General features: G+C 52.9%; 50 protein-coding genes and 2 tRNA genes (2 of these 52 cut by a window edge). 15 read left to right on the top strand and 37 right to left on the bottom strand.

Annotation, left to right across the window (positions count from 1 at the left end; all coding sequences use genetic code 11):
• Nucleotides 1-513, bottom strand: the 5' portion of a protein-coding gene (locus tag QE396_RS08815; RefSeq protein WP_020884746.1) for a GntR family transcriptional regulator. Its footprint begins 204 nt before the window's first position; the window shows 513 of its 717 coding nt (coding positions 1-513); the start codon lies at nt 511-513; its stop codon lies off the left edge, out of view.
• 144 nt (nt 514-657) lie between these two features.
• Here QE396_RS08815 and QE396_RS08820 point away from each other — a divergent pair, with 144 nt between their 5' ends.
• Nucleotides 658-2,154, top strand: coding sequence for an NCS1 family nucleobase:cation symporter-1 (locus QE396_RS08820; RefSeq protein ID WP_309950749.1), 1,497 nt, complete (start codon nt 658-660; stop codon nt 2,152-2,154).
• A gap of 99 nt (nt 2,155-2,253) precedes the next feature.
• Entirely contained in the window at nt 2,254-3,573 is a 1,320-nt protein-coding gene (gene guaD, locus QE396_RS08825) for a guanine deaminase (RefSeq protein ID WP_032670561.1), read from the top strand.
• On the opposite strand, the gene QE396_RS08830 is transcribed toward guaD, so the two are convergent.
• Together QE396_RS08830 and uraD are read right to left on the bottom strand one after the other, a co-directional pair.
• Nucleotides 3,553-3,876: a hydroxyisourate hydrolase gene (locus QE396_RS08830; RefSeq protein WP_020884749.1), complete on the bottom strand. Its 324-nt coding sequence runs from the start codon at nt 3,874-3,876 to the stop codon at nt 3,553-3,555. The two genes, guaD and QE396_RS08830, sit on opposite strands and share 21 nt — an antisense overlap.
• Complete coding sequence (gene uraD / locus QE396_RS08835; RefSeq protein ID WP_020884750.1) at nt 3,873-4,373, bottom strand: 2-oxo-4-hydroxy-4-carboxy-5-ureidoimidazoline decarboxylase; 501 nt, start codon at nt 4,371-4,373, stop codon at nt 3,873-3,875. The genes QE396_RS08830 and uraD overlap by 4 nt, the downstream gene beginning before the upstream one ends.
• Before the next feature lie 242 nt (nt 4,374-4,615).
• On the opposite strand from uraD, the gene hpxO reads away from it, so the two are divergent.
• The 3 genes from hpxO to QE396_RS08850 are packed head-to-tail and all read left to right on the top strand — an operon-like array spanning nt 4,616 to nt 7,785.
• Complete coding sequence (gene hpxO, locus QE396_RS08840) at nt 4,616-5,770, top strand: FAD-dependent urate hydroxylase HpxO (protein ID WP_020884751.1); 1,155 nt, start codon at nt 4,616-4,618, stop codon at nt 5,768-5,770.
• Nucleotides 5,771-5,787: 17 nt separating this feature from the next.
• Nucleotides 5,788-6,822 carry a molybdenum cofactor-independent xanthine hydroxylase subunit HpxD gene (hpxD, locus tag QE396_RS08845; RefSeq protein ID WP_020884752.1) on the top strand — a complete coding sequence of 345 codons (1,035 nt, stop codon included), beginning with the start codon at nt 5,788-5,790 and terminating at the stop codon, nt 6,820-6,822.
• Nucleotides 6,823-6,834: 12 nt separating this feature from the next.
• Nucleotides 6,835-7,785 (top strand): PDR/VanB family oxidoreductase, encoded by a 951-nt coding sequence (locus QE396_RS08850; protein ID WP_020884753.1) that lies wholly within the window; start codon nt 6,835-6,837, stop codon nt 7,783-7,785.
• Between the two features lie 262 nt (nt 7,786-8,047).
• Here the strand turns inward: QE396_RS08850 and QE396_RS08855 are convergent, their stop codons facing one another.
• From QE396_RS08855 to tssB, 25 genes are all read right to left on the bottom strand, one after another.
• A complete protein-coding gene (locus QE396_RS08855) occupies nt 8,048-9,439 on the bottom strand; it encodes a VasL domain-containing protein (RefSeq protein ID WP_020884754.1) in 1,392 nt (463 codons plus the stop codon).
• Nucleotides 9,440-9,526: 87 nt separating this feature from the next.
• Complete coding sequence (locus tag QE396_RS08860; protein WP_020884755.1) at nt 9,527-9,871, bottom strand: hypothetical protein; 345 nt, start codon at nt 9,869-9,871, stop codon at nt 9,527-9,529.
• Nucleotides 9,872-9,960: 89 nt separating this feature from the next.
• The gene (gene tssE / locus QE396_RS08865; RefSeq protein WP_020884756.1) at nt 9,961-10,410 is read right to left on the bottom strand and encodes a type VI secretion system baseplate subunit TssE; all 450 of its coding nucleotides are present in this window, start codon (nt 10,408-10,410) and stop codon (nt 9,961-9,963) included.
• 1,246 nt (nt 10,411-11,656) lie between these two features.
• Nucleotides 11,657-12,640 carry a DUF6402 family protein gene (locus tag QE396_RS08870; protein WP_020884757.1) on the bottom strand — a complete coding sequence of 328 codons (984 nt, stop codon included), beginning with the start codon at nt 12,638-12,640 and terminating at the stop codon, nt 11,657-11,659.
• Nucleotides 12,641-12,644: 4 nt separating this feature from the next.
• Nucleotides 12,645-15,107 (bottom strand): type VI secretion system Vgr family protein, encoded by a 2,463-nt coding sequence (locus QE396_RS08875; protein WP_020884758.1) that lies wholly within the window; start codon nt 15,105-15,107, stop codon nt 12,645-12,647.
• A 4-nt stretch (nt 15,108-15,111) separates the two neighbouring features.
• Entirely contained in the window at nt 15,112-15,636 is a 525-nt protein-coding gene (gene tssJ, locus QE396_RS08880; protein WP_020884759.1) for a type VI secretion system lipoprotein TssJ, read from the bottom strand.
• Nucleotides 15,637-15,671: 35 nt separating this feature from the next.
• Nucleotides 15,672-16,754 (bottom strand): type VI secretion system baseplate subunit TssG, encoded by a 1,083-nt coding sequence (gene tssG / locus QE396_RS08885; RefSeq protein ID WP_020884760.1) that lies wholly within the window; start codon nt 16,752-16,754, stop codon nt 15,672-15,674.
• Nucleotides 16,718-18,487 carry a type VI secretion system baseplate subunit TssF gene (tssF, locus tag QE396_RS08890; protein WP_020884761.1) on the bottom strand — a complete coding sequence of 590 codons (1,770 nt, stop codon included), beginning with the start codon at nt 18,485-18,487 and terminating at the stop codon, nt 16,718-16,720. Before tssF ends, tssG begins: the two co-directional genes overlap by 37 nt.
• A gap of 33 nt (nt 18,488-18,520) precedes the next feature.
• On the bottom strand, nt 18,521-20,128 hold the full coding sequence (gene tssA / locus QE396_RS08895) for a type VI secretion system protein TssA (RefSeq protein ID WP_020884762.1): 1,608 nt from the start codon (nt 20,126-20,128) through the stop codon (nt 18,521-18,523).
• A gap of 401 nt (nt 20,129-20,529) precedes the next feature.
• Complete coding sequence (locus QE396_RS08900) at nt 20,530-23,901, bottom strand: ImcF-related family protein (RefSeq protein ID WP_047366242.1); 3,372 nt, start codon at nt 23,899-23,901, stop codon at nt 20,530-20,532.
• Nucleotides 23,894-25,102: a membrane protein gene (locus tag QE396_RS08905; protein ID WP_020884765.1), complete on the bottom strand. Its 1,209-nt coding sequence runs from the start codon at nt 25,100-25,102 to the stop codon at nt 23,894-23,896. Before QE396_RS08905 ends, QE396_RS08900 begins: the two co-directional genes overlap by 8 nt.
• Before the next feature lie 2 nt (nt 25,103-25,104).
• Nucleotides 25,105-25,368, bottom strand: a complete 264-nt coding sequence (locus QE396_RS08910; RefSeq protein WP_020884766.1) for a PAAR domain-containing protein — start codon at nt 25,366-25,368, stop codon at nt 25,105-25,107.
• A 2-nt stretch (nt 25,369-25,370) separates the two neighbouring features.
• On the bottom strand, nt 25,371-25,859 hold the full coding sequence (locus tag QE396_RS08915) for a hypothetical protein (RefSeq protein ID WP_020884767.1): 489 nt from the start codon (nt 25,857-25,859) through the stop codon (nt 25,371-25,373).
• Between the two features lie 136 nt (nt 25,860-25,995).
• Nucleotides 25,996-26,574 carry a hypothetical protein gene (locus tag QE396_RS08920; protein WP_020884768.1) on the bottom strand — a complete coding sequence of 193 codons (579 nt, stop codon included), beginning with the start codon at nt 26,572-26,574 and terminating at the stop codon, nt 25,996-25,998.
• Entirely contained in the window at nt 26,561-29,374 is a 2,814-nt protein-coding gene (locus tag QE396_RS08925; protein WP_020884769.1) for a hypothetical protein, read from the bottom strand. The genes QE396_RS08920 and QE396_RS08925 overlap by 14 nt, the downstream gene beginning before the upstream one ends.
• Nucleotides 29,375-29,845: a DUF3828 domain-containing protein gene (locus QE396_RS08930; protein ID WP_020884770.1), complete on the bottom strand. Its 471-nt coding sequence runs from the start codon at nt 29,843-29,845 to the stop codon at nt 29,375-29,377. It abuts the gene before it with no gap.
• Nucleotides 29,846-29,927: 82 nt separating this feature from the next.
• A complete protein-coding gene (locus QE396_RS08935) occupies nt 29,928-30,467 on the bottom strand; it encodes a DUF3828 domain-containing protein (protein ID WP_020884771.1) in 540 nt (179 codons plus the stop codon).
• A gap of 9 nt (nt 30,468-30,476) precedes the next feature.
• The gene (locus QE396_RS08940; protein ID WP_309950774.1) at nt 30,477-32,834 is read right to left on the bottom strand and encodes a type VI secretion system tip protein VgrG; all 2,358 of its coding nucleotides are present in this window, start codon (nt 32,832-32,834) and stop codon (nt 30,477-30,479) included.
• Entirely contained in the window at nt 32,831-35,503 is a 2,673-nt protein-coding gene (tssH, locus tag QE396_RS08945) for a type VI secretion system ATPase TssH (RefSeq protein WP_309950777.1), read from the bottom strand. Before tssH ends, QE396_RS08940 begins: the two co-directional genes overlap by 4 nt.
• A gap of 162 nt (nt 35,504-35,665) precedes the next feature.
• Nucleotides 35,666-36,157: an Hcp family type VI secretion system effector gene (locus QE396_RS08950; protein ID WP_001007312.1), complete on the bottom strand. Its 492-nt coding sequence runs from the start codon at nt 36,155-36,157 to the stop codon at nt 35,666-35,668.
• Between the two features lie 2 nt (nt 36,158-36,159).
• Nucleotides 36,160-37,839 carry an OmpA family protein gene (locus QE396_RS08955; RefSeq protein WP_309950782.1) on the bottom strand — a complete coding sequence of 560 codons (1,680 nt, stop codon included), beginning with the start codon at nt 37,837-37,839 and terminating at the stop codon, nt 36,160-36,162.
• A complete protein-coding gene (gene tssL, locus QE396_RS08960; protein ID WP_047366244.1) occupies nt 37,839-38,528 on the bottom strand; it encodes a type VI secretion system protein TssL, short form in 690 nt (229 codons plus the stop codon). The genes QE396_RS08955 and tssL overlap by 1 nt, the downstream gene beginning before the upstream one ends.
• Entirely contained in the window at nt 38,525-39,874 is a 1,350-nt protein-coding gene (gene tssK, locus QE396_RS08965; protein WP_020884777.1) for a type VI secretion system baseplate subunit TssK, read from the bottom strand. Before tssK ends, tssL begins: the two co-directional genes overlap by 4 nt.
• 13 nt (nt 39,875-39,887) lie before the next feature.
• Nucleotides 39,888-41,435: a type VI secretion system contractile sheath large subunit gene (gene tssC, locus QE396_RS08970; protein WP_032670568.1), complete on the bottom strand. Its 1,548-nt coding sequence runs from the start codon at nt 41,433-41,435 to the stop codon at nt 39,888-39,890.
• Nucleotides 41,436-41,468: 33 nt separating this feature from the next.
• Nucleotides 41,469-41,969, bottom strand: a complete 501-nt coding sequence (tssB, locus tag QE396_RS08975) for a type VI secretion system contractile sheath small subunit (RefSeq protein WP_020884779.1) — start codon at nt 41,967-41,969, stop codon at nt 41,469-41,471.
• A 728-nt stretch (nt 41,970-42,697) separates the two neighbouring features.
• Here tssB and QE396_RS08980 point away from each other — a divergent pair.
• A complete protein-coding gene (locus tag QE396_RS08980) occupies nt 42,698-42,949 on the top strand; it encodes a DUF4942 domain-containing protein (protein ID WP_305963117.1) in 252 nt (83 codons plus the stop codon).
• A gap of 109 nt (nt 42,950-43,058) precedes the next feature.
• Here the strand turns inward: QE396_RS08980 and QE396_RS08985 are convergent.
• The 3 genes from QE396_RS08985 to QE396_RS08995 form a co-directional block, all read right to left on the bottom strand.
• Nucleotides 43,059-43,146, bottom strand: a tRNA-Ser gene (locus QE396_RS08985).
• Between the two features lie 133 nt (nt 43,147-43,279).
• Nucleotides 43,280-43,367 (bottom strand) — tRNA-Ser (locus tag QE396_RS08990).
• 144 nt (nt 43,368-43,511) lie between these two features.
• A complete protein-coding gene (locus QE396_RS08995) occupies nt 43,512-45,140 on the bottom strand; it encodes an ABC transporter substrate-binding protein (protein WP_020884781.1) in 1,629 nt (542 codons plus the stop codon).
• 269 nt (nt 45,141-45,409) lie between these two features.
• On the opposite strand from QE396_RS08995, the gene yccA reads away from it, so the two are divergent.
• Together yccA and tusE are read left to right on the top strand one after the other, a co-directional pair.
• Nucleotides 45,410-46,069 (top strand): FtsH protease modulator YccA, encoded by a 660-nt coding sequence (yccA, locus tag QE396_RS09000; protein ID WP_014169445.1) that lies wholly within the window; start codon nt 45,410-45,412, stop codon nt 46,067-46,069.
• An 88-nt stretch (nt 46,070-46,157) separates the two neighbouring features.
• A complete protein-coding gene (tusE, locus tag QE396_RS09005; protein WP_020884782.1) occupies nt 46,158-46,487 on the top strand; it encodes a sulfurtransferase TusE in 330 nt (109 codons plus the stop codon).
• On the opposite strand, the gene yccX is transcribed toward tusE, so the two are convergent.
• From yccX to QE396_RS09020, 3 genes are all read right to left on the bottom strand, one after another.
• Nucleotides 46,484-46,765: an acylphosphatase gene (gene yccX / locus QE396_RS09010; RefSeq protein WP_020884783.1), complete on the bottom strand. Its 282-nt coding sequence runs from the start codon at nt 46,763-46,765 to the stop codon at nt 46,484-46,486. The genes tusE and yccX overlap by 4 nt on opposite strands.
• Nucleotides 46,766-46,776: 11 nt before the next feature.
• The gene (locus tag QE396_RS09015; protein ID WP_198922322.1) at nt 46,777-47,505 is read right to left on the bottom strand and encodes an AraC family transcriptional regulator; all 729 of its coding nucleotides are present in this window, start codon (nt 47,503-47,505) and stop codon (nt 46,777-46,779) included.
• Nucleotides 47,506-47,575: 70 nt separating this feature from the next.
• Nucleotides 47,576-48,133: a kinase inhibitor gene (locus QE396_RS09020; protein ID WP_014169441.1), complete on the bottom strand. Its 558-nt coding sequence runs from the start codon at nt 48,131-48,133 to the stop codon at nt 47,576-47,578.
• 175 nt (nt 48,134-48,308) lie between these two features.
• Here QE396_RS09020 and rlmI point away from each other — a divergent pair, with 175 nt between their 5' ends.
• On the top strand, nt 48,309-49,499 hold the full coding sequence (gene rlmI, locus QE396_RS09025; RefSeq protein ID WP_020884785.1) for a 23S rRNA (cytosine(1962)-C(5))-methyltransferase RlmI: 1,191 nt from the start codon (nt 48,309-48,311) through the stop codon (nt 49,497-49,499).
• 60 nt (nt 49,500-49,559) lie between these two features.
• Entirely contained in the window at nt 49,560-49,877 is a 318-nt protein-coding gene (gene hspQ, locus QE396_RS09030) for a heat shock protein HspQ (protein ID WP_013097248.1), read from the top strand.
• A gap of 35 nt (nt 49,878-49,912) precedes the next feature.
• Here the strand turns inward: hspQ and QE396_RS09035 are convergent, their stop codons facing one another.
• Nucleotides 49,913-50,329 (bottom strand): CoA-binding protein, encoded by a 417-nt coding sequence (locus QE396_RS09035; RefSeq protein ID WP_020884786.1) that lies wholly within the window; start codon nt 50,327-50,329, stop codon nt 49,913-49,915.
• Nucleotides 50,330-50,501: 172 nt separating this feature from the next.
• On the opposite strand from QE396_RS09035, the gene QE396_RS09040 reads away from it, so the two are divergent.
• The gene (locus QE396_RS09040; RefSeq protein WP_032670572.1) at nt 50,502-51,164 is read left to right on the top strand and encodes a curli synthesis inhibitor; all 663 of its coding nucleotides are present in this window, start codon (nt 50,502-50,504) and stop codon (nt 51,162-51,164) included.
• A gap of 80 nt (nt 51,165-51,244) precedes the next feature.
• Nucleotides 51,245-51,703 carry a methylglyoxal synthase gene (gene mgsA, locus QE396_RS09045; protein WP_020884788.1) on the top strand — a complete coding sequence of 153 codons (459 nt, stop codon included), beginning with the start codon at nt 51,245-51,247 and terminating at the stop codon, nt 51,701-51,703.
• Nucleotides 51,704-51,762: 59 nt separating this feature from the next.
• Here the strand turns inward: mgsA and helD are convergent, their stop codons facing one another.
• Nucleotides 51,763-53,862: a DNA helicase IV gene (helD, locus tag QE396_RS09050; protein WP_309950795.1), complete on the bottom strand. Its 2,100-nt coding sequence runs from the start codon at nt 53,860-53,862 to the stop codon at nt 51,763-51,765.
• Between the two features lie 123 nt (nt 53,863-53,985).
• Between helD and QE396_RS09055 the strand changes: the two genes are divergently transcribed.
• Together QE396_RS09055 and yccS are read left to right on the top strand one after the other, a co-directional pair.
• Entirely contained in the window at nt 53,986-54,432 is a 447-nt protein-coding gene (locus QE396_RS09055) for a YccF domain-containing protein (RefSeq protein ID WP_020884790.1), read from the top strand.
• A gap of 19 nt (nt 54,433-54,451) precedes the next feature.
• Nucleotides 54,452-56,614 (top strand): YccS family putative transporter, encoded by a 2,163-nt coding sequence (gene yccS, locus QE396_RS09060; protein ID WP_020884791.1) that lies wholly within the window; start codon nt 54,452-54,454, stop codon nt 56,612-56,614.
• On the opposite strand, the gene QE396_RS09065 is transcribed toward yccS, so the two are convergent.
• The gene (locus tag QE396_RS09065) at nt 56,571-57,197 is read right to left on the bottom strand and encodes a TfoX/Sxy family DNA transformation protein (RefSeq protein WP_020884792.1); all 627 of its coding nucleotides are present in this window, start codon (nt 57,195-57,197) and stop codon (nt 56,571-56,573) included. The genes yccS and QE396_RS09065 overlap by 44 nt on opposite strands.
• Nucleotides 57,198-57,414: 217 nt before the next feature.
• Between QE396_RS09065 and sulA the strand changes: the two genes are divergently transcribed.
• On the top strand, nt 57,415-57,671 hold the 5' portion of the coding sequence (gene sulA, locus QE396_RS09070) for an SOS-induced cell division inhibitor SulA (protein ID WP_025204536.1). Its footprint extends 253 nt past the window's final position; the window shows 257 of its 510 coding nt (coding positions 1-257); it begins with the start codon at nt 57,415-57,417; its stop codon lies off the right edge, out of view.

Here is a 57,671-nt window from a genome sequence, read left to right on the forward strand (position 1 = left end):
TGCGATCACCAGCGACGACCGCTGGCTCAGTCCGGTCACCATCTCTGTCAGCACCTGATTGCCTGAAATGGCCTGAAGCTGAATATGGAAATTGGCGGAGTGGCGGATTGCGGCGGGACCGTCATACGCCTCATGCGCCTGCTGCTCCTGGCGAATAATCCCTTCCAGTGCAGCCAGATGCGGCGGCTGACAGTGGGCCAGCACGTCCGGCAGGTTAGCCACCTCAAGCAGCGCGCGCGTGCGGAAGATCTGCTGCGCTTCTTCTACCGTCGGGCTGGCCACGTGTGCACCACGTTTGGGCGTTAAGGTGACCATTTGCACAGCGGCGAGTCGTTGCAGCACCTTGCGAATACCGGTGCGGCTCACGCCGAAGACCTCAGCCAGCGCCTCTTCAGGCAATTTACTTCCCGGGAGCAACTGATGTTCGACTATCGCGGTCATCAGCGCCTGAAAGATGGATTCATCTTTGTCATGCAGGTCTGGCGCGGTCTGCAGGCTGTTTATGTTGTTCATTCACCACTCCGATTTTTACTTTTCGCTATCGAATCGTATACATAAAAATAAAATATTGCATACAAGATTTATTATTTTGGCCTGGATCCTGCAACACCGTCTGCACTCCCACTTAACGGGTTTTCATTCACAGGAGCAGGTTTCATGCCAAACAGACAAAACGCGCAGCACGGTACGGCCGCTGATTCCGGTGCGGTTTACAGCCCACGGCTTTGCAATGAGGATCTGGCACCGACGCGTGATCAGAACTGGAGCTGGTACAACATCTTTTCTTTCTGGATGTCGGACGTCCACAGCATGGGGGGTTATGTTGTTGCCGCGAGCTTCTTTACGCTCGGGCTGGCAAGCTGGCAGGTTTTGCTCTGCCTGCTGATAGGGATTTGCATTGTGCAGTTGTGCGCCAACCTGGTGGCGAAACCGAGTCAGATGGCAGGCGTACCCTACGCGGTGATTTGCCGTCAGGCATTTGGCGTTTTCGGGGCCAATATTCCGGCGGTGATCCGCGGGCTGATTGCTTTCGCATGGTACGGCATTCAGACCTACCTGGCCGCCAACGCGCTGATGCTGGTGGCGCTTAAGTTCTGGCCTTCACTCGCGACGCTCACCACCGGTTCGTTCCTGGGCCTGTCGCATCTTGGCTGGATCTGTTTCGCTATCATGTGGGTGCTGCAGGCGATGGTCTTCTGGCACGGCATGAGCGCCATTAAGCGCTTTATTGATATCGCCGGTCCGGCGGTCTACGTGGTGATGCTGGCGCTGGCGGGATGGATTGTATACAAGACCGGTTTTGACGGCATCTCCTTTACCCTCGCCAGTAAATCCCTGAGCGCCGGTGAGCAGACCTGGCAGATGATCACCGCCACGGCGCTGGTGGTCTCTTACTTCTCCGGCCCGCTGCTCAATTTTGGTGACTTCTCCCGCTACGGTAAAAGCATGGGGGAGATCCGCCGCGGTAACCGCTGGGGCCTGCCGTTTAACTTCCTGCTGTTCTCCATCGTTACCGTGGTGATTGTGTCGGGTACGCAATCGCTGTTTGGCCGCATGATCACTGACCCGATTGAAACCGTCAGCCGTGTGGGCAACGATCTGGCCGTGGCCATTGGCTTGCTGACCATGATCACCGCCACTATCGGGATCAACATCGTGGCGAACTTCGTCTCCCCGGCGTTTGATTTCTCTAACTGTTCACCGCAAAAAATCAGCTTCCGCACCGGGGGGATGATCGCCGCCGTCGGCTCTATCCTGTTAACCCCGTGGAACCTGTTTAACTCGCCGGAGCTTATCCACTACACTCTTGACGTGCTCGGGGCATTTATTGGCCCGCTGTTCGGGATTCTGATTGCCGATTTTTACCTGATTAAGCGCGGCAAGGTCTCCGTAGACGATCTGTTTGATGACACGCCAAAAGGCAAATACTGGTATCGCAACGGTTTCAACCCGAAAGCCATCGGCGCGCTGGTACCATCCGTTGCCGTTGGACTGGTGATAAGCTTTATTCCCTCCCTGCATGAAGTGGCAAACTTTAGCTGGTTTATCGGCGTCTTCCTGGGCGAGGTCACCTACCGCTGGCTGGCGCGGGAAGAGCGTGAAGCGGCAGGCGCCTCGTCGTTCAGCCCCCACGTGGCAACGCAAAAAGAGTAACCCTTCCTCCGGGCCGCAGTTCCTCTGCGGCCTTTTTCATTCTGGCACCGTTTTTGCTCAGTCTCATCACCCCGCTACGCAAACACTAAGGCAGGAAACATGATGGACTACCAGACTGCGATCCGCGGTGCATTTTTTGATATTGCCCAGGTCTGCGACAGTGCAGACGTTATCGCCCAACAGGCGCGCTACCTTGAAGACGGGCTGCTGTTCATCCATAACGGCAAAATTCTGGCCCAGATGGCCTGGCAGGAGGGCGAGCAGTATCTTGATCCCTATAAAGGGTACACCGACCTGCGCGGCAAACTGCTGCTCCCGGGTTTTGTCGATACCCACGTCCATTACCCGCAGACGGAGATGATTGGCGCTTTTGGTGAGCAACTGCTGGAGTGGCTGACCACCTACACGTTCCCGGTAGAAAGCCAGTTTGCCGATGAGGCCTATGCGAAAGAGATTGCGGCGTTTTTCATCAACCAACTGGTCAGCCACGGCACCACCACCGCGCTGGTGTTTTGTACGCTGCATCCTGAATCGGTCGAGGCGCTGTTCACCGAGGCCCTGCGCCTTAACATGCGCCTTATCGCCGGGAAGGTGATGATGGACCGCCACACGCCTGACTACCTGAGTGAAACCGCGAAAGAGAGCTACCGGCAGACGCGCGAGTTGATCCAGCGCTGGCACCACCGTGGACGGTTGGGCTACGCCATTACGCCACGCTTTGCCCCGACCTCCTCACCGGAACTGCTGGCCGCGGTCAGCCTGCTCAGAGAGGAGTTTCCCGACACCTGGATGCAGACCCATCTGAGCGAAAACCCAAATGAAGTGGCCTGGGTAAGCGATCTGTGGCCGGAACATGAACGTTATCTGGATGTGTATCATCATTACGGGCTGACCGGCGAACGCAGCGTGTTTGCCCATGGGATCCACCTCCATGAGAGTGAATGGCGCTGTCTGCACGATACCGGCTCGGCGGTGGCGTTTTGCCCCACCTCGAACCTGTTTCTCGGCAGCGGACTGTTCCGCTTACCCGCCTGCTGGCAACACCAGGTGCGTATGGGCATTGGCACCGATGTGGGTGCCGGAACCACCTTCAGCATGCTGCGCACCCTCGGGGAGGCGTACAAGGTGGGTCAGCTGCAGAGCTACCGCCTGCGCGCCAGCGAAGCGTTTTATCACGCCACGCTGGGCGGCGCTCACGCCCTGAGGCTGGACGATAAGATTGGCAATTTCGCCCCCGGCAAAGAGGCCGATTTTATCGTCATCGACCCGGCCGTTACGCCGCTACAGCGCCTGCGTAACCGGCGCTGTCAGGACATTTATGAGCAGCTGTTTGTGCTGATGACCCTGGGCGACGAGCGCAATATTAGCGAGACCTGGGTCAACGGTGTGCAGGTGTGGTCAACTGCCGCGGTAGGTTGACCACCCGCCCGGCGCAATCACAAACGGCAGGTGGAAGTGCTCGTCTACCGTTTCTCCCGTCACAAAATCGATCTGTGCGCAGGGGTAAAGCGTGTCGCGGCCGGTTTCGGTGAACCAAGCCCCAATCTCAGCCACCAGCCGGTAACGTCCTGCAGGCAGGAAAGGGATAAACGCGGTGATGCGCCCCTGGGCGTTAGTGAAAGCAGTGGCCAATACGACGCCGTCCTGCTCAAGATAAACCCTTACGCCCTGCGCCGGTTTTCCCGTTGAAATATCAAGAATATGCGTGCTTAACGTACTCATTCGTCAATGACTCCTTCCAGCCGAAGCAGCGTAATTTCCCGCAGCTGTTCCAGTGCGGCCTGTACCTCCTGCGCATCGCTGTTTTCCAGCCGGGCGTTGAGGGCGCGTAAAATCTCCTCACCGCTACGGCCTTTCGCGCGGATCAAAAACACGCGTCCAAAACGGGCCTCGTAGCGAGCGTTCCCTTCCTGCAGTGCCTGTGTCAGCTGCCTGTCGCGGTTGTCGACGGCGCCCTGCTCCTGGCGCGAAAGCACCGCCTCCGCCCGGGCGCCCGTCGGTTTCTCACCAATTCGCGGGTGCGCATTCAGGGCCTGCGTAAGCGCCGTTTCATCCCAGGTTTGTGCCAGCGCCCGGGCGGCGTCGAACAGTGCTTTGCGGTGTAAATAGGGCCGCCCCTGCACCAGCGCATCGGCCCAGTCGGGCAACGCCACGCAGGGCTGCAACCGCGCGAGCGCCTCTTCGTGGCTCAGTTGATTAAAAGTTTGCAATGCAATCATACTCGCTCCCGTCATATCGTCGTTTTCTCGCTTTGCACAAACTACGCCACTCTTGCCATCCCCTATGAAACAGTCGATTCCGGATCGTACTGCAGGAAATTATTGATTCATAAAAAGGCATTCTCACCGCGTTTGCGCACCTTAGCAGTGCAAAACCACCCCATACAACGCGCTTTTCGCCACTCTGCAGCCTGGTACGCAAATTGCTCTTCCCTTTTTACACCCTGCAAAAGGAGAGAAGCATGAGAGCAATCGTTATTGGCGCGGGCATTGGCGGCCTGAGCGCCGCTGTAGCGCTGAAGAAGGCGGGAATCGACTGTACCGTGTTTGAGGCCGTGAAAGAGATGAAGCCCGTCGGTGCGGCAATCTCCATCTGGCCCAATGGGGTGAAATGCATGCAGCACCTCGGGATGGGCGACATCATCGAGACCTACGGCGGCCCCATGCGCTTTATGGCCTATAAGGATCACCGGCGCGGCGATACCCTCACCCGCTTTAGCCTTGCCCCGCTGGTCGAGCGCACGGGCGGTCGCCCCTGCCCCGTGTCGCGTACGGAACTGCAGCGCGAAATGCTGAACTTCTGGGGGCACGAGAACGTTCAGTTCGGCAAACGCGTTGAAAGCGTCCGTGAGGACGCGGCTGGCGTCACCGTCACCTTCACCGACGGTACTACCGCGACGGGGGATTTCCTGATTGCCGCCGATGGCAGTCACTCCGCTGTTCGCCCGTACGTGCTGGGCTATACGCCCGAGCGCCGCTACGCCGGTTACGTCAACTGGAACGGGCTGGTGAAGATTGATGAAGAGATTGCCCCTGCACACCAGTGGACCACCTTCGTCGGCGAGGGCAAGCGCGTTTCGCTGATGCCCGTCGCCGGCGGACGTTTCTATTTCTTTTTTGATGTTCCGCTCCCCCTCGGGCTGGCGGAAGATCGCACTACCCTTCGCGCCGATCTCACGGGCTATTTCCGCGGCTGGGCGCCACCGGTACAGAAGCTCATCGCCGCGCTGGATCCCGGGACCACCAACCGTATCGAAATCCACGACATTGAACCGTTCGACACCCTGGTGCGCAGCAACGTGGCGCTTCTTGGCGATGCCGCGCACAGCACCACGCCGGATATCGGCCAGGGCGGATGCGCGGCGATGGAGGACGCCGTGGTGCTGGGTGACTGCCTGCGCGAGAACCACAACATCGCACTGGCGTTGCGGCAGTACGAAGCGCTGCGCTGTGACCGGGTCCGCGACCTGGTGCTTAAGGCCCGTAAACGCTGTGATATCACGCATGGCAAAGACATGGCATTGACCCGGGCCTGGTACCAGGAGCTCAAAGAAGAGACCGGAGAGCGCATCATTAACGGTCTGTGCGACACCATTCAGGCCGGGCCTTTAGGCTGAACGCGAGAGGGACAACCATGAAAATACAACCGACTCCACCCGCCCATTGTACGTTTGAGCCAGAGGACTGGCTGCGTCTGGCAAAATGCTGGCATCCGGTTGCTCGCGCCTGCGACATCGGCGCGGCACCGGTCAAAGCCACCCTGCTCGACGAACAACTGGTTATCTACCGCGTCAAAGACCAGGTTGTGGTCGCCCGGGACGTTTGCCCGCACCGCGGCGTACCGCTGACGCTGGGCTTTCACGATGAACACGGGATAATCTGCCCTTATCATGGCTTACGCTTTGGTGAAGATGGACGCTGCAACCGCATTCCGTCCAGCCCTGACCAGCCGGTTCCCGCGAAGCTTAACCTGATCAACTATGCCGTGGAGGAGCGCTTTGGGTTGATCTGGACCTGCCTGGCGTTTGATCCCGATAACCCAATGCCGCTGCCCACCATGCCGCACTGGGATAACGACGGATTTCAGCAGATCAACTGCCCGGCGTTTGAAGTGAATGGCTTCGCCGGCCGTCAGGTGGAAGGGTTTCTGGACGTGGCGCATTTTGCCTGGATCCACACTGACACCTTTGCTGACCCCAATAATCCGCTGGTACCCCATTATCAGCCCCTGGAGACGCCGTTTGGCTTTGTTGCCGATTACTGGAGCTCGGTGAGCAACTACCCCGCCAGCTCCGATGTCCAGGCCCCGGAAGGCTTCCAGTGGCTGCGTCATTTTGAAATGCATTTACCGTTTACCGCCACGCTGACGATCCATTTCCCGGGGGAAGCCAGGCTGGTGATCATGAACGCCGCCTCACCCGTCTCTTCACGGGTAACCCGCATGTTCGCCCCTATCGCGCGCAACTTTGACCTGCATATTCCGGTAGAGGAAGTGCACGCCTTCAATTTGCGTATTTTTGAAGAAGACCGCCTGATGGTTGAGACGCAGCGCCCGGAAAGCCTGCCGCTGGATCTGACTCTGGAAGCCCATATCCCTGCGGATAAAAGCTCGATTGCCTACCGCCGGGGGCTGAAAAAGATGGGCTTCGGCGAGTTTTTCCTGGTGTGACGGAGGAACGTGATGAGCGAAATGTTAAGCGTTATTGTCGACGGTCTCTGGCGTGAGGGGGATAAGAGTCTCGCCATCAGGCTGGTGTCAGGATGCGGTGAAGCCCTGCCTGGCTGGCAGCCCGGGGCGCACATTGACGTGCATCTGCCCTGCGGGCTGGTTCGCCAGTATTCGCTGACCGGAGCAAGCGACAGCGAGAGCTATCTTATTTGCGTAGGACGTGAAACCGCCTCGCGCGGCGGGTCACGCTATGTTCACGAGACGCTACGTCCGGGGCAGAAACTGCTTATCTCCTCACCGCGCAATCTGTTTGCTCTGCACGAGGCTGAACGCTTCTTGCTGCTGGCGGCAGGGATAGGCATAACGCCCTTGTATGCGATGGCCCGGCAGCTGGAGGCTTCCGGCACCCCGTTTACGCTGCACTATTACGTTAAAGAGCATGGCAACGCGGCGTTTGCACGTGAACTCATGCAATTTAAACACGGCGAGTGTGTCATCCATACCATCAGCCCGCGCACTGCGCTGGCAGAGCACATGCCCACGCCAGCGCCCGGTTTCCACGCCTGGGTCTGCGGGCCGGCAGGTTTTATGGAGAAGGTGTATCAGGTCGCCCTCACGAGAGGCTGGGCTGAGAGCAATCTTCACAGCGAAGCATTCCAGCCCGTTATGCCCGCCGACTGTAATGAAACGGGCGAGATTTTTACAGTCAAGCTGGCATCAACCGGCGAGCGCTGGCCAGTGCCGGCGGACAAAACTATCGCGCAGGTGCTGCTGGAAAACGGCGTGGCGGTACCGCTCTCCTGTGAAATGGGGATTTGCGGCGCCTGTCTGACGCCGGTTATCGACGGCGTAGTGGATCACCGGGATAGCGTGCAGTCGGAGGCGGAGAAAAGCGCGGCAGACCAGCAGGTGGCGCTGTGCTGCTCGCGAAGCCATTCAGGGGAACTGGTGATTGGGTTGTAGAACGAAAAAACCCTGCGATATTGCTATCGCAGGGTTTTCGGATTTGGCGGGATCCACGGATAGTCAAAACAAACGGCATACCGGGCTTCGGAGAAAAAGCATGTCCATAATCACCGATATCACTTCAAAAACAGCAGACCGGACGATAAAACGATCCCTCATGGCAGCATAACTGGCCTGACGCTTCATCATCTTAAAACGGGGAAATATCCGTGAAGCTTCCCGTCATAATGACGAGTTTTAAAGTATCTTAACGATGGATTTACTCTGATGCATTCCATTTTATTTCAGCATATCGGGCTGCCAGTTGTTTCAGATGCATCTCCAGCTGAGATCTCGCAGCTGCAGGTAAAGGTACACCAGGAGGATTTTCTGACAAGATACGCAGTTGCTCTTCAGCCGGTATGGACTGGTTAAAAGACTGCCGGACGGAAAATACAACGGACTTCAGTTCACTGACCGTCATGTATTTGCCTTTCTGCTCATCAAGCCCGTTCAGCCGATCACTCAATTTTTGTAGTGTTGACATCCCCTTATACCAGCCATTGAGCTGTTCTACCGGTAATGCGGCAGCATTAAGGTGTTGCTGCCACTGTTGTGTCAGGGGTTTTGCTTGCTCCGGCCACAGCACCTGAGCCTGTTCTGTAAGTTTTCGGCTGTAAGTAATACTCCAGTCAGGAGGCAATTTATCCAGTCGGGCAAGCTGCTGCTGTGTTTGTTCTATCATTGTTTGTGATGACGGAGATTGCTGACGCAACATATCCAGTTTTTCAGGCGCGAGAGGTGCAGGTAACGGAGCCAGTGAGGCAGCAAGCTGAGTCTGTAGCGGGTCTGGCCGGTGAAGAAATTGCCAGCTCCACACTGCGCCCGTACTCATTATCAGCATGGTACACATTCCGGCAGTGAAGGATTTCCACTTTTTTACCTGAGTGGGCATTGCCGTCAGTACTTCCACATTAGCGTGGTGTTCTGGCTGTGCAACGAATACCCACTTCACTGGGCTGTCTGGCGCAGGGGTCTCTTCAGAGAGACTACCGGTATGAGAGCCTGTTGATATTACTGCACCATTCTTTACGGTGGCAGGCAGGACAATACCAGACTGAATATTCGACCCGGTACTGGTTGTATCGTTGCTGTTTTCCAGCCGGACAGCGCTGTTGTGCATCAGGGAACGCAACGTATCGAGCTGGCTCAGATGCTTAAGCTCCAGACGTTGAAGCACCTCCCCCAGACTGCCAAGCAGTTGCTCAGCCCGATACAGTTGTCTGAGGTCGCTGTAATTGAGCGGGAGCGAGCGCATCCGTTGCTGAAGACGCTGGTTCAGACTGCTGAGGATTTCCATGCGGGCATGTACCGGCTGCGGCCATAGTGTGCCCCACTGATGGCTTATCAGCGCATCCAGTATCGCCAGGCCTTCATTGAGGCCGAATAAGCCGGCCAGTTGCGTCCGTGCCAACGTGTACCAGGCCGCCGTCTGTAACTCCACACCGTTTTGCTCAAACAGTGAAAGGCAGAGTTTTTCGACATAATGCCAGTTCACATCCGGACGGGCCGGATGTGTCAGTTTACTCAGTTCATCACGCAGGGTGGCATAATCCGCTAGCGTGCGCGGATCGCCACCGGTTTTGATTTTTCGTGGAATGATGTCATTCATGGCTGAATATCCAAATGAAGGTTGCGGTGCTGTACTTCCTGTTTATGCAGCTTCACCACAAGTCTGCTGGTACTGCCAGGTTAACAGCTATGGAAGAAGCGCTAACATCAGACAAAAAGAAGTACTTTGATCAAAAGGTTGTACTGTGCGCAGCAACATCCCCGGGGGATTAAAGGTCCAGTCACTGAAATGACCTGCCCGTATGAACAGGCGCCCCAAAGAGATCACGCAACCTTCTGCCTGAATGGTCACTTCCACGCATCCGGTCACGCCCTGGCCGTACAAAAATACTGGTGTCAATTTCACAGACTGGTCATCTACACACAGAAAGAGATCGGTAATCTCAAGAGACCCGTACTCCACCAGCAGATCCGTAACGGATGTAGTCAGCGTCTCCTCGTTCAATCCAGTACCTTCCAGCCACGCGTCCATTTGCTCCTGAAGCTGCGCATTCTCTGGCAAACTCTTCAATATCGGCCTGACTCTTACTGGATGTTGGAACTGATGAAAGCTGTCTGGCCTTACATACGAATTGCGGTATCGAGATACTGCTGTTGCTTCAGGTGCCTCAGCATCACGCGTCCTTCGGGCATAAACTCGGTGCCGTAACGTACGAGGCCAATGCCCTTAAGCTCAGCATCAATGGCATAACGCAACTCTCCTGGCACGTGCTGTTCGAGTAAAGTTACATTGAGGGACTGCAAACGGGGTTCATACTTGAGCAGGACACCGGCCAGCGTATCGATCAGCTCGTGGGCTGTACCCGGCATGCCTTGCAGAATTTTGGTCATGTCCGGCAAACCATAATCTGGTAAATGGGATATGGTCCCGGCTCGGGCGTTCAAAATACGCTGGATGTTATCCAGTACAGATAAAATGACCTGGTCTTCTTCGTTTACAACTTCAAGGGGAAGATCCCCTGTAAAGTTGCCGGTAAGAATTTCATATAAAGATGGCGTTTTTTGATTCATAATATAGCAAATTATTTTAAATGATAGAGATTTAGGTTCTAAGGGATGTGAATTATCTTATGTTTCTTCTAAGGATTTTTTTGCAAAAATAATTATTGAACAACCGGGTAATGAGGAACAAAACATCAATATTACTCGAAGTGGATTTGTTCCATACCAAGAATAAAGCATAAAGATAATAACCAGGCCAAAGATTACTGAAGAGTGCTTTGGTTTTATAGATGTTGCTAGAAATGTAATGGGTATGATAATGTATCTCATATAGAAGATTACAAATCTGAGTCCTCCCCCCTACTCCTTGGTGTAAAGTAAGTTATGTACCATTCGTAACCCAAATGATGCACTGCTAGAACGATAATACATCCAAGGAAAGCTATTATTAGTTTTACTAATTTTTTTATTTTTTGCATTCAGGTAAAATCCAGCCTGAAAACCCGCTGTCAGATGGGGAAAGAAAATCAATGCCTGACCATTCAGGTGCAACTAAATCAGAGAACTGACACTCCCAAAATGCCAAGCTGAACTTTTTATTTTTTCTCCAGTTTTATCATAGACGACGAAAAATGATTAATTTGAAAAAAGACGTAATACCCGTCCTACGCCGCCAAAAGGCTTGTAGTCAGGAATGTAAGTAATAGCATAGCAAGAGTTGACCTCATTCCATATTTTTTCACTGGATGTAGATTTCTTATAAGTCAGTGTCTTTATTGACAGAAGAATAATAGATAGTGATACAAAAAAACAGAGTATCAATTTCACTATGAGCTTAATTGAGCTAAGCATGTTTTTATTCCATCGACGAATGTTCTTTAATGCCAATATTGTTACATCTGGTCATTTGATTATTTTAAACATGAATTGCTAAGATGTTAATGGCATTCAGGAATATGCCATCCGTCCCATCCATCACTTGTAGGATAAGTTGCGTTCTGTCCATGCCATTCTGGGGCCACCAAATCAGAAAATTGAGACTGCCAAAAATACCATGCAGAGTTTTTTATTTTCTTTCCATTCTGGTCATACACAATAAAGAAGGATTGATTAGAAAACAACCTCAACACCCGTCCAATTCCACCATATGGACGATAATCAGGAATATAAGTGACCAGCTCGCACTTTTTATCTCGACTCCATATTGAATCATTCTTTATTGCGCCTCTATAAGCCAAGATTTTAACAGTCATTAAAATAAAGGAAAAAATGATCGCTGAGATAAAGATCAGGAAAAATATTTCTTTTTAAGTAATTATTCATTTATGTTTTTTCTCTTCCAGAAAGAATATTCCTCCATATCTATCTTGCTAAGATGAATGATAATATTTGTAGGGATTTTCTTCACTGTAGAGTATACAAAAAAATCTCCAGTTTTATAGGTGCTCTTGTATTTCCCCCTGTATTTGACAAATGATGAGTTTGTAATCCTAAAGTATCTACAACCGTCCTCATCGATGAATTCTTTTTTCATAAGTTCGCTAATCACCCCGGGTTTGATGACCCCACACTCTCCCCAATATCCCAAAGGTTGATCATCACCATCATTCATAAATTCGTAGGTGTCCCTGACGTACAGTCCCAGTTCTCTAATCTCCAATCTCATAAACCCTCTTTGATCTCTTGTTACATTTAGATTTGTGAATGCAACTTTGATTATGAAAGAGCCCAGAGCACCGTATACATCATCCAGACTATCAGTCGCCTTCTCCCACAATGTACTACCAATTTTTATAAAGTTAAACTGACTTGTCTTATCCAATTCGATTGCTGACATATTGTCATAGTTCACATAACAGCTTTTTAGCTCATTGTTAACCAAAAACCCAGATTTTTCCAACCTATTCAAAATATAGCAAAGTCCATTCGAAAGCTGATTTGTAATTTGCTTTTTTCGCCCCAGAAAATCGTCATACTCAATGACGCTTGAAACTTTCATTACAAAGTTATCATAGATTGGTTTTATTCGTGAGGATGAAGTTAATAACCATTCAAATTCTAAATCGTCGAGAATGTGCTGTTTTTGTATTGTGCTGATGTCGATTTTGTTAAGCTTCTCCTGCTTACTCATTTCATAATACGGGTCATTGAACCACTTTCGCATAAAACTAGCTGCAATTTTCCAACCTTTCTTCTCCATTACATCAGGAATGTCCGTTATTTTGAATATCTTAACGGAGATGATTTCTTTATTTTCATCCTGGTTAGTAAGTTTTGATTTAACTTTCATATCAACCATAGAACTATCCTATATATAATGAATTTTGCTTTAATATGGTTAACTCGATATCAGCTTCTTCTGTATGGCTTATAAAGCCAGTGAGACCTTTCTCGCATGAAAACCCTTTAACTACCTTACCTATAGACGATGTTAATTCATATCCAATATTTGATATTGGTTCTTGTGTTCTATCATCAACAAGAATAAAGCTCCTGCGAAAAGCATCGCCTGGCCCTGGTAAAAATGGAAGTTCTGGAAACTGAGGACTGCTTCCTGCTGCCATAGTCCGCTTCACTTTGCGTATGTACGACGCCGTCGTACCATACTCGACCTTCCCGGCCTCGAGTCGCAGATAGCTTCCGCCGCCGATCAGCGTGATACGTTTTTTCCCGGCGAACAAAATGTCACTCACTGAGCTCAGCGTCAGCTTCTTCTCAGCAAACAACCGCATACTGGCGTTTTGCGCCTGGACATCTATTGGTCCTTCTCCGGATTTGACGCTCAGTTGGCCGGTGCGGGCAAAGAGCCCCAGTTTTTCTCCGGCCAGCGTGGTTAGATTGCCCATAGTTCCGACGCTGATATCGCCCCCGGCGTTGACGACCACGTTTCGTGCTGCGGCCAGTTGCATATCTTCACCACTGGTCAGGGCCATGCCTTCCGGGGCTGAGAACTGCAACGCCTCGTTAAGCGGTTTCAGCCGCTGCTCAAACATTTGTACCTGGCTGTCGACGTCCGCTTTCAGGGCCTGCGCTTTTTCGGCGGCCATTTCCAGCTGTTGCAGTTGCTGATTAAGCCTGTCTATTTCCTTCAGCGCGGCATCCATGTCCAGGGCTTCGCCCTGCGCTTTCGCCTGTGCATCTGCACTGATGAACAGCCCCTTTCCGGCGCGGATAACCCCGTGTTCATCAGTGCGCAGTTCGCTACCGGTGCCGCGGGATTTGCCCTGATTGTCCACCAGGTGCCCGCTGTTGAGCTGCGTCCTGCCGTATTCCGTGGCGAGCTTGATATGCTCCTCGCCACGTTTGTCCTCCATCCGCAATTTTGAGTTAGCGGGTGTTCTGAGGATATTTCGGGTGTGATTATCCCGGTTCACGAGGTCCGGATGTTCGGAGTCGTGCAGTGCGTACGCGATGTACGGCAGGTCAATATCGCCATTGCTATACGCAATGGCCACTTCAGTGCCGTCAATGAGCGGCGTATGCCAGCCCAGCGTGTCACCGACAGTCGGCTTCGCCATACGCAGCCACAGATACCCAAAGCCCTGCTCTGTTCCTTCGAGGTCGAAGTCCGGCTTTACCCGGTAGCGACCCTGCTCATCCAGGTGCGCGTAGATATCATTTTTCTCCCGGCTCTCGACGCGGGCCGGAAGTGTGCCGTGGATTTCAGGGCGCGGGATTTCAGTTGGGCGGAAACAGTAGCGTTCGGTATAAGGCATCCCCCAGACCGACACATGCAGACGGGAATCACGGGCCCCCCGGTAGGTCACCAGGGTGAGGATAACGCCCTCTTTCAGGGCAGTTATGACATCGCCCTGCGGCTCAAGCACCTGTCCCGGCGCAAGGTGGGCAGCGTTGCTGAACAGGTGAATGCGGGTCGTTCTGTTCAGCTCCCGCTCATGATGGAGCCGGGCCCAGAACGCGCCGGATTCGGTCTCCGGCTCCGGGCTGGTGTCATCACCTGCGTCACGATAAGGCGCTGCGTAGCGGTAATGCTCTCCGGTGGTGACCGCGTCGTTACGCACGCTGACCGTCGCATCCATCGGTGTGGAGGCTGTCCGGTAGTTATAATCCCGCGTGGCGACCGTGCCGGTGGCAAGGGTGTGCCAGGTTCGTACATCCCAGACCGACTCTGCCGCACCGTCAAACAAACCCGATGGCTCGCTGTAGGGCAGGCGCACATCAAACTGGTAGTTAAGCTGGCTGTCGGCCAGTAAGTACGTATCCAGACCGCGCACGTCGTCCATCACCGTACGCCAGTAAATCCCCACTTCAGACAGAATGCGCTGGATAAACTCAAGGTCCGTTTCACGCCACTGGGTGATAATTTCACGCGGCGGGTAGGTGCGCTCCAGGCGGAATTCAAAATCGGGTCCCTCCAGCCCGTGTTTACGCAGCACCTGCTCAACCACCTCAGGAACGGACTGGTTCTGATATAACGCGCACTGTCGGGTGTATCCCAGGAGCGACAGGCGGGAACTGAGCGTAAGACGGTAGTGGGACTGATCCTTTGAGGTGGAAAGCCATTCCAGGCGGGTAATAATACCGTGGACATTTTTACCGCTCCGCATCCGGAAAGAGGCATATTTCATCAGGACCTGTTCAGGGGGGATATTCGCCTGTTGGGTCGTGAACTCAATATCCCATTTGAACGGTTCGCTCAGTGCTTCCCTGCCCCGAAATCGCAGAACATCCGGTTTTACCTGGCTGTCGTTGATATCCAGAAAATAGCGAGTCTGCCCGTCAAAAAGCGCCAGCCAGTTATCCATTATGTCACTCCTTTACCGGCACGAGGCTGAGCCAGCCGTCACCCAGCTCGATGGTCCGGGGTTTGTCCGGATCGAGGTCGTCACGGGTCATTACCAGACACCAGCGGTTGTCCTTCTGATCCGGTCGGTTAAACAGCCCCACCACCGCCACGAATTGTGCTTCTTCATCCATGGGCATATTCAGAGAAACGCTGCCGTTGGGCATCACCAGCAGCTCTTTTGATGCCAGTACATCGTCCTTAAGTACCGTATCGGCATTGCGCAGCAGCGTCTGGTAATCGGCGGCATCAACCGCTTTCCGATCCCTGAGGAGATAAACCCGCACCATTGTTGCCAGCGGCGTCTGTGCGGCATCGGCGTTAATGGCCGTGCGTGGGGTAAAATCCAGATGCAGCGTTTTAATTTTCTTATAGAAGATGGATTTCGTGATGCTGACCGTACCGTCCGTGACGGTCTGCGTCAGACCGCAGCCTGCGAGCAGACCACAGGCAATAAGCGTCAGCGCCCACCAGCGGGTTACTGTTGCCATTCAAAAGTTCCTTTATTGAGAGAGGGAATACGTGATTAGTCGAAGCGGTAATGTCCGTCTTCTGCGGGTTGCAGTACAGAATAGTGAAGCCCTTCATAGCAACCCAGGTTGACGGTCAGACTTTCCCGTGGCGTATTGAGTTTGCCTTCCTTCAGACCCAGTAAACCGGTTCTGCCCAGCTGTATACGCCTGCCCTTGCCCAGACGAGGCTCAGGGAGCAATCGCACAGGCACGGTGAGGCGCACTCGGGCGTCACTGCGGTAGCCGAGGTAGACACGCAGCAGGACCATCAAATCGGTATGAAGGACACCACCGGGTAACCAGCCTTCCGCCTCGTCAGGATCCGCTGTCTCCAGTGACACCAGGACCCGGCTGCATGCTTCTTTTGCGGTTTTACCCAGCGTGGCTCGCTGCGAAAGACGGATCTGGCTCCCGATACCCAGCCCGCTACGGTTATCGATATGCACCTTAACCGGATCGGGTTCGGTGATAATTGTCCGGGTATTCGGTGCCAGCAGGCTCACCAGGGCCCGGATGCCTTCAGCATTGCGGGTGGGTAATCGCATGGTGCCCAGCAGGGCCAGGAAGCGTGAAACCGGCGTTGCCACCTGCTCAACCGTGCCCGGTATACCAAGGCCGACCAGCCCCAGCAGACACTGTGATATGGCATCGCGGCCACCTGCCTCGAAGGTCGCCGGATAGGCGTATTTTCGCCAGATCCGGTAATATTGCGTGGTGATCCGGTGGCTGAAAATATCCAGAAATGAGGTGATCGCCTCGTGTCCTTCACGGCGCTGCGCAATGTCGTCCAGGTAGGACGTCGGCAGAGGCGAATCCACGCCATACATGCCGAGGAATGTGGTGCGGACGGTCGGCGGCAATTCCGGATGGTCTTCATCGGTTTCAACCGCTTTCAGGGTACTGACCGGAAAACCCATACCAGGCCAGGGCCTGAAACGCACCGGATCGTCGCCCGGATGGCTGGTGGTACCCAGTTTCGGGGCGTCCGGATTTTCCTGCTCCAGCAGTTGGCAGAAACGATAGAAATTGGCCCGCCAGATATCTTTGTTAAGGGCCAGCGTCAGCCCGGTACGTGCTGGCTGTGATTCTCGCGCCATCTCAGTCGTTTCCCTGTCGGTTGCAGCACCAGCGTGAGCTGATTAAAGAGGTGAATATCGGCATAGAGCGCGAAGAACCGGTGCAGCATCTCCCCGAAGAGATTCACATCACCCTCGCCTGCAAAATTATCCATATTCAGCGTGACCTCAATGTCCACGCCCCGGAGCATAAAGCCCTTCTCAAAACGGCGGATCAGGGTGTGCTTCACGGAGACGATTGCTTCAAGCCGACGGCGGTTCATTTCATCGTCAGTCCAGTCATAGAGCGCCAGCGTCCCCCGCAGGACTTCAGGGTTATCCATCATACTGAGGAAGTTTGATCCGAGGTGACTCATCACCCGCCAGTGGAAACGGTCGTTTGCCGGGGGATACAGTGGCATGGTGGGGGCCGAGAGGTTCAGTACCCTGACGGGCACTTTGCCTGCTTTCACGGCCCTGTCCAGCAGTGTGCTTTCCAGCGCCTTACGCGGAAGCTGCCCGTTGGTCCCGGTTATTCGCATCGAAAGGGATTCCGGTTTATCGGACAGCTGCTCCAGCTCGAACGAGCGGCCCCCGAGAATTAACCAGGTATCATACAGACCAGAGGGGCCGCGTTTCACGCGGGTATGGAAGTAACGCTCAGGGGCATCGTGGCGCATCATACCGCCACGGTGGCGGAAACTGGTGAACGGTACATAGGGGTGTTTGCCATTCTTCACCGCACCGTGGATGTTATCGACGCTGTAAATCTCGGTGTGACCATCCTGAAGACGCAGCGGCCTGAGCAGATATTCATTATCGAGCGGATCCAGGGTCAGCGGGTCGGCTTCCAGAGTGAAGAGATTAATGACCGGTGCACAGTGCAGACGGAAGTTTTCTGTCTCAAAAGGCAGATCGGATGGCCAGGCTTCACTGAGCACAATATCGATTTCAAACCAGGTGCTTGTGGCAGAAAGCCCGATGCTGTCGAGTCCACGTAACTCAACAAACATAAACTTCGGACGGAAGCTGAAATATTCCAGCAGCAGCTGGTAACCACTGAAGGCGGTATCGGCTTTCTTCCACAGTCCATCATTGTCATCGAAGCCCATGGGTTTGCACCAGCCATCGAACTGATGGCGTTCGATGTAGGTCCCGGCGTGACGGGCATACATGGCGTGAACACGACGGGTCATTGCCAGATGCAGCGCATAGCTAACTGGACTTTCTGCATTGAGGAAGATGGCGACTTTGTCGATCCCGGCTTTACTCCAGTCCACTTTTTCAGGGCATTCGAAGCGCAGACGGATAGCAGAGCGGCCATCGGTTTCAGTATGGAGGCGGGCATCTGCAAGGTGCAGCGGTTGTAGCGGCACATCGCGAGTCGTCCGGTACTGACAGGCGGTCTTGTGCGGCCCGACAGGACGAGACAGAACGGAGAAGCCTTCAGCCAGCATTTCGGCCTGACGCAGACTACGCCAGTCAGGCGAGAACTCGACGATGGCCAGCGACGGGATGGTCCGCATATAGTGTGGCCACAGCAGGCTCACCAGACCTTCGGTCAGCTCTGGCAGGTCGTCATCAAGCTTTTCACGCAGACGGCCCATCAGGAAAGCAAAGCCTTCGAACAGGCGTTCCACATAAGGATCGCGGGCGCCGGGTTTATCCAGATTAAGCATCGCAGCACGATCCGGATGAGCCCGGGCAAACTCTTTACCGGCTTCTCGCAGGTAGCGCATCTCTGCTTCGTAATAGCGCAGGGTTAAATCATCCATGCACGGCATTCCTGAAAATTATTAAAGAGAACATTAGCCACAGAGCACCATGGCACGGGCCGGGTCAATGGCGATCAGACCTGCCAATAGCGTATCCATCTCAGGCATCAGACGGGCTTTATCAGATTCGCTGCGACCGGCTTTCATGCGTAGCAGCTTCAGGCGTCGAGCCTGGACTTCAAATAACAGAGCGGGCTCCCAGTCTTCCAGCGTCAGCAGTGGCGCACGGGTAGTGAGTTCACCAAGCAGATGAAGCGCCATATCGTTTCGGCCATACTGCTCTGCCACCCGGGCCATGAGCAGGCGTATCAGCCAGCGATGGCGCGGGGTATCCATCCCCGGTCGGGACTGGAGCCAGGCAAGCGCTGCTTCAGGCCCTTCGGTGTCTCCCTTTTCCATGGCTTCGGACTCAAGAAGCAGCACATCGTCCGCCTGACCATTAACGACGGTAGCGGATTCATCGCCGTACATCAGGCCCTCTTCATTCACTTTTTCAGCAATCCAGGCAGTAGTGACTTCGTCGGCAAAGGGAGTGCCGTCATTCCATGCCAGCCCTTCAAGGCCCGGGAGGCGTTTAAGCAGCAACCGCAGATCGAACAGGACGGAGTCTGACCAGGTATCCCAGGGCTGACCCGCATGGCTGAGCCCCTGCCAGAGATACCACTGGAGATCGAGCCAGAAATGATTCACGCCTTCGCAATACATCTGGCTGGCCTGCTCAACCAGCTCGACCCAGTTTTTCTGAAGGTAAAGGCGCTTCAACTGAGCTCGATACTCGGGTTTAGGCGGTACCAGGCGGGTGCGCCCGCTACTGTCCAGCGGAGGGATCTGATCGACCGTATCCCACCGCACGGTATTTATCAGTCGATGAGAAGCCAGCCAGCCCTGCGGCTGCTCGCTCAGCCAGCGGGAAAGTAACTTTGCCTGGTCGAGTAAATCGCGGCCAGATTTCACGGCTGACAGCTGCGGTGAATCAGAATGGGCAGGTTCACGCCCGTGCTCCTGGGCACTGCTGTTCTGGGGGACCAGCGCTTCCATGCCACCCGAACGTGCCAGACGGTTTTCAAGAGCGGTACAAAGGCCTGCAAAAGACGGTTTCTCGGCTTCCGGCCAGTCAGCCACTGTGGATTCAAGCAGGCTGATGACGCCAGCCGTCAGACCGGCATCATTGCTGTCCACCTCGGGCCATAACAGCAGTGCATCAATCACTTTTGCACTGTTCAGCCACTCCAGCGCAGCTTTACGGGCTACGGGACGCCGGGGATGGCATGCCTGCCCGTAGCGGGTCAGCATCGCGACAAGCAGCAGTAAGCCTTCGGATAACCCTTTTTCACCGTCGCGGCTGAGTCGGGCCTGCACGTACCAGGTCACGACACGAATGTCTTTGGCGCATTCGCAAAGACACTTCTGGGCCAGCTCGCACAACAACGCTGAATCGGTACCTGAAAGCTTGTTGATCTCCTCACGCATCAGCTGAAAATTATCATCATATGCGGGATCGTCCCCGGTTTCTGCCCCAGAGGTGAACGGGTGCAGCCAGTTATCCCAGAGCGACAGGGCATCATTTGCCCGCGAGATGAGGCGCTGCCTTTCTTCCTGCCTGGTGGCGCAGGCGGTTAACAGATCTTCCGGTGAACTCATTCTTTTTCCCGTTTGTTTTGTCTCTTTCATAAACCTCACGACCGCTTCCAGAGAATCGTCGTCCTTAACATTGACGATTTGCGGTAGCTTCCATTTCAGCAGCATACTTTTCTCCTCCCCCTGAGTGGGTTTGGCCTTCTAGTAGCTTCACCAGAGGGCTTTTCTGACATGGGGACGAAGGCGCCGATGGGGCGCGGAGGCGCTGTCCCCTGGTGTACCTGGCGCTGGATTATGCTTCAGCCAGTCGCTGAGCCATGCGCGACACTACCGAAAGGTCATAAACTGGCATGGGGATGAGGATTCAGTTTCGTGCCATCGGTTCACTTTGCTGCAAACACCCTGAGACCAGCCTTCAACCTGTTTTGCGAAAGCCCGTGCCGGGTAAATTTTCCCGCCCATCATTACTGGCGCTCTTCTCCGCCAGCTGCGACGCTAAAGATAGTGTCGGGCAGCGCGAATCCCTGAAGTTTCAGCAATGCCAGGGGACCTGTACCGAGCTCGCTACGCATCACAAACTTCAGAGGGTTGCCATCGGTGGTGATCCACACCAGTTGTGTACGGCTGGCGTCAAGCGGAGTGATGAGAGCCTTGTCCAGCAGGCGAATGAAACCCCAGTTGCCCTGGTTACTGGCATACAGCTGCATGCCGCTGTTCACACTACGCCAGCTGAGCGACACGCCAGGATAGTAAGTGTTTCCAGGCCAGGTGAAGCTTTGCCAGCTTTCCATCTGATTGAAGTAATCCAGGTTCTGCTCATCGAGGGTAAGCTGCACTCTGGCAACATCCCGTGAAGGACGCGTCATCAGTTCGAAGTGAACACCCGCATCGCCTTGAGAAAACACGATATCTGACAGTTCCGCCAGCTGATTAATCGCCCGGAGGAAATCCGGGCTGACAACCATCCCCTGACTTGCGGAAAGGTCAACGACCCAGCGATTTCCCTCCTGGTGGAGGATCCCGCCAAGATTCGTTTTCAGGAAGGTCGTGATTCGACCCGAGTCGCTACGCAGGAACTGAGCCAGCAACGGCAACGAGGCATCGCTGCCGGTGGCTTTAAACGGATAGCGTCCCGCAAAGGCCTTATTCCACTGTTCGACAATGGTCGACTGCCAGCGGGCATTGAGGCTTCCCGCAGCCGGGGCAAGTACCTGCCGCCAGGCCAGATCAAGCGGTTGCACAAATAACGACTGGCCAAATCCATTCCACTCCTGCCCCAGACTCGCCGCAACCAGACTGCCATAGTCGCGGGTATCGGTCAGATCGATGGCTTTGCCCTGGAATACTGTCTGGGCCAGCATCTGCGACATGGCCTGCGGATCCGGGGCGCTGGTAACCTGCTGGAGTTTCAGGCGTACCTGCGTGACGCGGGCAAGCCAGGACTGGAAACTGAGGTTACCGTTGGCACCGGTGCCCTCTTTACCTTCCATCAGCCCCATCAGCGGTCCAAACACCTCATCAAGCGGCCCTTTTGGGCCCTGTGCCTGTTCAATAAACTGTCTGGCATTTTTTTTCTGACCGATTAGCTTTTTCGCTGAGTCCACTATCGAATCAGCCAGTGCCTCACCTTTCTGCCCTGTTTTTCCCTGCCAGGCCAGCGTGTTCATCAGTGCCACCAGCGGCGACTGACGGACATCGCCGATCAGGTTGAGCTGGGCAATCGCCTCAGAAAGTGACGTGGCTTCCTGCCACTGAATGCTGTTGACCATGTTCAGCCAGGCATTGCCAAAATCGGTAAAATAGCGTTCAGTCAGGCGGGCTTTCAGCGCCTCCGGGGAGATATCGCTCCCTGTCTGGTGCGTCTTATCCGTCAGTACCCAGTCAATTTCATCACGGCGTGTCTTGACGACCTCGTTAATCGCATCCTGAACCTGCTCTTCCCAGGCCTGGCGTGTAAACATTCCCGGGACGACTTCGTCAGTGCTGAATACCGTTGAGGCATCGGTGTCGCCTGTCATATCGGCAAGCGTTAAATCAGGCCAGTTGCTGGCAACCCGCTTCAGCATGTCCTGGTACAACCCGGATTCAGCGTTACGCTGGCCAATCTGCTTGAGCAGGATCTGACGGATCGTGCTGATTAATTCCGCGTCAGGCTTAATTTTCCATTCCGGATGTGCCGGGAGGTTTTGCGCATAAAAGCCCAGCAGTTTCGGTGCGAGGTCCTGCCATGTGCCATCCGGCACATTCTGGCGTTTCGGTAAGGCTTTCAGCACGTTTTTTGCCAGCCAGCCTGCGTCCGCTTTGTCCGGACGGGCCAGCATCAGATAACTTTTGAGCACGTCGTAGGTATGCTGTGTACCCTGCATTCGGGCATCACTGGCAGGAGGAAGTTGCACAAAGGCATTCAGCTGCTGCCTGAGACTTTCTGCGGTGGCATCCCTCATCAGCTGTGCGTTATTTTTCGCATACAGCGGCCAGAGTGCGACCAGCGTGTCGCTGTCCTGATTAAGACCAAATCGGGTATACCATGGAGCGCCGGTCGCCTCACGGTGTTGCAGACGGGCAATGGCTTGCTGGAGTACGAGCTGGTTGTGCAGGCGTTCTGCCAGGGGTTTTGTGGTATCCGCTGCCTGACTCGCCGTTTCCTGTGCATGATAGATCTGGGTACGGTTAACGATCAGGGACAGCAGTGTACCGGCCCCCCACAGAACAATCAGGGAAAGGAGAATTAACCGCAGCATCTTCAGCCAGTCGAAGCCCAGCTTTCTGCCGCTGACGGCATCACAGTCATCAATGACGGCTTTCCAGGTCGGTGTGTCGAGGCGTGTATTTGGTACCGTTCCGGCAACGGCCAGTTCGGGGCTGAACATGACACCACGTAAACGCCAGGCCGCAGATCCCTGCATCAGCCCGCTGAGTAAAGCAGCCAGACTGGCTTTCAGCTCCTGCCGCAGTCGGAGGGACAACTGAAGAAGACCAAAGTCAGCCGGATTATTCAGTATCTGTGCCATACCTGCTTTTTGCAGGTGTAGCGCCAGTGTAGAAAACCCTTCACCCGCACCTTTCACGGTGCCTTCCGGCCCGAATATGACCCCTGTCGCAGTCGTTTCCGCGTCCTGATGAACACCGGTAGCCTTATCAGTCAGCCACAGCCAGACAGGCGCCTGCCAGCCAAGCTGATGGTCGGCTTTCTGGCGGCAACGCAAGAAGGCATCCCGCTCGCTGTCCGTCGGGAGCGCTGAGGTACTCATCACCTGAATGATGCCATCAATCGGTTGCCCGGATCGCAGGCGTACCAGTTTTGAAAGGAAGATCTCATCCGGGAGTGACTGCGCATCACCGCCATAAATCAGCACGTTGCCGTCGCCTTCCTGCCAGAGGTCATAAGACAGGCCCGGGGCCGCTTTCTGGACGTCGTCCGGATTACCCATCACCAGCAGGATTCGCACTTTACGCTGCCAGCGACGGCCATAACGGAAACGGAGGTGCTCAGATACGGCATCCTCGCTGAAGACAGGCTCTTCTTCATCATCTTCGCTCGCAATGGTGCCTGTTGCCGGGGCGACCATCTGAGCCTTTTTCTGACCCCAGTGGAAATACAGCCCCGATTTACCTGCGAAGTCGAAAGCCTTCTCAATCAGCCAGCCGAATAAAAGCATCGCGGCAACCAGGATGGCACTGAACGTGAGGATCCGTTGCCCGTCATACGGCCCAAACCCCGTGGCCGAGGCGACATTTTCCGGAAAGGCATAAAAGAGAAATGCCACGATGACCGTCAGAAAAAAGGCGACAGTCACAACGGAGCCGATGAGTGTTTTTACTTTTACCTTAGACATTTTTGGGCGTTCCCTTGCGAACTTCTTCTTTGGTGATGACCGCTACCCAGATGTCGTCTTTGTCAGCGGCGGGTTGTGCGGCGATAACCTGCACTCCGCGCTGTTCAAAGGCTGCATCGGCAAGCGTGATGGCGACCCATGGGGCACCATGGCCGGTATAGCCCAGCACGGGATCGATACTGGAATTGTCTTCTGAAAGGCTAAATTCCACTTCGCTCTCTTCACAGGCATTATTCCAGCCGCTGCCCGACGTCAATGTGGGACCGGAGATCCAGCTTCCTTTGAGTTCATTGGGCCGGGTCTTCGCCCAGAGCAGCGCCCGGGTGAGCGTCTTTGTGAGCGTTGTTTCTGTTCCCCTTTCGGGGCGATGAAGGCGGAGCGCATCCGGCCAGGCATGGGCTTTGCGGTTGCTCAATACCACCATTGATACAGCATCAGCATCTTCTTCCCGGGGAGACGTTGGTAACGACAGCGTGATGGCAACCAGAATGCCCGGGGTGTCCCATCGCTTGTCCAGCCATGTATCAAACGCCCCCAGCCCTTTTCCGGCCATCAGGCGAAAAATCCTGCCGGTCTTTAGTGAGAGATCGGCCTTAAGCTGTTCTTCAATCAAGGGGTACAGGTCGTTATCACAATCCAGCACCAGCCAGCATGGTAACTCCGGCGGAAGCGGCTGAACGATCCCTTCTACACGCGTGGTTAGTTTAGCCACCGCTGCTGTCAGGGCCTTTGTTAAATCAACTTGGTATTCTGTTAATGCCGCGTATCTGATCGGTTTGTCACATCCTCTTGGGCGGGAGAAGTCGATAGCGGGGGCAGCGACTTTCATTGCCTCAAGCAGGTCATCGGCTTTGTTTCCGGCGGGGGCCTGAATGTATGTGCCGAGGATCCATGCGCAGCGCTGACCGCGCAGAATTTCACTGTCAATGAGCGCTTCTCGCTCGACATTTCGGGACTCGGCTCCCACCTGTTCGGCTTTATAGGCAAACCGGCGTAAACCGAAAATAAGCCCCCAGGTGCAAAATGGAAGACCCAGTGCAGTGAACCAAAAGACAAATCCTGTTCTTTCTGATGTCCAGCACCATAGCGTGAGTGCTATGCCTCCCAGCATGATAAATGCCAGGAACAGCAGCCAGCGCCAGGTACAAGGACGCGCTACCTTAGGGGCCTGTTCAGGGATGGCATCCAGCCAGACGGGCATAATCAGGCAACCTTTGCTGCGGCAAATGAACTGATCAATGTGCAACCACAGGCACATTTGTGACCGTGAAAGGCTACCGGGATACCATGATCAAGGTAATCAGGGTTTCCTTCTACGATGGTTGTAGGGCCATGCCCCGGAAACGGGCAGGACACTTTGTCGCCTTTACGGGCAACACCGATACCACCGAATTTCATCGTATCGGAAGCGGTCAGGACCGAGCCGCCGTGAGTGGTTTTATCGCCTTTACGGATAATCTGGAGCATTATTAAATTCCTCTTCCTTGTCTCTTAACTAATTCATCATTCTTTAATTCCCATGTCTCAGTTGGGATCTTTTTATCCGTGCCGTCAATAGAGATTGAAGGGACTTTTATTATGAATGTTTCTGGGCCATTGGTTATTGATGGGTAATGCCCACCACAGAAGTCAATTGTCTTCAGATGTTTGAATTTCTCATCATCCGTTTTGCTAAACACATGTAATGGGCCTCCATCGCATGCATTCCCCATTGGACTATCAATAAATACTATTATTTGTTTGCTGGCTTCGTACAAATATGAATGCGACCATACTGATGGTGCGCGATAAAACTCACACTTGTAACTATCAACAAGTTCGTCATTAATTTTTATGCTACATGTATTATTTTCTGAAGACGTGTTTATCCTTGGTGTTTCATCTGCAATAGCAAGACTATTAAATGTGAAGAATGCAAATAAAATACAGAGCAATAATTGTGTTGGTCTAAAGTCCATTTGACTAGCCTAAATTAACATTTATTACTGAGTTAGGGTTGAGTTTATTAACTCAACCCTGGTCGTCCTCTGATGCATGCCGTATCCGAATTTTACTACTGTCGCTTTCTCGTTATGCCGGAGCTTTATGAGAGGCTCATTGGCTGTTACACCCTTCCAATGATTCTATTAATTTCACATATCCACCATTATTAAAATTAAATAAGGCCGTTTTGCATACAGGACTATCACTCTTGTTGATTGAGATAGATTGACCGGTTATTGCAATCATAGAACTATTTTTATAAGCATCCATCTCAAATGGAAGGCCAACAGGGGTACCATTATCAGAAATATCTGCATAATTATAACTACCATTATTATCTGATGGTAGTGTTGCTACAACTTCCCCTGATAGTTTATCAATAACCCAGCCACATACCCAATTATCACGAAGGCATTCTTTACCATGACCTCCAAAGGCTGTATAGATTCTAAAGTGCCCTGCAAAGTTAACAGGTTTTTTTAGTTGCTCTTGGACTGTATTTTTCCAGTGTGGCGAGTACTTTTTCTGCTCTTTATTAAAGTGAATATTTTGTTCAAATGGACCGTTGCTTACGGGAACCAGGTAGTCAGTAAACTGAGGATTAGAACTGTCTTGTGAGTACGCTCCAAAAGACAAGAGCATACATGACACAAAAAGCAAAAATTTGTTTGATTTTTTATTGCATCCCATTTTTAGAATCCTCAAGAGCTTTAATCATCGTGTCTGGTAATAGGTGAGCTTTATTCAATCCATCGCCAGCATAGTACGACTCACCCTCTACTTCTGCCACCCTTGGTACTAATTTGTATTTCTTTTTACCATTTTCATACACTGGTAATCCGTTTGCATCCAACACTGGTTCTTTTTTGGGGCTTATACTCTTTCCTTTACGTACACCAGCTGATGCAAATTCTTTCGCCCACGCATAAATCGCATCTTCAGCGCTTCCGTTACCCTCAAGATAATTAATAAATGCTGGCCGCTTCAATTTAATCAAAAACTGCTCAAATATTTGATCCTGCATCGCAGCATCGTATAGTTTCGAAGTATCAAGACTAAGTGCTTTTACTGCACTTTTAAGCGTCTCTGGGATTATCTGGAATCGACCTGTGGCGAACATATTTCGTTCTCTTTGGGCATCAATTACTTCAGATATTGTCATTTTTGTGAGGTTAGAATTATAGTGCGGGACGGATTTACCTGTCTTTGTAACATTGTATGCCGAATAATCATTTTTTGACTCGACACTTCCTAAAAGGTTTGCAAACTTGCTATGTGCCCAGCCAGTATTTTTCTTTATTAATGCACCAAGAAAGGCAATCGGATGCATATGCCATAATGAAGGGCCTAGTTTTTCGGATGTAACATCCTGCATCCAGGCCATTTTATCAAGAAAATCTTCGCTATATTTCTTCCATTCTGGGGCTTCTTTTTTCAGCGCATTGAGGAAAGGTTGCCAGATAGCATCACCTTTTTTGAAGTACCAGTCGCTTGGATGTTTTACGATTGTTTTCTGAATAACGTCACGATAGTCGGGATTGTGAAGTGCTCTCCAGTACTCCATTGGCGAATATCGGTCACTTCCGCTGTCAATTTTATCCAGCAGACGCTGATAATTATGCTTCACAAGAGCATGACTGGTTCGCGTATCATCTATCGCGGCCTGGTAGAGCGAATCGATGAGGTTACGGAAGAATCCAACAGGCTGGTTTTTCCCATCCAGGTAATCAAAACTGGTAGGCTCTGAGGTTTCAGTTCTGAAGCCTAGTTTCGCCAGATCATACTGTGACAGAAGTTGAGGCTCCGCCTGGCCTTTGGGCACATAGGCATTTTCCAGCCGTAGCTGCCAGTATTCTTGCTTTGTTGAGTTATCAGTTTCAGTTGTGACCTTACTCAACGGTAGAATGCCTGTCCGCGTTGTCGACGTCGAGCCCTTTGCGAAGGAGCCCTTCGCAACATCTTTTGTGAAAAGAGCAAGGCCAGGAGAATACTTCAACCAGAGCGGGTTTTTCTCCCCCACTTTTTCCGGGTTGGTCAGGAACTTCTCCAGATTATCATCCATGCTCGTGCATTCAATATGTACCTGGTATCGTGCCTCATAACCACCGTCTTTTGGTGCCTGATAGTAGCCCATGTGGCCAATCGGGTCACCGGCCTTAATAGCAAATGGAGAACTGAGGCTTACTGTCTTATCGAATACCATGACTTCCTTTGCGGGAGGAAGCAAATGCCGCCACCAGCCTGGACCGGCCCCCGGCGCTGGCTTAATATTGTTGTTATCCACAACAACCCAATAGCGCTGACCAGGTGTGAGGGTACTGCTGGTTTCTTCTGGTAATCCTTTCAGTGTTACAAGGCCATATTGTCGCTTGTTATTTCCTGTGGTGTTAAGATTGCTGTCTGCTGGGTCCCACTCCACTCTAGCCCCTTTAGGCATGTGCCCTGCAATTTGTGGAGAAGTTTTATCTGAAGTCAGTTTTGCCGTCAGCCAGTCCATTTCAGAATATGCTCTTAGTGTATCCTGAGTGACCCACTGATTTTCTGCGTTGGCCTCATAAGCTGAGTAAGGCGCAAGGTGCATATACAGGGTGTAGAAATGCAGCCCACTGGTTTCTTTCTCACCCGGCTGAATATAGTGCTTCACCAGAACGAATGAGCCCGAAAAACTCAGTGGACCGGATTCCCACCCCAGCGTCAGGTAATCCTTGCAGACGCGATAGGCAATAACTTCACCATCTGCCATACAGCGTATCGCCTGTTCGCCTTTAAAGGGTACCGGGAAATCCATCGCCTCCAGCGGAGCTTTACCACTCAGAGCACACCATGGCGTTGTGGCTTCGGTGATATGGATCCCGCCATGCCACATTCCGCTGCGACCAATCGTGTACTGCCCGGTAGACTCGCCTGCTAAATGAGAGAGGATACTTTCCTGATTGCTGAACTCGCTTCCCCGGCTGTTTGAGGGGATCGGCCAGACTATTTTTATTTTTCCTTTCGAAAGAGTAGTTGCGTTTTTCTTTTCATTAATTGATGATGCGTAGCGATAAAGCGTATAAGCAATCTTATTATCGCGATATATCTGAGCAGGATAAAATCCTTTTTCCTGAACAAAATCAGATACCCAGTGCTTACCATTAAACATCGCCATATGACCATGTACATGATGTGGTGCCGCCTGAATGACAACTACATCACCCGTTTGCTGACCAGAAATTGTGAATACACCGCCACTACTAACTGTTGTGGTGTTATCTACAACTTTAAAGTTATTTTCAATCAGCCATGGACCATAGTTTTTAGCTGACTCAATCGCAGAGTTTTTTACAGACGCTCCACCAGCAATCAATGCTTTTTTAACATAACGGGCACATTTCGACTCGCCGTATTTAAGCTTTTTATCAATCCCTTTCTTAAAGTTCTCAGCGTTAATTTTAGCTCTCGCGAGCGCCTGTGTGTTCAGAACGCCAACTGCAATATCCTTATTAAGCATTTAGTTATCTCCTTCAGCCTTTTGGGGGCAATAAATACTGCCTTTGAATGTAGGCTTAACAGAATCGAGCATCCATTTTCCCCCGGCTTTTACTAAACTAACAGCATACAGAGACGTACCTTTCCCATAACCTAATTTAAGATTCACCAGTGCAATATGGTCATTGGCTGACACTGTTTTCGTACTAATGTTGTTTTTCCATTCCTCACATATATCTTGAGCATCGACAAAATAATCCGCACCTGAATCATCATTATCTCGTAAATTTCTAAGATGTGCAGTTGTATATTTAGCAATTGCTTTCAGGGAGAGATCATTAGCTGATTCCATGTCAGACATCTCTTCTGCGACCAGGTAATCATGGTAGAACGTACTTACAACTTCGTCAGGTGACAAAGTCCTCTCACCTGAGGCCAAAGCAATATAAGGCACACAAAGTAAATGACAAGAGAGAAACATTACCTTCAACATAAACACCTCTTCAAAAATGCTTAACTCAATGCTCCGGTTAATCTAACCGAATGGTTAAATATCACCTCATACAACCTTAATATCATTCCGTTACGCTGGTAATTTTCCAATTGCCATTATCTTTTTTAAGCGACACTTTAAATCTTGCTTTAGGTTCAGAGCCATTACCCAAAACAACGTCAACCAATGAATCGTTTCCTTTTTGTGCAACATCAAAAGTGTTTATATTTGTTCTCCACGATAAAAACACATCTTGTGATTTTGTGAAATAGTTGACATCAGTCTCACCCCAAATTCCATACCAATCGCAGCTATAATTACCTTTATCCTGTTTACACTCGTGCTTCTGCGCACATTTCTTGGCTAATTCTGATTCGGAAATCGAATCATCAGAATCATAATTACACATGGCGGAGTCATTTATGCTTTTTGCTAAATCATCAGATAAATATATTTTGACTAATGCTTCGTTACCACCTGATTTATCCTGAAGATATGCAGAATAAAAGTCATGCACTATACTCTCGGGGCTTTTTGATTCATCAGCCAGTGAAAAATTTGAAAATGAAAGCGAAAATAGGAAAACAAATGCAATGCGGAGTTTATGAGTCAATGATTTCATTTTCGACTCTCAATCATTAAAAGATTTACTGCTGATTTTGCTTTCCTGAGTGATATCCGTCAGGCTGAAATTAGGTGTTTCGTTGGGAAGATTTGCGCCTGCACCTGGCACCAGATAGTTAGACGTTTTCATAATGAACTCACCAGATGAGCCGTGTTCAATGCCGTTCTTACTCAGCCTCAGGTAAGACCCACCACCGTTAAGCGTCAGTGTTTCAGGCGTGCTGATAATAATTTCGTCTTCACTACTGGTCACCGTCAGCTGCTTTTCAGAAAACAGGGCCATCGTGTTGTGCTGAGCCTGAATCTCGATGTCACCCTGGTTGGCAACCAACTTCGCCCCGTCTTTATGCACAAACAGACCAAGCGCTTTTTCAACGCTCACGGACAAATTTTTCATCGCACCGACATCAAGATGCTGCCCTGCATTGATCATGGTATTGCGGGTACTGCAGAGCTGAAGGTGTTCACCTGAGGTAAATGCCACGCCCTGTGGAGCACTACCCAGCAGGACCGCAGACTGGAGGTCTTTGATTTTGTCGGTTACGAGGCTAATCTGGGTGCTGATGTCGGATACCAGGGCACCGGCTGCTTCAGCGGCGCTGTTCAGGGCCTGCATCTGGCTGTTGGCCTGGTTAATCTGACTTATCGCAGGTGCCATTTCCAGCACCGGCCCCTGGGCTTTGGACTGCGCATCCGCCGTCAGGAACAGCCCTTTTGCCGCACGTACAGCGCCATGTTCATCCGTTCGCAGTTCAAAACCGGCCCCGCGCTTTTCACGCTGGCTGTTGACCAGGTGTCCCATGTTCAGCTGCGTTTTGCCGTATTCCGTCGCGAGCTTGATATGCTCTTCCTGGCGCTTATCCTCCATCCGCAGCTTATTGTTCGCCGGAGTGCGCCAGACGTTCCGCGTATGATTGTCACTGGTGACGTGGTCCGGATGTTCTGAATCATGCAGGGCATAAGCAATGTAGGGACGATCCGGGTCTCCGCCGTCAAATACGATGGCCACTTCCGTTCCGTCGATAAGCGGGGAGTGGAATCCGTAGGTATCACCGGCATAGGGTTTTGCCAGCCGAAGCCACAAATAGGCATAGCCCTGTTCCGGACTGTTGCGGTCGAAGTCCAGTTTCACCCGGTAGCGCCCTTCCGGGTCGAGCCAGGAGTAGGTATCGCCTTTCTGAGTGCTTTCCACTCGGGCCGGAAGCGAGCCGGATATGACCGGGCGATTAAGTAATGCCGGACGCCAGCAGACGGTTTCGCTGTAGGGGATGCCCTCAAACGTCAGCGTAAAGCTACTTTTGCGTGAACCGCTGGTGCGTACCGTGGTGATGACGATACCGCCTTTTACGGCATCGGGTAATGAGCCGTCCGTTTCCAGTACCTGACCCGGTGCCAGATGAGGGCTGGAGGAATGACCTTTGACGTGATACTGCGCGTTCAGAATGCGTTCGTGACGCAGACGGGCGAAGTATGCCCCGGTATCTGTACTTTCAGCGTCACCTGCTGTCAGGAAGGGTTCCGCGTAATGATACGTTTCCCCGGTGGTGATCCCCTCTTTGCTGAAAATACTTTCGGCGCTGTCCTGAGGCGTCAGTGCATCACGGTAGTTGTAGTCACGGGTGGCCACACTTCCGCTTACCACGTTATATGCGGTCTGAATATCCCAGATGCTCTCCTGCCCGCTGTCACTCATCCCGGCCTGGTTGCGTAATGGCAGCGTGACACCAAATTCATATTGCTGCTGGCTGTCCTGAAAAATCACCACGTCCTGCTCAAGACGGCTGTCCATTTCATAGCGCCAGTAAATGCCCACCTCCGCCAGCAGGCGCTGGATAAATGCCAGATCGGTTTCCCGCCACTGGGTAATGAGTTCGCGGGCCGGATAGTCACGAGACAGATGGAACTCAAAATCAGGACCTTCAAGTCCGTGCTTACGCAATACCCGTTCAACCACTTCTGTAACTGACTGATTGAGGTAGATTTCGCTCCCTTTTGTATAGTCCAGAAGGGCGATACGGGGAACGATCGTCAGTGCGTAACGGGTCTCATCATTCGAGGTGGACACGCGCCGAAATGACTTAACCACGCCGAATATCGTCCGGACCGGCAGCGCTGGTGTCCCGTCAAACACGGGTGTCTGGAAAGTAAATGACGCCGGTTTCAGCAGTAACGTGTCGCAGGCGATATCCGCAGAGGTGCAGGTCACCGCCACGTCATACCGCCAGGGCTGGCTGAGTGACTCCACCGCACTGAAGCACAGCACATCCAGAAACTCAGTGCAGCCATGCACGTCAACGCGATAGCGTGACTGGCCCAGCAGTTGTTGTATCTGGCTGTTTGCCCTGCTTATTAAAGAATCGGTCATGACGCCACCACTTCTGTATTTTCATCGAAGGCCAGCACAATGCCCTCTTCATCATCCCAGGTCAGCTGTAGCGAGGACGGCTTTTGTTTTGCCGCCATATGGCTTAATAACTGCTGGCTCAGAACCGGCAGGATCTGCTGATTAAGCAGGCTGTCCACGTTGCGGGCTCCGGTGTCCGGCAGCAGACACGCTGTCGTCAGCGTGTCGAGGAGGCTTTCATCAATGTGAGTGGAAATACCGTAGTGCCGTTGCAGGCGTGTGCTCACCTGTGCCAGCTTCATACCGACGATGGTACGCATGGCATCCGTTGCCAGCGGGCGGTATATCACCGTCTGGAAGCGAGCCAGCAGCGCTGGCTGGAAGTGATCGCGCAGGATCGGACGTAACAACTCGTGCAGATCGCTCTCCGTGGCTTCTGGTTGTTCTTCCAGCAACTGCATCAGCGGGTCACTGCCCAGGTTGGAGGTCATCAGGATCACGGTATTGCGGAAATCAATTTCACGCCCTTCCCCGTCGCGCATAAAGCCCCGGTCAAACACCTGATAAAACAGGTTCATCACATCCCGGTGTGCTTTCTCCACTTCATCCAGCAGCACCACGCTGTAGGGCCGCTTGCGCACAGCCTCGGTGAGAATGCCGCCCTGGCCGTAACCTACATACCCCGGTGGAGAGCCTTTCAGTTGCGAAACGGTGTGCGGCTCCTGGTATTCCGACAGGTTGATAGTAATGAGCGATTTTTCACCGCCATACATAACGTCAGCCAGCGCCAGTGCGGTTTCTGTTTTACCCACTCCGCTTGGCCCCACCAGTAAAAACACACCCTGCGGACCGTTTTCCGGCGTCAGTCCGGTTTTTGACGCTCTCAGGCGCTGGGCAATGGCATTCAGTGCAGGACTCTGGCCAACCACACGGGTTGCCAGCTGTTCTTCAAGCGTCAGTAATTCGGTTTGCTCGTCCTTCATCAGCGACGAGAGAGGAACCCCTGTCCAGTCGGCGATCACGGTCGCGACGGTGCGGACATCAACATCCAGACCCAGCAGTGGACTGTTATTCTGAATCTGAGAAAGCTCGTGCTGAAGGGCGGAGAGTTCCTCCTGGCGGCTAATGTCTTCACGGCAGGCTTTCAGCGAGTCGGTGAGCTGCTTCTCGGTCTCATACTGTGACTGAAGGGCCATTTTTTGCTGACTGAGCGCCTGGGTCCGTTGTTCAATCTGCGGCAGACGACTGGCATTAACACTGTTACCCAGCGAAATATCTTCCAGTAACTCCTGCTGCTCCATGCCAAGCGCAGTCAGTTCAGCCTGCAACCGGGTAAGCTGTTCCGGCAGCGTGTCCAGGCTCATCCGCACCCGGGCCGCTGCGGTATCCAGCAGGTCCACTGCTTTATCTGGCAACTGGCGTCCGGTCAGGTAACGACGGGACAACGTCACCGCTGCGCGGACGGCATCGCCGGTAATATGTACACCGTGGTGTTCGGCATAGCGTGATTTCAGGCCACGCAGCATCAGGCAGGCGGTGTCATCATCGGGCTCATCAACCTTGACCATCTGGAACCGGCGCTCCAGGGCTGCGTCACGTTCGAAGTACTGCTTGTACTCACTCCAGGTAGTGGCCGCAATGGTGCGCAGTTCACCGCGAGCCAGTGCCGGTTTCAGCAGGTTGGCTGCATCTGCCCCGCCCGCCTGATTACCGGCACCAATGATAGTGTGTGCTTCATCGATAAAGAGCAGCACCGGCACCGGGGAGTGCTGGACGGCGTCGATGATATTCTTCAGTCGCTGCTCAAATTCACCCTTTACACCTGCTCCCGCCTGAAGCAAGCCCAGATCCAGGGTCCTGACGATGACAGGCTTAAGACTTTCGGGCACATTACCTTCAGCGATACGCAGCGCCAGTCCTTCAACCAGGGCCGTTTTACCCACGCCGGGTTCACCGACCAGGATCGGGTTGTTCTTACGGCGTCTGGAGAGAATGTCCACCATCTGACGGATTTCGTTATCGCGTCCAAAGACCGGGTCAATCTTTCCTTCCCGGGCACGGGCGGTCACATCGACCGTAAAGCGATTGAGAACGGACTCTTCCTGTGAAACGGCAGGCTGCGCACTTACGCCTTCAGCCTGGTGTTGTGCTTCATGCTGTAACGGTGCGGCCCGCCCAATAATGCTGACATTGCCAGGCTTCTCACTGAGCGCAACGTCATGCCGCTCATCCGACTGGGCTTCCAGTAAGGGACGTAACCTTTCCAGCTGGCTGGTGGTCAGCGTCATCAAAGGCCAGAGGCCATCACAGCGTGTCAGTCCGGACGTCTCAACCATGGCCGCGAGCAAATGTACGCTGCGGATCTGCTCATCTCCGGCAAGCGTGGCGGCAAGCCAGGCCTGTTTCAGCAGGGTCTGGAGAGACGCTGAGAGCTCCGGTCGGGTGCGGACAGAACGTGGCTGTGCATCCAGCCAGCTCAGGAGTGACTGCCAGACGGTATCCATATCCCATTCATAACGGCGGGCGAGAACGGTCAGATCACCTTCGCCCTGCTCCAGTAATTTTAACAACCAGTGCTCAGGTGTGATTTCTGCATGCGCACGGGTCTGGCATAAAGAGGCTGCACCTTCCAGCGCTCTGGCGCAGTAAGGGTTAAGTCGTCGTAACAGGACTGCTGAATGATGTTCCATGTCGTTCCCTCGTGTTCAGGCACGCTACCGCCCCTGGCCGTCAACCGATGCCCATAAGGTTCATGCCGATAAATGGTGAAACTGCTCTGCAAAGCGTCCGTCTGGCAGGCGCTGTGCGGAACAAAATAAAAGGCGGACAGAGGGAAACTGTCCGCCTGGTTTTTACGCGGTGGTTCTTTCGTTCCAGGAATCGGAATGAATGATGTTGCCGTCTTTGTAGGTCCAGGTGATTTTTTCGTAGCGCAGCTCGATCTGCTCAAGGTGGTTATGCTTCTCGAAGGAAGCATCCTTGATGTCGTGCATTTTTGGTGCAACTTTCACCAGCTTGACGTTTTCCAGTTTGGTGTTGAAATACTCAACTTCCTGACCGGCATCGTTGATCTTGTACCACTTGAACTCAGCAGACTTCAGGGTCTGGCCCGTGGTCACGGCTTTGTACAGATACGGGCTGGAAGAGTCGATTTCCTTGGTAAACAGGAACGGCGTGTGAATGCGGGTTCCGGTCAGCTTTCCAGTGTTGTTATCAGTCGGGATATACAGTGTGTGTTCCTGAGCAACAACTTCGATGCTTCCTTCGCGATCTTTCACATCTACAGAGCCCTTAATGTCAGCGCCGCCATCGTCTTTCAGCCACAGATAAACTGGGATTGCCATGTTTACTTCTCCATTTCTTGAGTTGAAACGTCACGTACATCCTGTGACGCATGTTTTGAGCCTGGCAGACGACAGGCGTCAGCCTGCGGTACCAGACTGATCTCGACACGCCGGTTATGCGCACGGCCATCAGGCGTATCGTTTGAAGCAATCGGTCGGCTGTCGCCGTAGCCCTGAACGGCAAAGCAACTCTCCGGTACGTCCCCGGTATCACGCATCCAGTTACGGACGGCTTCAGCGCGTTGTAAAGACAAGGTCTGATTGAGCTGTATGCTACCGGTATTGTCTGTGTGGCCGCTGACCACGATTAGCCAGCCCGGTTTGGCTTTGATCCCCACCAGCGCGTTGACGAGTATTTTGGTTGACCCCTCTTTGAGCGCTGATTTGCCGGAATCGAAAAGCGACATGCTGTCGAGACGAACTATTTTCGGGACCGGTTTTGGTTCAGGGGCAGGTGGAGGTGTCCAGGTATCAATGGCCTGCTGCAAGGCCAGCCACAGGCGTTGTCCCGGGTAATAGCCCAGGCTGTAACGTAAAGGCTCTCCCTGCCGTTGCCAGCGTTCAAGCAGGAGTGCATCCTGTTTCAGAGCAGCCAGCGAGTCTGCTTTAGGACGGTAGTGATTCATCGGGATCGCGTTCCAGCGCTGTAAATCGGCACTCACCTGACGGATGAGGTCACGATTATTGAGCGCGGAAATACCCAATGCGGTCAGCGCGCACAGCCACATCAGCAGCACCAGGCGGCGGGTACGCTGCCCCCCCTGAACGGTTGATGCAAAAGGTGCCAGAAGTGGCAGAACGGCATCCGGGAAAAGGGTTGCCAGAACTGACTGACCGGGCTGGCGGGAAAACTGCAAGCAGGTCCGGGCACAAAGCCAGGTGGACCAGACTGACTGAGCCTCAGGATTGACCACGCCGAGGCGCATGGCCACGGAAAAAACACGTACAGGCGGCGTTAGCCGGTCCGGTTTCTCCAGCTCATCAGTCAGCGTATTACGGATAAAGGAAAATGCCTGGCTGACAGTTGGCAGTAGCAGGATATTGTCTTCCGCCTGCTGCCAGTCAATAAACGCCTGAGGCGAATCATTAACCGGACAGACTATCGGCTTGTCACCGCGAACGATGATCCACGGCGTTTCGGGCCCGGAAAATTCGGCATTCACCACAACCGGCAGTGTGAAACCCGTCAGGGATTTAATTTGTTTACACTGCTGGCGGAGCGTTTTCAGTGTGGAGCGCAGTACCGCTTCATCCTGATGTTCATCTGGCAGGCAGCGATACATCACCGAAAGCTGACCAACCTGTCGAGGGAATTGTTTCTGTATGCTGCGGACAACGTCAGTTAACCGGCTGACGTCACCGGCCCGAAGCCACCATCCCTGGGCTGTTTTACGCAGAGGGCCCCCCTGGAACAACGCTTCCAGCATGTCACCACACACCAGTACAACGGGGCCCTGAGTGTCGAGTAATGGCAGTTCAGCAGCCGGGAGGGTAACGTCGGATGTGTACTCTTCACTCCGACAGTTTTTAAAAACAGTCCAGCCTGCCAGAAGGAGGATCAGCAGAGTGGCCAGGCCTTTAAAAACGTTGCCTGTCGGGATGAAATACCACAGCAACCACAGCAACGTGGCAACGGCTACCAGGGCGTGGAGGACGACCGGAATGATGACTGTTCTACGCATTAGCCATGCAGCTCCGGTATTTGTGCCGACAACAGTGACTGGAGCCAGAGGTGACCACCCCACCAGATAACGCCGGTAAGAATGACGGCGAGCGCTATCCAGAACCAGACTGAGCGCATCAGACTCCAGCGATGTTTCCCCATCCGGTGAACAACCAGAGACAGGTCTGCATCAGGCGGAGAAACCCGTTCAGAAAGGGCTTTCACAACCTCATCACGCTCCGACTGGCTGACCGTTTTCAGGCTGTATAACCCCTGAAAACCCAGCGCTATCACCCTGTGATAGCAGGTTAAAACGGCCGGGTTAGGTGAGGGCTGACGCAGAACCTCTGCAATCCGATCCCACAACGCTTCGCCTGCCCGGAATGAGCCAAAAAAACGGGCCTGAAGCGGCGCTTTACGCCAGGCCACTTGGCCTTCATCAACTTTCGGCTCCTCTCCTTCCTCGCCTTTTTCAGACTTACGGCTCATCACCGTTTCATCCAGCAATGCACATTGTGCGTAGGAAATATGCTCCACACTGGCGTCGTCATACCCGGCACGCTCCAGCGCTTCTCGCACACTTTCAACCTGTTTAACGCATTTGTTGTAAAGCGCAGTGCCATTAAGCGTAACGGCACCTTTTTTAAGCATAGTGACGGTGAGCCAGGTCTCCGCCATCAGCTGGTCGATGTCGATATCCTGTCTCATGAGCGCAATACCGCAAACAGTTCAAGTTCAAGAGCACCAAGCAACTCAGGCACATAGAACATGCATACGCCCTGCTCCTGCATTTCATGCGCAGCAGGGCTTTCCATATCGAGTGCGAAGTACTGGTTTTCCATGCGTACAGGCAACGCTGCCGGGACCCTGCTCACCGGGATCAACGGGATACCCTTAAGTGCCGCGCCATAGATCTCGCTGACATCATCAGGTGAACCTGCCTGACAGAGTGCAGGGAATTTCTCGGCGACCTGCCAGGCCGGGATATCGGAGCGCACAGAGAGCCAGAGGTCGGCCTCTTCACGCAGGCGGATATCGTGAAGGTTGGCTTTCCATGTCTGTCCGTCCGGGCGGGACATTTCCAGGGCAATGACCCGGGATGGCAGACTGGCCTCCAGCAAACCCGTGATCAGGTCAAACAGCGGAGGAAACGCATTGGCCGGTTCCTCGTGGTCATAACCCGGAATGGCGTCAAGATCATGGTTCAGGGAAAAGGTCAGCATACTGCCTGCCAGACGTGCAAGCTCCGCCCACACCTGTTCAGGTGGCCGGGAAGGAAAACGTTCGTATTCTGTCAGCACTCTGGCGTGAGAATTCAGTGCATTCAGCAACCAGAAAAGGGAAACATCGGCGACGGCAAAGTCGGCGAGCCTTTCGTTGCTTTCACGACGCATCGTCATCAGGCGCTGGCGCCGGGAGCGTAACTGACGATTGAGTAGCACCAGACGTTCGCGAAGGACAGGGCTTGCCGCAAAAGACGCAACGGGCGGAATAAAGGACGGATCCAGTCGCCATGCATTTTGTCCATCACGGATCAGTCTGGCCACCGGGCACACTTTCCAGGAATCATTGCTTTCATGGGCAAACCGGATGGTGAAATTATACCGGGCAACGGCTATGGATTCTTCTTCGGACCCGAAGGCATCCTGCAACATCACCCATTCCTCGCGATAGCGGAGCGGGCGGTCTGCGGTAACACCTTCCTGTTCTACGTTGGCAATACCCGGCTGCATGTGAGGCAGTGCGATGACAACGGTTACGGAATCGAGACCTGCCAGCTGGCTGGCATCTAACTCCCGTGGCCGTGGAGGCAGATCGCTCCTTTGTGAATCAATCAGCGATCCATCGTCCAGCCAGAGGCGTAACTGCGTAATCTGGATCAGACCAGACGAAAGAAGGCTGTCATTAAACTCAATCTTTTCTACCCCCCAGGGGAATGGGGATGCTAGCGCTGATGCACCGGCACCGCGAAAAGACTCCCATTCAGCCTGCTGCTGGAACTGTTGAGGGGACAGTAAAGTCCCCTCGTTCCACAGTGGACGATATATTTTCATCCCTGCTCCTGCCCTATGCTTTAGCTTTCGGCATCTGGGATACCAGTGACAGATTGACGTCCATCCCTTCCACCTGGAAGTGCGGTACGGCGTACAGCTTCACGCGGAAGAAACCCGGGTTGTCCTCAATATCTTCTACCACCACTTTCGCATCACGCAGCGGGTGAGACGCCTGTAATTCATCACCCGGATCGGTCATTTCCGTCACCAGACCGCGAACCCAAGTGTTCAGCTCCAGCTCCAGAAGACGACGATCCTTAGTGGTGCCGATGTTTTCGCGCTGAATGAGCTTCAGGTAGTGCGCGATACGCGACAGCAGGAAGATGTAAGGCAGACGGGCGTTGATGCGGCTGTTGGCAGTAGCATCAGCGGTGTCATACGTGGCCGGCTTCTGCGTGGAGTTCGCCGAGAAGAAACAGCTGTAATCGCGATTCTTGTAGTAGGAAAGTGGAATGAAGCCCAGATTCGCGAACTCAAACTCACGGGTTTCCGGGATCATCACTTCAGACGGGATTTTTACCTGATTGCCGGTACCGAGGTCGTAAAGGTGGATAGGCAGGTCCTGAACGGCACCACCAGCTTGTGGGCCACGAATTTGTACACACCAGCCGTTGTTAATGAAGCTGCGTACCATGTTGGATGCAAAGGCAAACGAAGCGTTGGTCCACAGGTATTTGTCATGATCCGGACCTTTCACTTCTTCGACGTAGTTGAAGCTACGCACAGGTACGGTATCCGGACCATAAGGCAGGCGCCCCAGTACACGCGGCATGACCAGACCGATATAGCGGGAATCATCCGTCTCGCGGAAGGATTTCCACTTGATGTACTCAGCGCGGTCAAAGTAATTACCGATATCTTTAATAGCCGCCACATCCTCCATGTTGTCTTTCAGGAAGAATTTCGGGCCGGCAGAACCGATAAACGGCATATGTGCAGCCGCAGACACTTTAGAGATGTTGCGCAGCAGGGCTACATCCTGCGCAGACGCATCAAATTCATAAGCGGAAATCAGCGCAGCAATCGGCTCGCCACCCGGGGTATCATACTCATCAATATATGTATGTTTATACAGCCCACTCTGGACGATTTCCGGGCAATCTTCAAAGTCCTGACGCAGGTCTTCTTTAGACATATCCAGGAGTTCAACTTTCACGTTCTGGCGAAAATCGGTTTTGTCGACAAGAGATTTCACACCGCGCCACAGACTTTCTACCGCCTGAAAGTCTTCATGATGCATAACAGCATCAAGCTGACGGCTGATCTGGTAATCCAGTTCCGCGATATGGTGGTCAATCAGGTTTTTGTCGAGTTTCTCAACTTTTGAGCCCGCTTTTGTCAGACATTCCAGGAACACCTTCATGCCGGCAGTTAAACGTTCGTCTGCTGTTGCATCCGACATCGCCTGTGCATCCTGCCAGATATCAAGCGCACTTAGCTCAGAGACAGGGTTAAGATTGATTTTTTCAAACAGGGACGCATATACCCCGCCTGCTGCAGGACGTTCAAGCACTACACTCTCGTTACCCGCGGCATTCTCATTTTTTACAGACATCAACATATTCCTTATTAATCCGTTAAAAGCATATGGCCGTTATGGCTGTTTCGGAGCCAGGGCTGAGAGTTCGGCTCTGAGTTCTGCACTTAATGCAGGGTCGAGAAGAATTTTTTCCAGCTCTTTTCGGAAAGCCTGGTTATCAAGCAGGTTTGCTTTTAAATCGCGAAGCAAATTGCGCATGGAGAGCATGGCCTTCAGCTGAGGTATTTGCCGCGAAACCTGCTCCGGAGAGAAATCATTAATACTCTGGAATGTCAGATTGATGTTGTCTTCACTGCCATCACCAGTAAGCGTGTTTTTAACGGTAATATTTACGATTGGGGAATATTCGGAAAGTACAGAGTCAAAGTTGTTTTTATTCAGATTAACTTTTTTGCGCTCCGATAGTGGTGCAGTCTCCTGACCATTACTGAAGTCTCCCGCCACCAGTAATTTCAGGGGGAGCTCAGTTTTCTTGCTCGCTCCGCCCGTATGCAAATCAAGCTTTAAATTAATACGTGCCTTGGGTATTTCGGACTGAAAAGAAGAGTTAGACATGGCTATCCCTGTTTTATGGAGTTATAAAAACGGTCAATGCCAGTGAGAAATTAATAAGAAAGGCAAACCCAGCCAGAACAACTTCCAGGCTCACGTCATCGGACGAAAATCAAAACCCCGGAATTAAAAGCGGGCACATTCCATTCACCAGCATATCGACATTGTGTTTTTGAGTATTTATCTGAAATGAAAAAATTTCGGATAAGACCCAATGGCCGGAGTGTAGGAACGTTCCCCACCCGATCGGAAATCAAAAAATGTAACAAAATGTTTCCCATAGAAATCCTGACAGCCAAAGATCATCTTTCTGATTTATAAGAATTTTCTTGCATACCCCTTTAACCCTTATGAAATAAGGGTGTACAGTAAGTGATCAATTTAATTTAGGGAGAACTTTGTATAAAATCTCATCAATCACATGAAATATCTGATTTTGTACTTTTATCAAAAAATGAAAGGCAGAACGTGCCTGCCTGTGTGAAAAATTGGCGACATTTACTGGCCTTCACCATTTTTATTATTTATTTAAATGGGTCTTATTATTTTCATCAGAAAAACAAATATCACAGGGGATTTTTGCATGCCTCGCCCCAGTACTCGTGATATGTGCATCTCAGGTATCGTTCGAGGAGTGGGTACGACCTTGAACAACAACCTGTTCTGTGTAGTTTGAAAAAATTCGGAAGGGTGTCGATCGTTCCGTAAGTTATATGCATAAGGGCGTACCTGTGAAGCTGATTCCCTTAGATCGTGTGGCTACATCCGATAACCATGAAAATGTAACCAGACGACTGAATGCTCTCATTGATGAAAACAGGCACTGCAATCGTGATGAAGATGAGATGTTTGCTATTAACTATTTTGAGAAGGGAACGACTCACGTCATTAAACGACCAGAACGGGTGGATAACCCCAATGACATCATCGCTGGCATTATCCTGGAACACCAGGAGCAAGATGTAACAGATGCCGGTTACTAATCCGTCCGATGAATTCTTAGCCCCACCGATACAAGCCAGACGGCAATGGCATACTGAAAACCGACAAAAACAAAAAACCCAGGTCGCATAACGACCTGGGTTTCAAATTTGGCGGAAGCGTAGAGATTCGAACTCTAGAACCCTTTCGGGTCGCCGGTTTTCAAGACCGGTGCCTTCAACCGCTCGGCCACGCTTCCAAAGTGAGGCGCACTATAAACATCTATTAGCGCCTTGTAAAGCAGGAATTTTTCTATTTTTTTCTGCGGGTGCTATCCATGCCCCTTAAAAGCAAAAAGCCCCGCGATATGACTATCGCAGGGCTTTTATGTCTGGCGGAAGCGCAGAGATTCGAACTCTGGAACCCTTTCGGGTCGCCGGTTTTCAAGACCGGTGCCTTCAACCGCTCGGCCACACTTCCTAAGTGAGGCGAACTATAAACACCTCTCCGCATGCTGTAAAGAGTGACCGCATTCGTTCGCTTTAAAAATAGCCAAAACGCGTTTAATCGGTTGAATAGACAACGTATCGGCCATTTTATCAGCACAAAATTCAGCGTTCATGATCAGTGTTTTTTGATATACATGTCCCTGGTGAAATAGTACCCCAGCTTGTCCGGCGTGAATCCTCCCACCCACGGTTTGACCAGGTGCGTGCGGACATAGTGATAAACCGGAATGGCAGGCACATCGCGCGCCAGCAAATCTTCCGCCTGCTGATAGAACTTACCGCGCTCTGCCGGTGTTTTGGCTTTCGCGGCGTTCACCAGCGCCTGGTCATACTCCGGATTGCTGTACTGGCTGGTGTTTTCGCTGTCACCGGTACGGAAGTTGTTCAGGAAAGTGGCAGCATCGTCGTAATCGGCAATCCAGGCGTAGCGCACTGCGTCAAAGTCGTGGGTATGCATCGTATCGAGCATCGTTTTCCATTCCTGATTTTGCAGCTTCGCCTCCACCCCAAGGTTTTTCTTCCACATCGAACTGGCGGCAATCGCGATGCGCTGGTGCGATTCAGAGGTGTTATAGAGCAGGTTAAAACGCAGCGGATGGCTGGCGTTAAAGCCGGCTTCGGCCAGCAGCTTTTTCGCTTCTTCGATACGTTTATCCATCGGCCAGCTGGCATAGTCCGGGTTCTGGAGCGTCACACCGCCAATATCTGGCTGGCTGATAAGCCACGCCGGACGCTGCCCCTGCCCTAAGACCTTCCCGGCAATGATCTCTTTATCCAGCGCCATGTTCAGCGCCTTACGTACACGCGCGTCGTTGAACGGCGGCCGGGTGGTGTTGAATTCATAGTAATAAGTGGCAAGCTGCGGGGAGACATCCAGCTGGCTACCCAGGGTTTTCTTGAGCTGGGCAAACTGGTTGATCGGCACCGTATAAACAATATCGATTTCACCTGCTTTAAAACGGTTTACATCCGAGGCCTCGGAGGTGATCGGCAGATAGGTCACCTTATTGATAACGGTATGTGCGTTATCCCAGTAGCGCGCGTTACGCTCCGCCACGATGCGCTCGTTAACCACCCACTGCGACAGTTTATACGCTCCGCTGGTGACGATATGCTCCGGTTTGGTCCACTTATCACCAAACCGACCAATCAGCACCTTATCCACCGGCACCAGCGACGGGTGGGCCAGCATGGCAAGGAATGCGGCATTAGGTTGAGTTAGCGTGACCTCAAGCGTGGTATCGTTAATGGCTTTTACACCCAGCGTATCCGGTGCTTTTTTCCCCTGAGCGATATCAGCGGCGTTAACAATATGCATGTTGCCCGGATAGCTGGCATACGGCGAGGCGGTTTTGGGGTCTGTCAGACGTTGCCAGCTCCAGACCACATCCTGCGCGGTAATCGCGGTGCCGTCACTCCATGTGATGCCTGGACGCAGATGAAAAGTCCAGACGGTGTTGTCTTTGTTCTCCCATTTTTCTGCCAGCCGTGGCTGTATTTCACCAGTTGGAGAAACGCTAACCAGCCCTTCGAAGATATCGCTGATAATATTGAATTCGACATCGCTTTCGACTTTATGCGGGTCGAGTGAGGCCGGTTCATTACCGTTGTTTCTGACCAGTTCCTGTTTATCGGCCAGCTGTGTTCCTGCTGGCACGTTAGCCGCCCAGGTCGCCGTGCTGGCGCACAGGATCCCTGCCGTTAACAAAGAGAGTGTAAAGCGCGTGCGTGCTTGTGGTTTCATTTCCTTCGCCTTATTGTCTGTTTTTTGACGATCCGGAAATAACACTTAGCGCTCAACGTGTAATAACGCAATATTTTTCAGTAACCTATAAGAGCTTGATCTGAATAAATGAAGCAAACCGTTGTTCATTCTGCTGAAAAGGTTTTCTGAAGAATAAACAACCAGCAGTAACGCTAACGTCCTGAGTAAAGATGGGTAAAACCACTTTGAGACTGGCGCGCCGTTTCCTATTCTTTCCGCTAATTACATCTGTCATAAGAGAGTGACTCATGGATCGTATAATTACTTCTTCACGCGACCGCACATCGCTACTCAGTACCCACAAGGTGCTGCGCAATACCTATTTCATGCTCAGCCTGACGCTGGCATTCTCGGCGATGACCGCAACGGCCAGCACCGTGCTGATGCTGCCGTCACCGGGTCTGATCCTGACGCTGGTGGGGATGTATGGTCTGATGTTCCTGACCTACAAAACTGCTGATAAACCGGTGGGTATTCTGTCCGCGTTCGCCTTTACGGGTTTCCTGGGCTATATCCTGGGGCCCATCCTTAACGCCTATCTGTCCGCCGGTATGGGCGACGTGATTGGCATGGCGCTGGGCGGTACCGCGCTGGTGTTCTTCTGCTGTTCGGCCTACGTGCTGACCACCCGTAAGGATATGTCCTTCCTCGGCGGTATGCTGATGGCAGGTATCGTGGTGGTGCTGGTAGGTATGGTGGCAAACATCTTCCTGCAGCTGCCTGCCCTGCACCTGGCGATCAGCGCCGTGTTTATTCTGATTTCATCTGGCGCAATCCTGTATGAAACCAGCAACATCATTCACGGCGGTGAGACGAACTACATCCGCGCCACCGTGAGCCTGTATGTATCGCTGTACAACATCTTCGTCAGCCTGTTGAGCATCCTGGGCTTCGCCAGCCGCGATTAATCAACAATGCTGTGAACCAGAGCCCCGCTTATGCGGGGCTTTGTTTTTTGGTACACTGCTGCGGTTTTTGACTGACGCGTGAATGACTATGTTGAGTTTTGAAGGTAAAGAGATTGAAACTGATAACGACGGTTATCTGAAAGAGAGCAGCCAGTGGAGCGAGCCGCTGGCGGAAAAAATCGCCGAAAACGAAGGTATCGCCCTCTCCCCGGAACACTGGGAAGTGGTGCGTTTTGTGCGCGAATTCTATCTCGAATTCAACACCTCCCCGGCGATCCGCATGCTGGTCAAGGCAATGGCCAATAAATTCGGTGAAGAGAAAGGCAACAGCCGTTACCTGTATCGCCTGTTCCCGAAAGGCCCGGCAAAACAGGCCACCAAAATCGCCGGCCTGCCAAAACCGGTGAAATGCATTTAGTAGCGAATACCGAAGTTAACGTATTCCCGGCCGGGTTGATGGGGTTCGGTTAAAACCTTATCAACCCGCGCGCTGCGCGGCCCACCTGCTTTCAGCCATGCAACCAGCTTTTCAACCTGCTCCGCATCACCACAGGCAACGACCTCAACGCTGCCATCATCCCTGTTTCGCGCGTATCCCGTGAGCCCCAGCTGCATAGCTTCGCGCTGCGTGCTGTAACGGAATCCGACACCCTGAACCATGCCGTGTACCCAGGCAATTGTGCAGATTTTTGACATTTTTCTACTCCTTAACGTAGCGTTTTCGGCAAACAGCCATAATGTTGCCGGAAACGGGCAGTAAAACGAGAGCTGGAAAGATAACCACATTGTAATGCGATTTCACCAATAGGTAACCGGGTTGACTGTAAGTGTGACAGCGCAACGGCCATCCTCACCTCCTCAACAATCTGGCGAAAACTCTGCGACTCTTCGCGTAACCGTCTGCGTAGCGTCGGCACGCTCAATGCCAGGCGGCTGGCAACATCCTGTGCAGTCCAGGCCCTGGCGGGCGAGAGCATGATGAACTGCCGCACCTGCTCGGACAGGTGGCTATTACGCTCTATAAGCAAAGGCCCTGCGACGCCGTCATGAAGCAATGCCAGCAAAAGGCCGAAAGCCTGATGCTTTTGTAACGCCTCCGGTAAATCCTGACGCACGGCATGCAGCAGGTTACTCCACATAAATGCCAGCCCCTCACTCAGGGGAGCACAGAGGGAATGCAGTTCTGTGCGCGGCCAGGATTTCAGGTAATGCGTTTTAAACTCCGCCAGAAGCTCCGGTGACAACATCAATAAGTCAGAACGAAAGAGACCATTCGCGGGTTGATTTATGATCTCCAGCGGCGTATTGGCGGGAATAATGATCAGCGACGCTTTCGTCGCCACCAGGCGGTTATCGTCCTGAACAATCACTTTACTGCCGTGAGTGATATGGCAAATGGCAGGAAGAAAGAGTTTAACCTGGTGCAGGTGATGCATTTTACTGGCACTCACTTCACCAGCCGTCAAATGTTTATGTTGAAACTGGACTCCCTGCACCGTGCCATCCTTATCTGCTGTAGGTAACGGTTAAGCTGGCCTTTGCCAGGACGTGACTGTTAAGCATAAAACCCACCAGCGCGCCGCTGGCATTCCTGTCGACAGGCAATTTATCCACATCCAGCGCCCAGACGGTAAACTGATAACGGTGCGGCTTATCCCCTTTGGGCGGACATGCGCCGCCGAAACCAGAATAACCGAAATCATTACGCCCCTGCACAACCCCGGCCGGTAATGTCTCCCCCTTCGGGTTTCCGGCATCGGCGGGAAGCGTCAGCGTCTGGAGGGGAATATTGACCACCGTCCAGTGCCACCATCCACTTCCGGTAGGGGCATCAGGATCAAATACCGTGACTGCGAAACTTTTCGTCCCGACAGGCGGATTTTTCCACGCCAGTTGTGGAGAGTGATTCCCACCGTGACACCCAAACCCTTCAAACACCTGCTGTTGCGACAACGGGCGTTCAGTGGCCAGATCCTGACTGCTGATGGTGAAAGACGATGCCGCTAAAACATGAAAACTGACCACCGCCAGGGTGGTTACTGCTATCGCACGGCGCTTTTTCATTTGTGTTTCCCTTTGCTGTACCGGAAACCCTACTGTAAAGCCCACTGCAGAGCAGCATTGTGCCTAAGCGATTTGATTTTGTGCCGAAACGCTCAAAGGCATCCGCAGATGATTGCGACTTGCTGAATGTGCTACTCTACGCGCCATTTCCCTGGAATCGACAGAATAGCAAATTATGAGTGTACGTTTAGTGTTAGCCAAAGGGCGCGAGAAGTCATTATTGCGCCGCCATCCCTGGGTCTTTTCCGGTGCAGTAGCCCGTATGGAAGGCAAAGCCAGCCTCGGAGAGACCATCGATATCGTTGACCATCAGGGGAAATGGTTAGCGCGAGGCGCATATTCGCCAGCGTCCCAAATCCGCGCTCGCGTCTGGACCTTTGATAAAGATGAAACGATCGATATTGATTTCTTCGTTCGTCGTTTACAGCAGGCGCAGCAGTGGCGTGAGTGGCTGGCAAAGCGTGACGGTCTGGACAGCTACCGTGTGATCGCCGGTGAGTCTGACGGTCTGCCTGGCGTGACGATCGACCGCTTCGGTAACTTCCTGGTACTGCAACTGTTAAGCGCAGGGGCTGAATATCAACGTGCTGCGCTGATCAGCGCGTTGCAATCGGTTTTCCCGGAATGCGCCATTTATGACCGCAGCGATGTGGCAGTGCGCAAAAAAGAGGGCATTGAGCTAACGCAAGGTCCGGTCACCGGTGAACTGCCGCCTGCCCTGTTGCCAATCGAAGAGCACGGTATGAAGCTGCTGGTGGATATCCAGGGCGGCCATAAAACGGGTTACTACCTGGACCAGCGTGACAGCCGCCTGGCCACTCGCCAGTATGTTGCCGACAAACGCGTGCTGAACTGCTTTTCCTATACCGGCGGTTTCGCCGTCTCGGCGCTGATGGGCGGCTGTGCCCAGGTTGTCAGCGTTGATACCTCTCAGGAAGCGCTGGACGTGGCGAAACAAAACGTCGAGCTGAACAAGCTGGATCTGAGCAAAGCCGAGTTTGTTCGCGATGACGTCTTCAAGCTGCTGCGTAAGTATCGCGATCAGGGCGAGAAATTCGACGTCATCGTGATGGATCCACCGAAGTTTGTGGAGAACAAAAGTCAGCTGATGGGTGCCTGCCGCGGCTATAAGGATATCAACATGCTGGCCATCCAGCTGCTGAACCCGGGTGGAGTGCTTCTCACCTTCTCCTGCTCCGGCCTGATGACCACAGATTTATTTCAGAAAATCATCGCTGATGCCGCAATAGATGCTGGTCGTGATGTACAATTTATAGAACAGTTCCGTCAGGCAGCCGATCACCCGGTGATCGCTACCTACCCGGAAGGGCTGTATCTGAAAGGGTTTGCCTGTCGCGTCATGTAACTTGAAAAGAGAAATATTGCCCGCACATAACGTGTAAGTAGTGTTTCCCGGGAGGTGACTATGATTGCCAGCAAATTCGGTATCGGCCAGCAGGTCCGCCACACTTTGCTAGGGTATTTGGGTGTGGTCGTGGATATCGACCCGGAGTATTCCCTTGATGAACCGTCAGCGGATGAACTGGCGGTTAACGCAGAGCTTCGCGCCGCGCCCTGGTATCATGTGGTGATGGAGGGGGATGATGGACAACCCGTTCACACCTACCTTGCTGAAGCGCAGCTGAGTAGCGAACTGCAGGATGAGCATCCAGAGCAACCCACGATGGATGAACTTGCTCAGACTATCCGCAAACAGTTACAGGCCCCGCGCCTGCGGAACTAAGCGCGTAAAAAAAAGCCCGATAAACGGGCTTTTTTTTATGACTTCGCCAGCCCCAGACGGGGAATCTCAATCGCCGGACATCGGTCCATTACCACCGTCAGACCGGCTTCTCGCGCCAGCACCGCCGCCTGCTCGTTAATGACACCCAACTGCATCCACAGCGTTTTCGCGCCGATGGCGATGGCCTCTTGTGCCACTCCCCACGCTGCCTCGGAATTGCGGAAAACATCCACCATGTCGACTTTTTCAGGTACCTCGTTCAGCGTGGCGTATCCCTGCTGACCCAGTAAGGTTTTACCGGCCACTTTCGGCGACACAGGGATGACGTGATAGCCCTGATCGAGAAGGTATTTCATCACCCGGTAGCTTGGGCGATCCGGTTTATCACTTGCCCCTACCAGTGCAATCGTGCGCGTCGATGTCAGAATCTCGGTAATTTCGTTCTCTTTCATGGTTTTCCTCCAGGCTTTTTTATGAGTGTACGTCAAAGCGCACATCTCAACCATGCATCCCATGCAGATGCATGAGGGCAAAACGGCAGAATATGTCTATATGTTAGTAAACGTGATTATCGAAATATTTAGATACATTACCGCGGCCGAGTCATTTCAACAGGAGCCCTCTATGAAAACCGGCATTGCCACTGCTGTGATTGCGTTAGTGATGCCAGTTTGCGTCTTTGCGACCACGCTTCGGCTTTCAACGGATATTGATTTACTGGTGCTGGACGGAAAAAAAGTGTCCAGTTCCTTGTTGCGCGGTGCGGACAGCATCGAACTTGATAATGGGCCACACCAGCTGGTATTGCGGGTAGAAAAAACCATCGACCTCGCTAATCATGAACAACGCATGTATATCTCTGCGCCGCTGATTGTCAGTTTTAATACCCAGCGGGTCAGTCAGGTGAACATTACCCTCCCGCGTCTTGAAACCGAAAAAGAGTCGGCGGCCTTTGACGCTTCTCCGCGCCTTGAACTGCTGGACGGGGATTCAATGCCGATTCCGGTAAAACTCGATATTCTGGCGTTAACCTCGTCCCCGAAAGGCACCGATTACGAGGCCGCGACCGAAATCTATAACAAGGCGGGCAAACGCGCTTCCCTTCCACAGTTTGCCACCAGGATGGCCGACGACAGTACGCTGCTGTCCGGTGTCTCAGAGCTGGATGTTATTCCGCCACAGTCCCAGACGTTAACGGAACAGCGTCTTAAATTCTGGTTCCAGCAGGCCGATCCTGAGACCCGGGCCCGTTTTTTACAGTGGGTGAAGCAACAACCTTCATCATAAGCCACATTTTTTTCGCCTTTCTCTTGCAGCGTCAGGCGGTTCCCGTCATCGTGTAGTCAGTTAACCTGATGGATAAGATTATGGAACTGACAACACGCACGCTACCGGAACGCAAACACATTGCTCTGGTTGCGCACGATCACTGTAAACAAATGCTGCTTAACTGGGTTCGCCGCCATCAGCCATTGCTGGAAAAGCATGCTCTCTCAGCGACCGGGACAACCGGTAACCTGATCCACCGCGAAACGGGTCTGGAGGTCAATGCCATGCTGAGCGGCCCGATGGGCGGCGACCAGCAGGTCGGCGCTCAGATTTCTGAAGGGAAAATTGATGTACTGATTTTCTTCTGGGATCCGCTGAATGCGGTTCCGCACGACCCGGATGTCAAAGCCCTGCTGCGTCTGGCAACGGTATGGAATATTCCGGTGGCGACGAACCTGTCGACGGCAGATTTCATCATTGAATCCCCGCACTTCAACTCACCGGTTGAGATCCTGATCCCGGATTATCAGCGCTATCTTTCCGAAAGACTGAAGTAGTTTTTTGCCCGGTGGCGACACGCTTACCGGGCCTGCAATATTACCGCTCCGCTATCCCGTTAAGGCTTCCTCGCCACTGGCACATCAATACTCTTCAGAATATCGACAAACACCGACGGCTCCTCTTTGTTGAACAGCAGCCACACGCGATGACGCGCGCGGGTCATCGCCACGTACAGCAAACGCCGCTCTTCGGCATCCGGAAAATCCTCCGGGACCGGCAGTAACGCCTGTTCCATTACCGACTCTCGTGCCGGAGCCGGGAAACCATCGCTCCCCTCTTTGAGCCCCATCACTATCACATAGTCGGCCTGCTGTCCTTTGCTGGCGTGGATGGTCATAAAATCGAGCTGCAGCTTCGGCCAGCGGGTCGCGGCTTTTTCCAGCGCCGCAGGCTTAAGATGGTGATAGCGTGCCAGCACCAGAATACGTTCATCCGGCTTCGCATAGCCGCTCAGTTTGTCCAGCAGCGGCTCCAGCTGATCGTCCGCCAGCAGGGTAACGGCTTTTTTGTCCCCGGCCCGGAGGCTATTTAGCGGTTTTGCCAGCTGATGCGGGTTCTGCTGGATAAAGCGGTTGGCAACTTCACCAATCCGGGAATTGAAGCGGTAGGTGGTATCCAGATCGCTGCGATCGCCTTCGCCAAAATAGTGATGGAATGCAGTCGTCAGGGAGAGCTGTGCCCCGCTGAAGCGATAGATAGCCTGCCAGTCATCGCCCACCGCAAACAGCGAGGTATGTTTATTTTGCGCCCTTAACGCCGAGAGCAGCGCGGCACGTTGCGGCGAGATATCCTGGAATTCATCCACCAGGATATGCTTCCACGGGCTGACAAAACGGCCCTTCTCAAGAATGATAATGGCCTGATGGATCAAACCGGAGAAATCGACGGCATTTTCCTCTTTCAGCGCGGTTTTCCAGGCTTTCAGCATCGGGGCCATCAGCTTAACCCGCTTCGAAAACAGGGCGCGGATCGTCTCCGGCGCGCTTTCAATCATCTCGGCCTGCGATCCGCCGTGCATCCGCATCAGGCTAACCCAGCGGTCGAGACGAGAGCCCAGGCGACGAGCCAGTTTTTCATCCTGCCAGAAATTGCCTTCCGGTACGTCCCAGTTGAGTTCTTCTTCCAGCCACTGACGCCACCCTTTAGCCTGCGCCTTTTTCTCACTGCACTGCTGACGCCACGTCTTGATGAACAGCGCCTGACGCGCCTGCGTGTCGTTTTCCAGCTTGCTGATGGCAGGCACTTTTTTACTGCCCTGCTGAATAATATGCAACGCCAGGGCATGGAAGGTTCTGGCGGTAATATCCCGGGTATGCAGGCGTTCCTGTATGCGTTCGTCCATCTCCTCGGCCGCCTTACGGCCAAACGCCAGCAACAGTATCTGGTCGGCAACAGCCTCACCCGTTGTCAGTAGCCAACCCGCACGGGCCACCAGCACCGACGTTTTGCCGCTTCCGGCACCCGCCAGCACCAGCAGGGAGTGCTCGCCGTTAACCACGGCGCGCGCCTGCGCCGGGTTAAGCGGTGAAGATTCAACCGTGCTGAAAAAGTCGGCATAACGGGTCAGCATGGCATCTGTCCACGCCTGGTTGTGCGCCAGCCGGCTCTTGTCTGTATCGCCAAGCCAGGCCTGGTTGTGCGCCAGCCGGCTCTTGTCTGTATCGCCAAGCCAGGCCTGACACTGACGCCAGGCGTCACGGCAATTGTCGAACTCGTCAAGACGCGTCACGGATAACGGCAGTGCCGCCAGCGCCTGCCTGATCTTTTGCTGCAACCCGGCCGTCTGCTGGCGGGTGAGCCACGTTTGTTGCTCGTTACTTTGTGCAATATCGTTCAGTACCTGCTGCAGTACCTGAGCGGCAATCACGCTCATATCCTGGCTCCACTGCTGCCAGAGCATATTCAGGTGATGATGGAAGCGCTGGGTCTCAGCCCACTCGGTGCCGTGAAGGCGCACGACTTTATCGTCAGGCAGGACAAACTCCAGTTCGCCCCAGACCAACCCGCGTTTACAGTGGATAGCCAGCAGTTGATTAAACGGAATGAGGTATTCGTGGCGTTCTCCGGAGACTTTCACTCCGGCATTAAGGAGGACAACCCTGTCGTAGGGGTGTTGCGCCAGGCGTTTGCCTAATGATGTTGCTTTCAGTTCCATGTCCAGCCGAATCCACGAAGAGATAATTTACCTGACAGTTTAACTGCCAGTTTTAAGGTGCTCCAGCCTAAAAAAACGTTACAATCACTGGGCGTTAATCATATCGAAAGGAACTGAGGGTTTATGCGTACTGTTCTGAATGTTTTGAATTTTGTGTTAGGCGGTTTTGCCACCACTCTTGCCTGGCTTTTTGCCACGCTGGTGAGCATCGTCCTTATTTTTACGCTCCCCCTGACCCGCTCCTGCTGGGAAATCACCAAACTCTCTTTCATCCCGTACGGGAATGAAGCCATCCACGTTGACGAACTGAACCCGGAGAGCAAAAACGCACTGCTAAACACGGGAGGCACGGTCCTCAATATTCTGTGGCTGGTTTTCTTCGGCTGGTGGCTGTGTGTGATGCATATCTTTGCCGGTATTGCCCAGTGCATATCCATTATTGGTATTCCGGTGGGGATCGCAAACTTTAAGATTGCCGCCATCGCGCTTTGGCCAGTCGGGCGCAGGGTCGTTCCGGTAGAAGTGGCACAGGCGGCACGTGAAGCAAACGCGCGTCGTCGTTTTCAGTAAATAAGGACTGGCCGTGCTTATGCTAAGCCCACTGCTTCGCCGTTATACCTGGAACAGCATCTGGCTTTATAACGTCAGAATATTTATCGCACTTTGCGGCACGGTTGCCCTGCCGTGGTGGCTGAATGACGTAAAACTCACCATCCCGCTCACGCTGGGAGTGGTTGCGGGGGCGCTGGCGGATCTGGACGATCGCCTTGCCGGGCGCCTGCGTAATCTTGTGATTACGCTGGTCTGTTTTTTTATCGCGTCAGCCTCCGTGGAGCTGCTCTTCCCCTGGCCCTGGCTGTTTGCCATTGGTCTTACGCTCTCTACCAGCGGGTTTATTTTGCTTGGCGGCCTTGGGCAGCGCTATGCCACTATCGCCTTTGGTGCCCTGCTGATCGCCATTTACACCATGCTGGGTGTTTCCCTTTACGATCAATGGTACCAGCAGCCCATACTGCTGTTGCTGGGGGCCATCTGGTATAACCTGCTGACGTTAACCGGGCATCTTATTTTTCCGGTTCGCCCTCTTCAGGACAACCTTGCCCGCAGCTTTGAGCAACTGGCCCACTATCTTGAGCTAAAATCCCGGCTCTTCGATCCGGATATCGAGGAGGAGAGCCAGTCTCCGCTTTACGATTTGGCTCTGGCCAACGGTCAACTGGTCGCCACGCTTAACCAGACGAAAGCCTCACTGCTTACCCGTCTGCGGGGCGATCGCGGTCAGCGCGGAACGCGAAGAACCTTGCACTACTATTTCGCGGCGCAGGATATACATGAGCGTGCCAGCTCCTCGCACGTTCAGTATGCTGCCCTGCGCGAGAAGTTCCGCTACAGCGACGTGATGTTCCGCTTCCAGCGCCTGCTGTCGATGCAGTCTCAGGCGTGCCAGCAGCTGGCACGCTCCATTTTGCTGCGTACGCCCTATCAACATGACCCGCGCTTCGAACGCGTATTTAGCCATCTTGATGCGGCGCTCGATCGCGTTCAGGCCAGTGGAACATCGCCGGAACATATTAAAGCACTGGGATTTTTGCTGAATAACCTGCGGGCGATAGATGCTCAGCTGGCTACTATTGAATCCGAGCAGGCGATGGCGCTCCCCGATAAAGATGTGGAGAATCAGCTTGCTGATGACAGCGTGCATAGCTTCAGCGATATGTGGCTGCGACTGAGCCGCAACTTTACGCCGGAATCGGCACTGTTTCGCCATGCGGTGAGGATGTCACTGGTGCTGTGCGTGGGTTATGCCATCATTCAGATAACCGGGTTACATCACGGTTACTGGATCCTGCTGACCAGCCTGTTTGTTTGCCAGCCAAACTATAACGCCACCCGCCACCGCCTTGCGCTACGTATTATCGGTACGCTGGTGGGCGTCGCTATTGGGCTGCCGGTGCTCTATTTCGTGCCCTCTGTCGAAGGCCAGCTGATCCTGATCGTGATCACCGGTGTGTTGTTCTTCGCCTTCCGTAATGTGCAGTATGCGCATGCCACAATGTTCATCACGCTGCTGGTGCTACTCTGCTTTAACCTGCTGGGTGAAGGATTTGAAGTGGCCCTGCCCCGCGTGATAGATACGCTGATTGGCTGCGCAATCGCCTGGGCGGCGGTCAGTTTTATCTGGCCGGACTGGCGGTTCCGTAATTTACCGCGTGTGGTAGACAGGGCGATGAATGCGAACTGTCGATACCTTGATGCCATCCTTGAGCAGTATCATCAGGGTCGCGATAACCGTCTGGCTTATCGTATCGCGCGTCGCGATGCGCATAACTGTGATGCTGAACTGGCTTCGGTGGTCTCTAACATGTCCACGGAGCCTCGCGCCACGGCAGAAATTCGGGAAACGGCTTTCCGCCTGCTCTGCCTGAACCATACCTTCACCAGCTATATTTCGACGCTGGGTGCGCACCGTGAGAAATTGACTCACCCGGCCATCCTCGCCCTGCTGGATGACGCCGTATGCTATGTCGATGACGCGCTTCATCACCGACCAGCCGATGAGCCTCGCGTTCAACACGCGCTGGATGAACTGGCTCAGCGTATTACGCATATTGACCCGGGAAGCGACAGCAAAGCACCGCTGGTTCTTCAGCAGATTGGCCTCCTTATCGCTCTGCTGCCAGAAATTTGCCGACTGCAATTGCAGATCGCTACCTGGAGGAGTGATTCTCCTGTGGCTCAGGCAGCGCATTAAACCACTCCGTTAACTCCCGGCGAATTCCCGCCGGGAGTGCCGCTTCATGAAGTCCGGCGATGGCCCCTTCCAGTGCGAAGAGCACTTTAATGCTGAGCGCTTTATTCTTCGCCCGCATCTTCAGCCAGCTCGCACGGGCACCCAGCTCCCGCAGCGTCTCTTCATCAGTGATTCCGGCTTCAAAGAGCAGCACTTCAAGCTGAAAGGTGAGATTGGGCAAGTCCTTGAGGCGGTTTCGCCGATCACGCTGCGAACGCTCTTTTCGTGCCGCATTGAGCGCGAACGAGGAGAGCTGAAGCAGCCGTTCTCTGTCCTGCCACAGTCCGTCATCGACACGATAATAATTGAGCAGCACCGGGCGACCCCGTTTCATCAGGGTTAAGAATGATGAGGCATTTTTTACACAGTATTTTGCACTTTCCTCACAGGCCCGGAGATACAGTTCCCCGTCGGAGACCATAGCGAAGACGGCATCATCTACGGCCAGGGTATACCCCCCGAACAGCGCACGATGGTGGATTTCACCTAAGGGTGAAAGGTATTCCTGGGATTTATAAATCCGTTCATAAGATATCTTTTTCATGATATTTCCCTTCAAAATCATAAAGTAACAACGAAATTTCTTACTAGCGGATCCGTTAGCAGGAAAATAGGCAACTTATCGTCGTTGAGCAAGATGATTTTTCCAGGCGCATCAATAATGAATGAATTTTGCGAGTCGCTTTCCGAAAATGAGGTTGATCTTTATGCATACAGGGGTTACTGTATATCCATACAGTAACTACAGGGCTGGAATGAATATGTACACTTCAGGCTATGCAAATCGCTCAACCTCTCTCTCTTCTTCCGCTGGCAATGTCACGCAGAATTCCACCGGGCGTGTTTCGACAGGGCTTATCAGTGAAGTGGTTTATCGTGAAGACCAGCCCCTGCTCACTCAACTTCTGCTATTGCCGTTATTACAACAGCTTGGTCAGCAGTCGCGCTGGCAGCTTTGGCTGACGCCTCAACAAAAACTGAGCCGTGAATGGGTGCAGTCCGCGGGCCTGCCGCTGAC

This window comes from Enterobacter sp. SORGH_AS_0287 (assembly GCF_031453695.1).
Lineage (GTDB): Bacteria > Pseudomonadota > Gammaproteobacteria > Enterobacterales > Enterobacteriaceae > Enterobacter > Enterobacter ludwigii.

Coding starts and splice junctions, on each gene's coding strand:
- tssE (WP_020884756.1), bottom strand. CDS start 10,410: ATGAATCAAAAAACGCCATCTTTATATGAAATTCTTACCGGCAACTTT.
- helD (WP_309950795.1), bottom strand. CDS start 53,862: ATGGAACTGAAAGCAACATCATTAGGCAAACGCCTGGCGCAACACCCC.
- QE396_RS08955 (WP_309950782.1), bottom strand. CDS start 37,839: ATGCGTAGAACAGTCATCATTCCGGTCGTCCTCCACGCCCTGGTAGCC.
- QE396_RS08850 (WP_020884753.1), top strand. CDS start 6,835: ATGAGCGAAATGTTAAGCGTTATTGTCGACGGTCTCTGGCGTGAGGGG.
- yccS (WP_020884791.1), top strand. CDS start 54,452: ATGCTAAGCCCACTGCTTCGCCGTTATACCTGGAACAGCATCTGGCTT.
- QE396_RS08820 (WP_309950749.1), top strand. CDS start 658: ATGCCAAACAGACAAAACGCGCAGCACGGTACGGCCGCTGATTCCGGT.
- QE396_RS08830 (WP_020884749.1), bottom strand. CDS start 3,876: ATGAGTACGTTAAGCACGCATATTCTTGATATTTCAACGGGAAAACCG.
- QE396_RS08855 (WP_020884754.1), bottom strand. CDS start 9,439: ATGAATGACATCATTCCACGAAAAATCAAAACCGGTGGCGATCCGCGC.
- tssJ (WP_020884759.1), bottom strand. CDS start 15,636: ATGGCAACAGTAACCCGCTGGTGGGCGCTGACGCTTATTGCCTGTGGT.
- rlmI (WP_020884785.1), top strand. CDS start 48,309: ATGAGTGTACGTTTAGTGTTAGCCAAAGGGCGCGAGAAGTCATTATTG.
- QE396_RS08920 (WP_020884768.1), bottom strand. CDS start 26,574: ATGGGATGCAATAAAAAATCAAACAAATTTTTGCTTTTTGTGTCATGT.
- tssC (WP_032670568.1), bottom strand. CDS start 41,435: ATGTTGATGTCTGTAAAAAATGAGAATGCCGCGGGTAACGAGAGTGTA.
- QE396_RS08940 (WP_309950774.1), bottom strand. CDS start 32,834: ATGACCGATTCTTTAATAAGCAGGGCAAACAGCCAGATACAACAACTG.
- uraD (WP_020884750.1), bottom strand. CDS start 4,373: ATGATTGCATTGCAAACTTTTAATCAACTGAGCCACGAAGAGGCGCTC.
- tssF (WP_020884761.1), bottom strand. CDS start 18,487: ATGGATGATTTAACCCTGCGCTATTACGAAGCAGAGATGCGCTACCTG.
- hpxD (WP_020884752.1), top strand. CDS start 5,788: ATGAAAATACAACCGACTCCACCCGCCCATTGTACGTTTGAGCCAGAG.
- hspQ (WP_013097248.1), top strand. CDS start 49,560: ATGATTGCCAGCAAATTCGGTATCGGCCAGCAGGTCCGCCACACTTTG.
- QE396_RS09040 (WP_032670572.1), top strand. CDS start 50,502: ATGAAAACCGGCATTGCCACTGCTGTGATTGCGTTAGTGATGCCAGTT.
- tssK (WP_020884777.1), bottom strand. CDS start 39,874: ATGAAAATATATCGTCCACTGTGGAACGAGGGGACTTTACTGTCCCCT.
- QE396_RS09020 (WP_014169441.1), bottom strand. CDS start 48,133: ATGAAAAAGCGCCGTGCGATAGCAGTAACCACCCTGGCGGTGGTCAGT.
- tssA (WP_020884762.1), bottom strand. CDS start 20,128: ATGAGTTCACCGGAAGATCTGTTAACCGCCTGCGCCACCAGGCAGGAA.
- tssB (WP_020884779.1), bottom strand. CDS start 41,969: ATGTCTAACTCTTCTTTTCAGTCCGAAATACCCAAGGCACGTATTAAT.
- QE396_RS09015 (WP_198922322.1), bottom strand. CDS start 47,505: ATGCATCACCTGCACCAGGTTAAACTCTTTCTTCCTGCCATTTGCCAT.
- QE396_RS08950 (WP_001007312.1), bottom strand. CDS start 36,157: ATGGCAATCCCAGTTTATCTGTGGCTGAAAGACGATGGCGGCGCTGAC.
- QE396_RS08905 (WP_020884765.1), bottom strand. CDS start 25,102: ATGCCCGTCTGGCTGGATGCCATCCCTGAACAGGCCCCTAAGGTAGCG.
- mgsA (WP_020884788.1), top strand. CDS start 51,245: ATGGAACTGACAACACGCACGCTACCGGAACGCAAACACATTGCTCTG.
- QE396_RS08925 (WP_020884769.1), bottom strand. CDS start 29,374: ATGCTTAATAAGGATATTGCAGTTGGCGTTCTGAACACACAGGCGCTC.
- yccX (WP_020884783.1), bottom strand. CDS start 46,765: ATGTCAAAAATCTGCACAATTGCCTGGGTACACGGCATGGTTCAGGGT.
- QE396_RS08930 (WP_020884770.1), bottom strand. CDS start 29,845: ATGTTGAAGGTAATGTTTCTCTCTTGTCATTTACTTTGTGTGCCTTAT.
- QE396_RS08860 (WP_020884755.1), bottom strand. CDS start 9,871: ATGGACGCGTGGCTGGAAGGTACTGGATTGAACGAGGAGACGCTGACT.
- hpxO (WP_020884751.1), top strand. CDS start 4,616: ATGAGAGCAATCGTTATTGGCGCGGGCATTGGCGGCCTGAGCGCCGCT.
- QE396_RS08870 (WP_020884757.1), bottom strand. CDS start 12,640: ATGGTTGATATGAAAGTTAAATCAAAACTTACTAACCAGGATGAAAAT.
- QE396_RS09065 (WP_020884792.1), bottom strand. CDS start 57,197: ATGAAAAAGATATCTTATGAACGGATTTATAAATCCCAGGAATACCTT.
- QE396_RS08910 (WP_020884766.1), bottom strand. CDS start 25,368: ATGCTCCAGATTATCCGTAAAGGCGATAAAACCACTCACGGCGGCTCG.
- QE396_RS08875 (WP_020884758.1), bottom strand. CDS start 15,107: ATGGATAACTGGCTGGCGCTTTTTGACGGGCAGACTCGCTATTTTCTG.
- tssL (WP_047366244.1), bottom strand. CDS start 38,528: ATGAGACAGGATATCGACATCGACCAGCTGATGGCGGAGACCTGGCTC.
- tusE (WP_020884782.1), top strand. CDS start 46,158: ATGTTGAGTTTTGAAGGTAAAGAGATTGAAACTGATAACGACGGTTAT.
- QE396_RS08915 (WP_020884767.1), bottom strand. CDS start 25,859: ATGGACTTTAGACCAACACAATTATTGCTCTGTATTTTATTTGCATTC.
- QE396_RS08900 (WP_047366242.1), bottom strand. CDS start 23,901: ATGTCTAAGGTAAAAGTAAAAACACTCATCGGCTCCGTTGTGACTGTC.
- QE396_RS08935 (WP_020884771.1), bottom strand. CDS start 30,467: ATGAAATCATTGACTCATAAACTCCGCATTGCATTTGTTTTCCTATTT.
- QE396_RS09055 (WP_020884790.1), top strand. CDS start 53,986: ATGCGTACTGTTCTGAATGTTTTGAATTTTGTGTTAGGCGGTTTTGCC.
- QE396_RS09035 (WP_020884786.1), bottom strand. CDS start 50,329: ATGAAAGAGAACGAAATTACCGAGATTCTGACATCGACGCGCACGATT.
- yccA (WP_014169445.1), top strand. CDS start 45,410: ATGGATCGTATAATTACTTCTTCACGCGACCGCACATCGCTACTCAGT.
- guaD (WP_032670561.1), top strand. CDS start 2,254: ATGATGGACTACCAGACTGCGATCCGCGGTGCATTTTTTGATATTGCC.
- QE396_RS08995 (WP_020884781.1), bottom strand. CDS start 45,140: ATGAAACCACAAGCACGCACGCGCTTTACACTCTCTTTGTTAACGGCA.
- tssG (WP_020884760.1), bottom strand. CDS start 16,754: ATGGCGCGAGAATCACAGCCAGCACGTACCGGGCTGACGCTGGCCCTT.
- tssH (WP_309950777.1), bottom strand. CDS start 35,503: ATGGAACATCATTCAGCAGTCCTGTTACGACGACTTAACCCTTACTGC.